This window comes from Streptomyces sp. SID12501, assembly GCF_010550245.1.
Lineage (GTDB): Bacteria > Actinomycetota > Actinomycetes > Streptomycetales > Streptomycetaceae > Streptomyces.
Window position 1 is genome coordinate 113,330 of record NZ_JAAGLU010000013.1, and the last position, 54,496, is coordinate 167,825.

Below are 54,496 nucleotides of genomic sequence, written 5' to 3' on the forward strand. Positions count from 1 at the left end.
GTGCCACGGGGCGTCCTGGTCCCTCTCTCGCACTGGCACCCGCTGGGGCGGAACGGCAGCGACCTGCAGGGACGAATGCGGCGGTTGCAGCACGGTCTACTCCTGACGACGGCTTCTTCGCGAGCTGGAGGTAGCCGTGGGGCCCACGTGGACCGGGGCGACGGATCCGGAACGTCCGGGGCATGCGATCGCAAGGCGCGCGCTTGCCGGGCGTACCGGGTTCCGCGTGAAGCCCACGGCACCCTCCAAGAGACGATGCAGCAAGCCCTACCCGCTGTGCGCGCGCCTATGCACTGAGTTCCCGACCGCTGAGGTTCCAGGGCATTGTCGAGGCGTCTTGACCTGACCGAATCGCCTCGGGTGCGACCGAATTCACAACCGTCAACGGTCCAGGTGTTTGCGCAAACTCCGGTCGACCTTGCGGGAGACGCGGTCGAGAATGTCCCCGATCACCTTGCCCCGCTTGGGTTTCGCCTCGACATTGCCGAGTATGGCCAGCCCGTCCACATAGACCACGGGTGCGTCGGGATCGCCCGAATCCAGTGTGCTCACCTCGAAGTTGCCGAGCACACCGCCGCCGGTGCCGCGCAACGAGACGTTCTCCGGGACGCGGATCTCGACGTTGCCGAAGACCGAGATCGCCTTGATCACGACCTGCTGGTACTCGAATATCGCCTCGCTGAGGTCGATCTCGACGCTGCCGAAGATCGCGTACGCGTGCATACGGCGTCCCGCGCGCCAGCGGCCCTTGCGGACGGCGGCGCTGAAGACCGCCACCACGTTGTCGTCGGGGTCGAGCGGGATCGCGCCCGGGGTGGGGCGGTTGGGCGCGGGCGCGTATCCCCACGCCGTGGCCCGGGGCGCGTGGGACTGGTGGCCGGCGGGCAGGTCCCGTACGAAGACCTCCAGTTCGCCGACCGTCTTGGCGCTCAGCACCCCCTCGACGCGCTCGGAGTGCTCGTCGGGCGTGAGGCGGCCCTCGGCCAGCGCCTCGCGCAGGAGGTCCGCGACGCGGTCGCGGTCGGCGTCCGAGGCGCGGAGGTCGGAGGCACGCGGTTCGGTCTGCTTCTGAAGGTCCACGGAAGCAGCGTACCCAAACGCGATAGATCGCGACTAGGGGTGTGGACGGACGGAACGGACAGTCTCGTTCGAGCCGCCCCCTTCTCAACTGAGTCTTACCTAACAAGCTTCTCCTCGGCGGCAGGTCATACGCTGGTGGGCGCCCGCCGATGAAGGCCGGGCCGCTGTCTTCGTCGAGTGAGGAATGGGCGAGATGCCTGAGTTCGCGTACACGGATCTGCTCCCCATGGGAGAGGACACCACCCCGTACCGGCTGGTGACCTCCGAGGGTGTCTCCACCTTCGAGGCCGACGGGCGGACGTTCCTCAAGGTCGACCCGGAGGCGCTGCGCAAGCTCGCCGCCGAGGCCATCCACGACATCCAGCACTATCTGCGGCCGGCCCACCTGGCGCAGCTGCGGCGGATCATCGACGATCCCGAGGCGTCGGGCAACGACAAGTTCGTGGCACTGGACCTGCTGAAGAACGCCAACATCGCGGCGGCGGGCGTGCTTCCCATGTGCCAGGACACCGGTACGGCGATCGTCATGGGCAAGCGCGGGCAGAACGTCCTCACGACGGGCGGCGACGAGGCGGCCCTGTCCCAGGGCATCTACGACGCCTATCTGAACCTGAACCTGCGCTACTCGCAGATGGCTCCCCTCACCATGTGGGAGGAGAAGAACACCGGCTCCAACCTGCCGGCCCAGATCGAGCTGTACGCCACCGACGGCGGCGCCTACAAGTTCCTGTTCATGGCCAAGGGCGGCGGCTCGGCCAACAAGTCGTTCCTCTACCAGGAGACGAAGGCCGTCCTGAACGAGGCCTCCATGATGAAGTTCCTGGAGGAGAAGATCCGTTCGCTGGGTACGGCCGCCTGCCCGCCGTACCACCTGGCGATCGTGGTCGGCGGCACGAGCGCCGAGTACGCGCTCAAGACCGCCAAGTACGCCTCCGCGCACTACCTCGACGAGATCCCGGCCGAGGGGTCGCCGCTCGGGCACGGCTTCCGGGACAAGGAGCTCGAGGAGAAGGTCTTCGAGCTGACGCAGAGGATCGGGATCGGGGCGCAGTTCGGCGGCAAGTACTTCTGCCACGACGTGCGCGTGGTGCGGCTGCCGAGGCATGGCGCCTCCCTCCCCGTCGCCATCGCTGTGTCCTGCTCCGCCGACCGGCAGGCCGTCGCGAAGATCACGGCCGAGGGTGTCTTCCTGGAGCAGCTGGAGACCGACCCGGCGCGGTTCCTGCCGGAGACGACGGATGAGCATCTGGATGAGGCGTCGGACGTGGTCCGGATCGATCTCAACCAGCCGATGGACGACATTCTCACCGAGCTGACCAAGTACCCGGTGAAGACGCGGCTGTCGCTGTCCGGGCCGCTGGTCGTGGCGCGTGACATCGCGCACGCCAAGATCAAGGAGCGGCTGGACGCGGGTGAGGAGATGCCGCAGTACCTGAAGGACCACCCGGTGTACTACGCCGGGCCGGCGAAGACGCCAGCGGGGTACGCGTCGGGGTCGTTCGGGCCGACCACCGCAGGGCGCATGGACTCCTACGTCGAGCAGTTCCAGGCGGCGGGTGGGTCCAAGGTGATGCTCGCCAAGGGCAACCGCAGCAAGCAGGTCACCGACGCGTGCGACGCCCACGGCGGCTTCTACCTGGGCTCGATCGGCGGCCCGGCGGCCCGGCTCGCCCAGGACTGCATCAAGAAGGTCGAGGTCGTCGAGTACGAGGAGCTCGGCATGGAGGCTGTCTGGAAGATCGAGGTCGAGGACTTCCCGGCGTTCGTCGTCGTCGACGACAAGGGCAATGACTTCTTCCAGGTCCCCGCCCCGCAGCCGACGTTCACGTCGATTCCGGTGCGGGGGCCGGGTCTGGTGTGATCCTGTGACGGGCGCCCGCCCCTGATTGACGCAGGGGCGGGCGTCGTATCAGCTCAGGACCTGGTCAGCCGGCGCAGACGGTGAAACTGACCGTGTCGCCGTTGTGGACGATCGCCGGGGCGTGCGGGGAGACGCCGAGCACCGAGTTCGGCTTGCAGCCCTTCACTGCCTTCTTCGTGACGGTGCCGAGCTTCGTCTGCGTCTTCTCGACGTAGTTCTTGGCCCCGTCCAGGCTCCAGCCGGCGAAGTCGATCGGGATGGTCGGGTTCTCGCCGTACAGCATGGTGGTGGCGTCGCTCTTGTCGGCCGTGCTCGTCGCCGGGGTCGAGCTGCTGCTGCCGGCGACCGAGGTGGCCAGGGCCGTCCCCCCGCCGACCGCGATGAGGGCGGCGGCGACGGCGGCGATGCCGGCGGTCCGGCGGCGACGGGTGCGGCGCTCGATCCGGGGCGCGTCGAAGTCGGGCGCCTCGGCGGAGTTCGCGTACTGGTTCATGGCGTTCATCAGTTCCTCTTCGAAGAGTGTGCGGCCGGAAGGCCGTGCGTCGCCGTACGAGGTCATCGGATTCCTTCCGTGTGCCTTTGTGGCGAAAGGGCGGAGGGGGTGGGGATCTGGCCTCTGAGCTTCTCGATCCCTCGGGCGAGCTGGGAGCGCACCGTACTGGGCGATATCTCCAGGTCGGCCGCGATCTCGGTGTCGGAGAGGTCATGGAAGTACCGCAGCACCACGACCGTGCGCATCCGCATGGGCAGTTGCTGCAGAGCACGCACCAACTGGTCCCGGCTGTCCACCTGTCCGAACTCGTCCCCCGGGGCGGCGCGGTCGCCGCTTTCCGGGTCGGAGGTCGTGACCAGGCGGCGGAACCTCCGCCAGCGGTCATTGGCCAGGTTCACCATGATCCGCCGTACGTAGGCGTCCGGAGCGTCCTTCGCGGCGATGACGCGCCACTTGCGGCAGGCCCGCTCCAGGGTCTCCTGGACCAGGTCCTCCGCCGCCTCACGGTTGCCCGTGAGGACGAGGGCGCCGCGGAACAGCGCCGTCGATCTCGCGGCCACGAAAGCCTGAAAGTCCGTCTCCACACGCTCCTCCCTTCCTGTCACCCGTCCTCGACGTGGATACCGCCTCGTCTGCTGCACCGCCGTTCCGTGACCTGGGTCACAGACGTCGGGGCCGTACGGTGGCCGCCGAACGGCCGCGTCGCGGAACATCCCGGCCGTCCCGTTCGCTGTACAGGGCATGAGTGACTACCGCATCGAGCACGACTCCATGGGCGAAGTACGCGTCCCCGCCGAAGCGAAGTGGCGGGCCCAGACCCAGCGCGCGGTGGAGAACTTCCCCATCTCCGGACAACACCTTGAACGCGCGCACATCGAGGCCCTCGCCCGGATCAAGGGCGCCGCCGCCAGGGTGAACGCCGAGTTGGGGGTCCTCGACAAGGAGATCGCCGAGGCCATCCAGGAGGCGGCCGCCGAGGTCGCCGAGGGGCGGTGGGACGAACAGTTCCCGGTCGACGTGTTCCAGACCGGCTCAGGCACCTCGTCCAACATGAACACCAACGAGGTGCTCGCCACCCTCGCCACCGAGCGGCTCGGCCGGGATGTGCATCCCAACGACCACGTCAACGCCTCGCAGTCGTCCAACGACGTGTTCCCCTCCTCCATCCACATCGCCGCCACCGCAGCCGTCACCCGCGATCTGATCCCCGCCCTCGATCACCTCGCCGACGCGCTCACCCGCAAGTCCGAGGAGTTCGCCGACGTCGTGAAGTCGGGGCGTACGCATCTCATGGACGCCACGCCCGTGACGCTCGGGCAGGAGTTCGGTGGGTACGCCGCCCAGGTGCGGTACGGCGTGGAGCGGCTGCGGGCCTCGCTGCCCCGGCTCGCCGAGCTGCCCCTCGGTGGTACCGCCGTCGGGACCGGGATCAACACGCCTCCCGGGTTCTCCGCCGCAGTGATCGAGGAGGTCGCCCGGACCACCGGGCTACCCCTCACCGAGGCCCGCGATCATTTCGAGGCGCAGGGCGCGCGGGACGGGATCGTCGAGACCAGTGGGCAGCTGCGCACCATTGCCGTGGGGCTGACGAAGATCTCCAACGATCTGCGGTGGATGGCCTCCGGGCCACGGACCGGGCTCGCCGAGATCAGCCTGCCCGATCTTCAGCCGGGGTCGTCCATCATGCCCGGCAAGGTCAATCCCGTGATTCCCGAGGCCGTACTGATGGTCGCCGCGCAGGTCATCGGCAATGACGTCACCGTCACCACCGCCGGTGCCGCCGGGAACTTCGAGCTCAATGTCATGCTCCCTGTCATTGCCAAGAATGTTCTCGAGTCCGTGCGGCTGCTCGCCAACGTCTCGCGGCTGCTTGCCGATCGGACCGTCGACGGGATCGTCGCCCATCGGGAGCGGGCCCGTGAGTACGCCGAGTCCTCACCCTCCGTGGTCACGCCGCTCAACAAGTACATCGGGTACGAGGAAGCGGCCAAGGTGGCCAAGAAGGCACTCGCAGAGCAGAAGACGATTCGCCAAGTAGTCCTGGAATCGGGGTATGTGGAGCGCGGTGATCTCACCGTCGAGCAGCTGGACACGGCGCTTGATGTCCTGCGGATGACGCGCCCGTAACGTCATCCGGCCACTGGCGAGAACCGTGACGCGCACCGCAGCGTCGTATGCCCGGGGCACCTAATATCTCTCCATGACAGACGACGGAGCGGTGAGACGAGTGGAAACGGGCGGATCGGCGGCGTACTGGTCCGCCGGGAGTCAGATCCTTTGGCGGTACCGCGAGAACTCCGGCGAGCGCTTCCACATCGTGCGTCCCGTCACCGTCGTACGGGACGATCCCGAGGTGCTCGCCGTATGGATGGCCCCGGGTACCGAGTGTGTCAAGCCCGTGCTCGCCGACGGTACGCCCGTGCATGTGGAGCCGCTGGAGTCGCGGTACACCAAGCCGCGGACCGTGCAGCGCGACCGCTGGTTCGGCACCGGGGTGCTGAAGCTGGCGCGGCCCGCCGAGCCCTGGTCGGTGTGGCTTTTCTGGGAACCGGGCTGGCAGTTCAAGAACTGGTACGTGAACCTGGAGGAACCGCTTGCCCGTTGGGCCGGCGGGGTCGACTCCGAGGACCATTTTCTCGACATCACCGTGAATCCCGACCGGACTTGGGAATGGCGCGACGAGGACGAGTTCGCGCAGGCCCAGCAGGCCGGGCTGATGGACGCCCAACTGGCCGCGCGGGTAAGGGAAGCGGGGCGTTCGGCGGTGGACGTCATCCATGACTGGGGGGCGCCGTTCGCGGATGGCTGGCAGCACTGGCGCCCGGATCCGTCATGGGCTGTACCGTCACTGCCGGAGGACTGGGACCGTACGCCCGCGCACATGTCGTCATGAGACCCTTGATGCGCCCCCGGTACACAACCGTAGGATCGTCCTCCGCAAGGGCGCACAACCGTAACTGCCGGAAAGTGCGCCGGGCCTGACCATACGTCACCGAGGGGCGGCAGGACGTGAGCGAGGGGTACGAGGGCAGCACCGGTCCAGGCCGACCAGGGCACGCCGGTGCACCAGGAACAACCTCTGACCACGCCGGTTTTCCGTTCCTGGGGCATGTATTCCGGGTATCGGGAAGTCGGCGGGACCAACTGCGTGAACAGCGCGCAGCCCCGGACGGATGGATTCGACACGCGTGACGGAGCAACCCACCTCGCACGAGCGCAGTCGGCCGGGCACCGGCCGGCCGGACATCCCCGCGGACACCCGCGGGGCGCTTCTGCGTTCCCCGGAGGCGGCGGCTCAGCCTCTGCCGAAGCAGACGACAGGGACGGCAGGGGCCGCCGGTGGACTGGAGGCCGCCCCCGGCTCCGTGACAGGCTCCGAGAGCCCCGAGACCGTCGGTGGCGCCGGTAGAGCCGCGCACGACGCGGGAACAGCGGGAACAGAGGCGGGAACAGGCGCGATGGCATCCAGCTCGGGTACTGGTACCGGTACGTCCGGCTCCACCGGCCCCAACTCCGCCGGTCCCCCCGCCACCCCCGGGGCCGAGCACTCGCAGCCCGACCATCCGTCATCGACCGAGCCCGACGCACACCGCCCGCGTCCGGCGCCGGACAGCATCCCGGTCCAGCCGGGCGCCGAGACGGCCCGCCCGGGCACGGAGAACCACACGACGGAGCACCACGCGAGCGGGAACGGTCCCGCGGACGGCGACAGCGCCGACCCGGCCACGAGCGTCCTCGCGGGCAAGGAGCGGCGTTCCGGCCAGGGCAACCCCGCCGGCACTCCGCTGCCGATGCGGCGCGACGGCGACCGGCTGCGGTTCGTCGGCGCCGCCACCCGGCGTATCGCGCGGGGCATCGACCTCGACGAGATCGTGATGGGGCTGTGCCGGGCCACCGTGCCGACGTTCTCCGACACGATCCTCGTCTATCTGCGCGACCCGCTGCCGGTCGGCGACGAGCGGCCCACCGGCCCGCTGGTGCTGCGGTTGCGCCGCAGCGACCGGCTGCCGCAGGACCGGGACACCGAGAACAGCTTCCTGGCCACCTCCGCCGTCCCCCAGCCGCCGCCGTCCGAGCTGTCCCCGGTCAGCGCCGAACTGTGCGAGGTGCGTCCCGGCGGCGCGCTCGCCGAGGTGCTGCGCGGCGTCCGGCCCGTCTTCGCGGACGCGCCCGCCGCCCGCGCGGCCCTGCCCGAGCTGCTCGGTGAGGGCTGCGAACTGGACGTACCGGACGGACAGCGCGCGATCCTCGCCCCGCTGCGCGGCCGACGGCGGGTCATCGGGGCCGCGCTGTTCCTGCGCCGCCCGGAGCGGATCCCGTTCGAGACGGACGATCTGCTGGTCGCCGCCCAGCTCGCCACCCACAGCGCCCTCGGCATCGACAAGGCGGTGCTGTACGGCCGCGAGGCCTACATCGCCGACGAGCTGCAGCGCACGATGCTGCCGGAGACCCTGCCGCGGCCTACGGGTGTGCGGCTGGCGTCCCGGTACCTGCCCGCCGCCGAGACCGCCCGCGTCGGCGGTGACTGGTACGACGCCATCCCGCTGCCCGGCAGCCGGGTCGCGCTCGTCGTCGGCGACGTCATGGGGCACTCCATGACCAGCGCGGCCATCATGGGCCAGCTCCGGACGACCGCGCAGACCCTCGCCGGGCTCGACCTGCCCCCGCAGGAGGTCCTGCACCACCTCGACGAACAGGCCCAGCGGCTCGGCACGGACCGCATGGCGACCTGCCTCTACGCGGTGTACGACCCGGTATCGCACCGGATCACCATCGCCAACGCCGGCCACCCGCCGCCCGTCCTGCTGCACCTGGGCGGCCGGGCCGAGGTGCTGAAGGTGCCGTCCGGCGCGCCCATCGGCGTCGGCGGTGTCGACTTCGAGGCCGTGGAGCTGGACGCGCCCGCCGGCGCCACCCTCTTCCTCTACACGGACGGGCTCGTCGAGTCCCGGCTGCGGGACGTCTGGACCGGCATAGAGCAGTTGCGCGAGAAGCTCGCCGCGACCGCCCAGCTGACCGGACCCGACCATCCGCCGCCCCTCGAAGCCCTGTGCGACGAGGTCCTCGACATGCTCGGCCCGGGCGACCGGGACGACGACATCGCACTCCTCGCCGCCCGCTTCGACGGCATCGCGCCGAGCGACGTCGCGTACTGGTACCTGGACCCGGAGGACGCGGCGCCCGGCCGGGCCCGTCGGCTCGCCCGGCGCGCGCTGTCCCGGTGGGGTCTGGAGGACCTGACGGACTCGGTGGAGCTGCTGGTCAGCGAGGTCGTGACGAACGCGGTGCGCTACGCGACCAAGCCGATCACCCTCCGGCTGCTGCGGACCGACGTACTGCGCTGCGAGGTCGGCGACGACGTGCCGCAGCTGCCGCGGCTGCGGCAGGCGCGGGCCACGGACGAGGGCGGCCGGGGACTGTATCTCGTCAACCGGCTGGCCCGGCGCTGGGGTGCGACCCGGCTGAGCACGGGGAAGGTGGTCTGGTTCGAGCTGAACCGGACGTGAGGATCGGTCGCGCGTACGTACGACCTGTACGAGAGAGGGCTCCCGGTGATCACCGGGAGCCCTCTCTCGTGCGTACTGTCTGCCCGCCCGTCCGCTACTGCTCGTCGTCCGGGTCCGTCGGCTCCAGGGTGATGCCCCCCGCTCCGCCCGTGGGGGTCACCGCCGGGCTCGACGGGGTCGCAGACGGCGTCACAGAGGGCGTCACCGACGGGGTCACGGACGGCGTCACGGACGGCGTCACAGAGGGCGTCACCGACGGGGTCACGGACGGGGTCGCGGACGGCTTCACAGAGGGCGTCACCGAGGGCGTCACGGACGGGGTCACGGACGGCTTCACGCCCGCGCCCAGTGTGGTGTCCAGGTCGAACTTGGTCACCTTGCCCATCGTGCCGAAGGTGTACGTCGCCCAGATCTTCGCCGGGTAGCCACCGCCGTTGATCCGGCCGCCGCCCGCCTGGATGAGCCCCGTGGCGCCCGTCAACGAGACCTGCTTGTTGGCCTTCGTGTCCTCGCCGAACAAGCCGACCGAGGTGACCAGACCGGGCGTGTAGCCCGTGAACCAGGCCGACTTGTTCTCGTCGGACGTACCCGTCTTGCCGGCCACCTGCTGGCCCTTGCGGTTCTTCGCCTGGGCCACCGAGACCTTGGCCGTACCGTCGTCGACCACGCCCGTCAGCACCGAGGTGACAGCGTCGGCGGCCTCGGGGGTGATGATCTGCTCGCCGATCGGGGAGTCGAACTTGACCGTACGGTCCTTGTGTTCGGCCGACTTGATGACGGCCGGGGTGACCTTGCGGCCGTGGTTGTCGAGGGTGGCGTAGACGGCGGCCATCTCCAGCGGGCTCGCGCCCATCGTGCCGAGGGTCTGCGCGGGCACCGCCTGCAACCCCTCGGTGTCCAGGCCGAGTTCGTCCGCGACCTTCATGACCTCGGACATCCCGACGTCGACGCCCATCTGCGCGAACACCGAGTTGATCGACTTGTTCATCGCGGTCTGGACGGTGACGTCACCGTAGTCCGAGTCGTCCTCGTTCGGCGGGCCGAAGCCGACCTTCCTGTCGCCGTCCACGACCTGCCGGCCGCTCGTGCCGTCGTAGATCGTGTCCGGGGTGATCAGGTCGCCGTCCTGCGTACGCGCCTTCTCCTCCATGGCCGCCGCGAGGATGATCGGCTTGAAGGTGGACGCGGGCTGGTAGTCGCGCCGGGTCGCGTTGCTGATGAAGTGCTTGAAGTAGTCGATGCCGCCGTACAGCGCGAGCACCCGCCCGGTCTTCGGGTCGACGGACGCGGCCCCGGCCTGGACGTTGCCGTCGACCTTGCGCTTCTTCGCGTCGAGCTTGCTGGTGAGCTGGCCCTTGACGGCCGCCTCCAGCGCGGTCTGCTTCTTCCGGTCGATGTTGAGCGTGATCGTCCAACCGCCCGCGTTGACCAGCGCCCTGGCGTCGTCGGTGTCGTTGGCCGTTCCCTGCGCGACAAGTTGCCTGGCCAGTTCGTCCTTGGCGGCCTCGACGAGGTAGCCCGTCTGGCCCTCCAGACCCGGGGCGCCCTTCGGGTCCTTCGGCACCGGGAACTTCATGGCGTCGCGCTCGGTCTTGTCGAGCCAGCCCTCCCCGACCATGTTGTCGAGTACGTAGTTCCAGCGGGCGGTGACCAGCTTCTTGCCGGTGGCGGAGGCGACGGCCCAGTCGTACTGGCTCGGCGCCTGGAGCAGTGCGGCGAGGTACGCGCCCTGCTCGACGGTGAGCTTCTTGGCGTCGACGCGGTAGTAGGCCTGGGCGGCGGCCTGGATGCCGTAGGAGTCGCGGCCGTAGTAGTTGGTGTTGATGTAGCCGGCAAGGATGTAGTCCTTGGACCTCTGTTGGTCCACCTTCAGCGAGATGACCAGTTCCTTCAGCTTGCGTGTGATGGTCTGGTCCTGCTCCAGGTAGTAGTTCTTGACGTACTGCTGGGTGATCGTCGAACCACCCTGCTTGCCTTTGCCGGACAGCGTGTTGATCAGACCGCGGGTGGTGCCCTTGAGGTCGACGCCGGAGTCCTTGTAGAAGGACTTGTTCTCGGCGGCGACGAAGGTCAGCTGGACCTTCTTGGGTACCTCGGACAGGTCCACGATCTCGCGGTTGACCGTGCCGGTGCGAGCGAGGGCGGTGCCGTCGCTGTACTTGAAGACGTTGCTCTGCAGCTTCGCGGCGTCGTTGCCCGCGGCGGGCACGTCGATCGTCAGGTACAGCACCATGAAGGCGCCCATGCCGAGCAGCAGGAAGCCGAAGAACGCGCCGAGGACCTTCTTCCAGGTGAAGAGCCGGCGGAGAAAACTCTTACCGTCCTTACCATCCTTGCCGCCCTTGCTGTTCTTGGCGCTCTTGCCGCGCGCAGCCGCCCTGCTCGCCGCCCTGCCCCCGGTCACCGGCTCGGTCACCGGCTCGGTCGCGGTCGCGAGCCCGCCCTCGGTACCGGTCTCCGCTCCGGTCCCGGTCTCGGTCGACGCATCCCCGGAGGAGCGCTTCGGCGCCGCGCGGCGGCCACCGCGATGCTGCCGCGCTCGTCTCTCGTCCGCTCGTCCCATGGGTTACTTCGCTCCGCTTCCTACTTCGCACAGGTTCATGGCACAGGTCAGCTCAGAAAACTAACACCGGCGCATAAGACGACGAGCTTTCGATCCCCCTTTTTCCGGACGTGACAATCAGCACCTGCCCCACTGGAACCGACTACTGGGGGCTGCGGAAGGTTGCCGTGCACGCTAAAGTGATATCACTTAGCTAGAACGATGCTAGGTTCTGGCCGCGACGGCCAGGACAGCTCCGACAGCTATGACAACCATGAAACGGGGGCTCCACCCATGACCACAGACGGCTCCACTCCGACCACCGATCCCGATGTCGATCTGCCCGACATGCCCGACCCGCAGGTCCGGGAGTTCACGGCCCACAGCATCGGGGGCGGACTCGCACTCCTCCTCGGGCTGACCGGACTCCTGGTCGCCGTCGTCCTGTTCGCGGCCGGTTCGGTGAACCCGGGCTTCGCCGTGGGGGGTGCCGTCGTTCTCGTCGCCGCCCTCATCTCGCTGCGCGGGCTCAACACCGTGGCGCCCGGCGAGGCCCGGGTGGTCCAGCTCTTCGGGCGGTACCGGGGGACGATCCGGCAGGACGGGCTGCGCTGGGTGAACCCGTTCACCTCGCGCACGAAGATCTCGACCCGGGTCCGTAACCACGAAACGGCCGTCCTCAAGGTCAACGACGCCTACGGCAACCCGATCGAGCTCGCCTCGGTCGTGGTCTGGAAGGTCAAGGACACCGCGCAGGCGTCGTTCGAGGTGGACAACTACATCGAGTTCGTCGCCACCCAGACCGAGGCGGCCGTCCGGCACATCGCCATCGAGTACCCGTACGACGCCCACGAGGAGGACGGGCTCTCGCTGCGCGGCAACGCCGAGGAGATCACCGAGAAGCTGGCCGTCGAGCTGCACGCGCGCGTGGCGGCGGCCGGCGTGCACATCATCGAGTCCCGCTTCACCCACCTCGCGTACGCTCCCGAGATCGCCTCGGCGATGCTTCAGCGGCAGCAGGCGGGGGCGGTCGTCGCGGCGCGGCGGCTGATCGTCGACGGCGCGGTGGGGATGGTCGAGGCCGCACTGGCCCGGATCGCCGAGCAGGACATCGTGGAGCTGGACTCCGAACGGAAGGCGGCGATGGTGTCGAACCTGCTGGTGGTGCTGTGCGGCGACCGTGCGGTGCAGCCGGTCATGAACACGGGGTCCCTGTACCAGTGAGCGATCCCTCCGGGGGTTCGGCCGCCGAGAACCCCGAACGCCCCGCGCGTCGGCCGCAGCAGCAACGCAAGCAGGTGCTGCTGCGGCTGGACCCCGCCGTGCACGACGCGCTGGCCCGGTGGGCCGGGGACGAGCTGCGCTCGGCCAACGCGCAGATCGAGTTCGTGCTGCGGCGGGCGCTGGCGGAGGCCGGTCGGCTGCCTGGAGAGACGGGACCCATCCCGCGCCGTGGGCGGCCACCCGGGGGCTCCGCCCCCAGACCCCCGTCGGCCTGAAGGGCCTCGTCCTCAAACTCCCCCAGAGGGGGGACCCCCGGACGGGCTGGATATGCCCGTCCGGCGTCGCGAGGGTGACCCGACGCCGGGGGCCCGTCCCGCGAAGGCCCCCGGTGACAGAACCGTGACAATCGGCTCCCACCTGCGCACTCGCGTGCCCGGCCGCCCCTCCCCATGATCTATACACGGCACGTATACACACCACGTATACCCCGTGCGTATAGTCCTCCCCATGTCCATCGGTCACACCCTTCTGGGACTCCTGGAGTCCGGCCCCCGACACGGTTACGACCTGAAGCGGGCCTTCGACGAGAAGTTCGGTCAGGATCGCCCGCTGCACTACGGGCAGGTCTACGCGACGATGTCCCGGCTGCTGAAGCACGGGCTCGTCGAGGTCGACGGGGTCGAGTCCGGCGACGGGCCCGAGCGCAAGCGGTACGCGATCACCGACGCCGGGATCACCGACGTGGAGCAGTGGCTCGCGACGCCCGAGAAACCCGAGCCGTATCTGCAGTCGACCCTCTACACCAAGGTCGTCCTCGCGCTGCTCACGCACCGGAACGCCGCTGACATCCTCGACACCCAGCGCGCCGAGCACCTGCGGATGATGCGCATCCTCACCGACCGCAAGCGCCGGGGCGACCTCGCCGACCAGCTCGTCTGCGACCACGCCCTGTTCCACCTCGAAGCCGATCTGCGCTGGCTGGAACTGACCGCCGCGCGCCTCGACAAACTCGCTCTGGCGGTGACGTCCCGATGACCTCTCCGAAGACCGCTCCTCCCGGTTCCCTGCTCGTCGCGAGCGAGCTGCGCAAGGCCTACGGCCCGACCAACGCGCTCGACGGCGCCGAGTTCTCGATCCACCCCGGCGAGGTCGTCGCCGTGATGGGCCCGTCCGGGTCCGGCAAGTCGACCCTGCTGCACTGTCTCGCCGGGATCGTGCCGCCCGACTCGGGGTCCATCACGTACAACGGGCGCGAGATGGCCGGCATGAGCGACGGGCAGCGGAGTCAGCTGCGGCGCACCGAGTTCGGGTTCGTGTTCCAGTTCGGGCAACTCGTGCCGGAGCTCACCTGCGTCGAGAACGTCGCGCTCCCGCTGCGCCTGAACGGGACCTCCCGCAAGGAGGCCGAGCGGACCGCGCTGTCCTGGATGGAGCGGCTGGAGGTCGACGACCTCAAGGGCAAGCGGCCCGGCGAGGTGTCCGGTGGGCAGGGTCAACGGGTGGCTGTCGCAAGGGCGTTGGTCACCAGCCCGCGGGTGCTGTTCGCCGACGAGCCCACCGGCGCCCTCGACTCGCTCAACGGCGAGCGCGTGATGGAGCTGCTCACCGAGGCGGCCAGGTCGACCAACGCCGCCGTCGTGCTCGTCACGCACGAGGCACGCGTGGCCGCCTACTCGGACCGCGAGATCGTCGTACGGGACGGGAAGTCGCGGGACATGGAGCGCGTCGTATGAGCGCTCGATGGGGGCACCTCCCGCGCGAGCGAAGCCGAGCGTGGGGGAGGACGAGGGACCTGGGCATGGGGGTCCGGTTCGCCTTCACGGGCGGGCGCGAGGGCTGGGGGCGGGTCCTACTGACGGCCGTCGGGGTCGGGCTCGGGGTGGCACTGCTGCTGCTGACGACCGCCATCCCGAGCGCCCTGTCGGCCCGGGGTGAACGCGGGAGCGCCCGGACGAACATCATGTACGTCGACAAGCAGATGCCGAAGGCCGACAACACGCTGATCGTCGCGAGCGTCGACACAACCTTCCGCACGGACGACATACACGGGCGGGAGCTGGAACCCGAGGGGGTACGAGCGCCCCTGCCGCCGGGGATCGACGGTTTTCCCTCGGTCGGGGAGATGTACGTCTCGCCCGCTCTCGAACGGCTGCTGAAGTCCGGCGAGGGCAAGGTGCTGCGGGAGCGGCTGTCGGACCGGATCGTCGGCACCATCGGCGACACCGGGCTCCTCGGCCCGGCCGAACTCTCCTTCTACCGGGGTGGCGAGGGCCTCGAAGAGCACTTCGATGTCGGTGTGGTGACGCGGATCAACCGGTTCGGGGAGCTGCATCCGTCGTCCGAGGGGATGGACCCCATCCTGATCCTGCTCACCCTCGTCGTCTTCGTGGTGCTGCTGATGCCGGTCGGCGTCTTCATCGCCACGGCCGTACGGTTCGGCGGTGAGCGGCGCGACCGGCGGCTGGCCGCGCTGCGGCTGGTGGGCGCCGACGGCGGGATGACCCGGCGGATCGCCGCGGGCGAAGCGTTCGCGGGTGCCACGATCGGGCTCGTCTTCGGCAGCGTCTTCTTCCTGATCGGCCGTCAGGCCGCGGGCTACATCGCCGTCCTCGACATGAGCGTGTTCCCCAGTGACCTGAATCCGGCGCCCGCGCTGGCCGTCCTGGTCGCGGTCGCCGTGCCGTTGGCCGCCGTGCTGGTCACCCTGTTCGCGCTGCGCGGTGTGGTGATCGAGCCGCTCGGCGTGGTGCGTACGGCCCGGCCTCCGCGCCGTCGGCTGTGGTGGCGGCTGCTGCTGCCGCTGGGCGGGGTCGCGGCGCTCTCCCCCATGATCGGGCAGGGCGACAGCGCCGGGCAGTTCAACGACGTCCTTGTCATCATCGGTGTCTCGTTGCTGCTCATCGGGGTCACCGCGCTCCTGCCCTGGGTTGTCGAGGCAGTGGTCGCCCGGCTCGGCTCCGGCGGGCTCTCCTGGCAACTGGCCGTCCGGCGGCTCCAGTTGAGCAGCGGTTCGGCGGCCCGCATGGTGAACGGCATCGCGGTGGCGGTGGCAGGTGCGATCGCGCTGCAGATATTCTTCGCCGGGGTCTCCGGCGCCTACACGACCGCGTCGGACCAGCACCTCGACCGGGCCCAGATGGAGTTCAGCGTTCCCGACAACGTCTCGCCGGCCTCGGCGGCCCAGGAACTCACCGGCGCCAAGGGCGTACGGAAGATCACCATGATCTCCTTCGCCTCGCTCGGCGAGAAGGCCAAGTCCTCGGAAAGCTACGTCGAGGTGACCATCGGCGACTGCGCGACACTGCGTGAGGTGGGCCATCTGCCCTCGTGCCACGACGGCGACGTCTTCACCGTGCGGGGCGCCGAGTACGACACGGAGACGCCCCGACTGGTCAAGCCGGGCCGGGAGTTGTGGATCAGCCCGACCGCCACCCGGACGACGAAGCCGTCGGTCGCCTGGACGGTACCGGCAGGCCTCAAGCAGGCCGGCGTGCGCGAGGACCCGTCCGGGGCCAAGCGCGGCGGCATCCTGGCCACTCCGGGCGCCATTCCCGAGGAGACCGTCGCGGAGGCCGCCGGACAGATCTTCATCGGCCTCGACCCCGAGGTGGCGGACGCCCCCGACCGGGTCCGCAACGCGGCGGCGCGGATCGACCCCCTCACGGAGCCCTACACCTGGACGTCGAGCAACCGCACCAAGCAGTTCAACTCGATCCGCACCGGACTGTTCGTCGGCGCCACCTGTGTCCTGCTGCTGATCGGGGTGAGCCTGCTGGTCTCCCAGCTGGAGCAGCTGCGCGAGCGGCGGAAGCTGCTGTCGTCCCTGGTCGCCTTCGGCACCCGGCGGCGCACGCTGAGCCTGTCGGTGCTGTGGCAGACGGCGATCCCGATCGGACTGGGGCTCGTGCTGTCGTCGGTGGTGGGACTGACCCTGGGCGTCGTCCTGCTGAAGATGACGAGCAGGTCGATCGGCATCGACTGGGCCGCCGTACTGACGATGACCGGCATCGGCGCGGGCGTGTCGCTGCTGGTGACGGTGCTGAGTCTGCCGCCGCTGCTGCGGCTGATGCGGCCGGAGGGCCTGCGCACGGAGTAGAACCTCCCGCGCACACCCACCGCCCGCCCACCGCACGGGCCCACGGGCCCACGGGCCCCTCCCCCGGACCTCGGTCTCCTGGGGAGGGGCTCGTCCGCGTTCCGATCGGCGGCTGGTCAGCTGGTCAGCTGGTCAGAGGCTGTACTCCTTGACCACCCGCCGTACCTGGGCGAAGAGCATTCCGACGTTGACGGCCTTGCGGCAGACGACCACGGCGACGACGTCCTGCTGCTCGTTCAGCCGCACGAACAGGTGAGTGAGGTTCTCGCTGTTGACGAGGATCTCCTGGAAGAAGTGCTGGTCGCTGGGAGTGCCCCGCCGTTCCTTGAACACGTCCTCGATCATCACGACCGTACGGCCCTGGAACAGGTCGAGGGTCGCGCCCGCCAGCAGGTCGAGGACCTCCGGCGGATGGTTGTCGATCGTCTCGTACGAGAGCAGCATCCCGGTGGACATGTCGACCACCCCCGACGCGACACACTCGGGGGCATCGGTACGGAGTGCCTTGACCAGGCTCATGACCTGGTCGGAGAAGCCTGTGGTCATGCGTTTCGTCCCCATCCTTTCCTTCACGCTCCTTCGGTCGCCACGACGGGGTCCGCCGCGGTGAGGATCGAGCCGATACGGCGCAGCGCCGGCTGGGTCGCGCGGTGCAGCTGGTCCAGGTCGACACCCTCGTCGCCGAGTACGACCATCAGCGCGGTGTCCCCGACCGCGTAGAACGCGGCACAGCCCTGGCTGCCGTAGGTGACCGTCCGGCGCAGGGTGCCCCGTCCGGTCGCCTGGGCGGCCCGGCGGGCGAGGCCGAGTCCCGCGGCGGCGATGGCGGCGAGGCCCTCGGGGTCGATCGACGCGGCGGTGTCCGCCGCTATGAGCAGTCCGTCGGTCGCGGCTATCGCCGTGTCGGTGATTCCGTCCACCTTTTCGCGCAGGTCGCGCATTTCCATGGCCAGCGCTTTGTGGTCCATGTATTCAACTCCCCTATGGGCTTCTAGGAATTTCCATGAGTTCCGTTCCGCATGCGGAAGAACCCTTTCCAGCTCGACCCGCGCTTTTCCGGGGCGAGAGATTCGGTGATGCCACTGGCGCCGGGATCGCGGCGGGGCAGGATGGGAGCGGGAGCGCGCGGCAGCGCGTCGGAGGCGAGGACGGCTGCCAGCGCGGCGACAACCGCGGGGTCGACGTACGGGGGCGGCGGAGGTGGCGGTGGCGCGGGCGGCGCCGGTGGCCTGCGCTGCCGCAGGCCCTCCTCCGGCAGCCGTACGACCGGGAGCGGCGCGGCCCCCGCGTCGCACTCCAGGAGCCCGGCACCGAGCATCCGCGCCAGCTCGACCGTCACCGTGTACACCCCCCGGCCGGTCCGGAACGCGAGGTCACGGGCGGTCCGGCGACCGTCGGCCTGGGCCAGCAACTCCTGCTGTACGGGGGTGAGTTGCCCCTCGCTCACGGCGACCGGCACCGAACTCGGGCTCGGGCGCTCACGGTTCGGGCGTACCGGGTGGGGCAGGGCGGCGAGGGCGGCCAGTTTGCGGTTGGCGTCCTGGAGGAGGCGGATCGGCCCCTCGCCCACCGGAACGGGGGCGAGCGGCTCGGCCCCGGGGTCGCGCTCGCAGGTGTCCACCCGGCCGGCGACGACCGCGAAGACGGCGTCCCGTAACGCCATCATGCAGACGACCCGCAGCTGGGCGGCGCCCGCGTACCCGTGCCTGATCAGTTCCGCGCCCGGCCAGCGCGCTCCCCCGGCCTCGCGCACCAGCTCGGCCCAGTCCTCACCGCTGATCCGGCGGGAGCGCAGAAGCAGGGCCTCCGGGCCCGGGGCGCCCGGGCTCTCGACGCCGACGACGAGTCCGCGCCGGAGATGGAAGGTCCCGCCGGGACTGCCGGTTGCGCGCAGCGCCCCGGTGAACTCCTCGCGCCCGCATTCGGCCAGGGCGTTCAGCAGCAGGTCGTAGCCGATCCGGCCAAGGGAATCCGGAGATGCGTGTGCGGATACGGAATCGCGGATGACCGACATCACTCCCCTTGGCCTTGCTCATCGGCATTTCGCACATACGCCTGACGCGTAGCACTGAGGGGGTATGTGTATCAGTCCGGGCGCATATTCAGACCGGGGTCTTGTTACCTGACGGAAGTTGAAATCTCTCGCCGTTCAACGGTCTTTGTTCGACGCTCATTTGATCGAACTGTCACCTGTTTCAGTCATCTGTTCAGTCGCCCCACACCCGTACCGGCAACGGCCTCAGCGCCTCCCGCAGGGCCGCCGCCAGTTCCTCGTACTCCACGCCCCGCACGGCGCCCGCGCGCATCGCGAGGCCGATCCGGCGGGTCGGGGCCGGGGCGGCGAAGCGGCCGGTGCTGAGCTGGTCGCTGCGGCCCGTCTCGACCTTGACGGCGGTGTGCGGCAGCAGCGTCACACCGAGGCCGCCGGCCACGAGCTGGACGAGGGTGGACAGACCGGCGGCCGTGGTGGAGGCGGGGGCGTCCGCACGCCCGGCCTCCCGGCAGATGTCGAGCGCCTGGTCGCGCAGACAGTGCCCTTCGTCCAGGAGGAGCAGGTCGAGTTCGCGCAGCGCCTCGCGCGGGATGTCCGTATGCCCGCCGAGGGGATGACCGAGGGGCGTGACGAGCACGAAGTCCTCGTCGAATAGGGGGAGTTCGAGGATGCCGGGCAGCCCGGTCGGGACGGCGATCAGAAGCAGGTCGAGGCGGCCGGTGGTGAGTCCGTCGAGGAGTCCGGCGGTCTGCTCCTCGTGGACCTGGAGGTCGAGGTCCGGGTAGCGGTCGTGGACGAGGCGCAGGACGGTGGGCAGGAGGTAGGGCGCGACGGTCGGGATCACCCCGAGCCGCAGGGCCCCGGTGAAGGGCGCGCGCACGGCCTCGGCCTCCTCCATCAGCGCGGCGACCGACTCCAGCACGGCCCGGGCCCGTACGGCGAGCCGCTCACCGGCGGGCGACAGCAGCACCTTGCGGGTGGTGCGCTCCACCAGGGTGACACCGAGTGCCTCCTCCAGCGCGGAGACGGCACCCGAGAGCGCGGGCTGGCTCATGCCGATCGCGGCGGCCGCGTCCCGGAAGTGCAGATGCTCGGCGACGGCGACGAAGGCACGCAGCTGCGCGAGACTGGGCCGGCGGCGCCCGTCGGTGTTCCTGGCGGCGGCCATGCCCACACCCGTTCCCTTTGACTGACAGGTTCCACTGACAGGTTCCGTCGAGAGCTTTCACTGATAGCTTTCACTGATCAACACAACCGAGTGTAGCGATTCCTCTGATCAATGGTGGTGAGTGGGTATGGGCCTCGCGGAACTGAAGTCCGCCCTGCCGGACTTCGCGGCGGACCTGCGCCTCAACCTGGAGTCGGTCGTCGACCGCTCCGGGCTCACCGGGCAGCAGCTGTGGGGCACCGTGCTGGTGTGCGCGATCGCCTCCCGCTCGCCGCGTGTGCTGCGCGAGCTGGGTCCGGAAGCCAGGACGCGTCTGACGCCCGAGGCGTACAGGGCCGCCCGGTCGACCGCCGCCGTGATGGCGATGAACAACGTCTTCCACCACACCCGCCATCTGCTCTCCGACCCGGAGTACGGGCGGCTGCGCCCCGGTCTGCGGGCGAACGCGCTCCGTGACCCGGGCGTCGAGCGGACCGACGTCGAGCTGTGGTCGGTGGCGGTGTCGGCGATCAACGGCTGCGGCGCCTGTCTGGACGCGCACGAGCGGGTGCTGCGAAGTGCCGGCGCCGGCAGGGAGACGGTGCAGGAGGCGTTCAGGATCGCGGCGGTCGTCCAGGCCGTCGGCACGACACTGGACGCGGAGGCGATCCTCGCCGAGTAGGCGATCACGGGCGGGGCGGCGCGGAACGGGTGACTGGACGCGGCAGGCGGTACGTCCGACAATGGGCGCACCCTCACTCCGTTCGTCGCCGCCTTCGTCGTACCGGCCGCGAGGACTGCCTTTCTCCGACTGAGGGAGCCACCCGCAATGACCGTCGCCCTGGCGCTGATGGCCGCCGTCGCCCTGACCGCCGCCGCTGTCCTGCCACGTGTGCTGACCCGGGCCGGCTGGCCCGACCGGGAACCCGTGCTCGGGCTGTGGGTGTGGCAGTGCCTGGTCGCCACCGTGCTGGTGTGCTGCCTCGCCGCGCTGCTGCTGGGCACGACGGCCGCGTTCGGGACCGTCCGGGCCCACGCCTTCGCCCCGGCACCGCCCTCGGTCACCGCCGCCTACGAGCTGGGGCGGACGCCCGTCTGGCTCACCGTACTGACGCTGCTGCTGGCCTGCGGGGCGGCCTGGACGGTCGCCATGCTCGCCCGGGAACTCGCCGAGGCACGCAGGCGGCGTCGGCTGCGGCGCGTACACCTGCGGGAGCGCGCGCCGGACCTGCCCGCCGGTTTCCCGGCCGCCAAGGGGCCGCTGCTGGTCCTGGAGGACGAGTATCCCGACGCCTGGCTGCTGTCCGGCCCGACGCCCCAACTCGTCGTCACCACGGGCGCGTTGCGCCGGCTGTCCGACCACGAGCTGGACGCCGTACTCGCCCATGAACTCGGTCATGCCCGCGCCCGCCACGACTGGCTGCTGCATCTCTCGCAGGCGCTGGCCACCGGCTTCCCGCGCGTACCGGTCTTCGCGCACTTCCGGGACCAGACGCACCGCCTGGTCGAACTGGCCGCCGACGACACCGCGTCCCGGCGCTGCGGCCACCGCACCACCGCGCTCGCCCTGATCGAACTCAACCGGCACCGGGGCGTGTTGTCCTGCGCCTGCACCCGCGGGCAGCTGGGCGACCGGGTCGAGCGTCTCCTCGCGCCCCCGCCGCGCCTGGACGCCCCCTACCGCGCGGCGACGACGCTCGCGGCGGCGTTGGCGCCGCTGATCCCGCTGCTGATCGCCATGGGCCCGGCCCTGAAGGTGCTCAGCTGACCGATCGGCCCACCGACCGACCGCCTACTGAGCCGGGCCGGACGGCGGAGAGCCCTGTTCGGGCCGTGGAGCCTCGTCGGGCGGCTGGGTCCGGGCTTGCTGCTCGGTCTGCTGTTGCGCCTTCGTCAGGGCGATGTCCACCGCCGTGGCTCCGTGTGGCCGCGGTGAGTGGCGCAGCACGTCCGTCGCGTTGTTGTACGCCTGGGAGTACACGCGCAGATAGCCGACGACCGTGTTCGTCACCGCGACCAGCGGTACGGCGACCACCGCGCCGCCGATCCCCGCCACCATGCCGCCCGCCGCCACGGACAGCACCACCGCCAGCGGGTGGACCCGGACCGCACGGCCCAGGATGAACGGCTGCAGGACGTGACCCTCGATCTGCTGCACGGCCAGCACCACCGCGATCACCAGCACCGCCGTGAAGACGCCCTGGGTCACCAGCGCCACCACCACCGCCAGGGCGCCCGAGGCGACGGCGCCGACGAGCGGGATGAAGGAGAACAGGAAGATGAACACGGCCAGCGGGACGGCCATCGGCACGTCAAGGAAGTAGATGCCGATACCGATGAAGATGGCGTCGATCAGAGCCACTATCACCGTGCCCCGCACATACGCCGTCAGCGTGCGCCACGCTCGCGGGCCCGCGCCGGCGACACCGGGCCGGGCCGCCGCCGGGACCAGCTTCAGCGTCCACTCCCAGATGCGCTTGCCGTCGTAGAGGAGGAAGAGAGTCGAGAAGGCGGCCAGCAGTATGCCGGTCAGCGCCTCGACGATGACCGTGACGCCCTCCAGGCCCATCGACGTGATCGAGTCCGTGTTGGCGCCGACCGCCTCGCGCAGGTTCTCGGCGATCTTGTTGATCTGCTTGTCGGTGACGTGGAAGGGGCTCTTGAGCAGCCAGTTGCGCAGCTCGTCGATGCCGTCCTGGACCTGGTCGGCGAGGTTGTCGATGTTCTCCATGACCTGCCAGGTCACGAACCAGCCCATCAGTCCCATCACGACGAACCCGAGGATCGCGGTGAGCGCGGTCGCGGGGCCGCGCGGCATGCCCCACCGGGTGAGGCGGGCGACCGTGGGCTGGAGCAGTGCGGTGATGAGCAGCGCCACCACGAAGGCGAAGACCACGAGTTGCACCGCGCTGATGACCCGCATCAGCACCCAGAGGGTGCCCGCGAGCACCAGCAGCCGCCAGCCCGCCTCGGCAGCGACCCGTACGCCCCACGGGACGACGTGGGCGGGTTCGGGCCGGACGGCGAGCACGCCAGGACCCGTAGGGGTGGTGGTGGTAGCCGCGCGGGGAGGCTGTTCCTCCGCTTCGAACCCGTGCCGGTGCTCGGGCGGTGAGGTGTCCGGCGGTGACGGAGTGCCGTACGACGGGTCCCCGTCGTCCGCGTGCTCCTTCTCCACCTCGGCCCGGCGTGCGTCCAGCCGCTCACCCATCTCGGTGAGCCGGACACCGACCCGGCCGAGCCACTGCGGCACTCTCGACATGATCCGCCCTCGTCCCCCGTATCTCCCTCTGCCCATCCCTCTCCCCAAAGCCTCCGGAGCCTCGGGAGCAGCGGTCCAACATCCGACCGTACATGGCCGAAGCCCCTCACCGAAGGACGGTGAGGGGCTCGGAAAGGTTGAGACGACTGAGACTCAGTACCAGTTGTTGGCCTGCCAGAAGTTCCACGCGCCGCACGGGCTGCCGTAGCGGCCGTCCATGTAGCTCAGGCCCCACTTGATCTGGGTGGCCGGGTTCGTCGCCCAGTCGGCACCCGCCGAGGACATCTTGGAACCCGGAAGCGCCTGCACGAGACCGAACGCGTCGGAACTGGGGTTGTCCGCCTGGTAGTTCCAGCTGGACTCGTGGTCCACGATGTTGCTGAAGCACTGGAACTGGTCGGCCGGGACGATCTGGCGCGCCATGTCCTGGACTTCGGAGACGGAGTACGAGGCCTGCACCGGGAAGCTGGACGCGTCACGCGTCGCGGAGCGGCTGGCCGCCTCTTCCGCTTCCTTGCGCGCCTTCGCATCGGCCTCGGCCTTCTCGGCGGCCTTCTGCTTGGTCACCGCGTCCTTGGCAGCCTGCTTGCGGGCAGACTCCTCGGCGTCCTTCTTGGCGGTGGCGTCTGCGGCGATGGCCTGGAAGTCGGCCTGCTGCGTCAGGGAGGCGGTCTGCACCTCTGCCTGAGAACCCACGGGAATGTCCGTGAGCAGCGTGGTGTCGGCTACCAAGGCCTCGGCGTCGTTGGGGGTCCCGGTGCTGCCCGAGGCCACACCTGTAACTGCGCCGACAGCGGTGACCGCGGTGGCCGAGGCCACTGCGAGTCCCCGGACCGAAATCCGGCTCACACGGTTTCCTTCCAGCATCGCCCGCTTCGGTGACCCTGGCGGACGCAATCTTGCCCCCAAGACACTGGTCTCCCAACTGCGCGGTCACGGGAGACACGGGCCCGATGGGCAACTCCTTTAAGGGGAGCGCCGCGTGGTGCGCGGGCGGCATACGACGACGGTATGGAGTTGAAGGTGGTGCTTCGGTGCTGCCGTACTACTGGCGGTACAGATGTGTCGTATGCGGGGCCTGACAGGAGTGAGACTCTGCCGCACCCGGACGTCGGGTGGCAATTCTGAGTTGCGTGTGAAAGCTCACACCTCGTTTGCCCCAGGTGATTTGAGGAAAGCCGCAGACGCGGAAGCGCCGCCCGGCTAGGCTCTTCGCCTTTGCCGGACGGCGCCCTTTCTGTGAACTCCACGGCAACCGGGCACAATTGCCCAATTGCCTGATGGGGTCCCTATCCTCCCAACAGGGTCAGATGTGCCCGTCCTCCAGCATTTCGGTCACCAGGGCCGCGATCTGGGACCGCTCGGACCTGTTGAGGGTGACGTGCGCGAAGAGCGGGTGCCCCTTCAGCTTCTCGACGACGGCTACGACACCGTCGTAGCGGCCGACCCGTAGATTGTCCCGTTGCGCCACGTCATGGGTGAGAATCACCCGGGAGTTGGAGCCGATTCGGGACAGCACGGTGAGCAGGACGTTCCGCTCCAGTGACTGCGCCTCGTCCACGATCACGAACGCGTCGTGGAGCGACCGGCCGCGGATGTGGGTGAGGGGCAGCACTTCGAGCATGCCGCGCGCGGTGATCTCCTCGATGACCTCGCGGCTGGTGACCGCGGACAGCGTGTCGAAGACCGCCTGGGCCCAGGGGCCCATCTTCTCGGACTCGGAGCCGGGCAGATAGCCGAGCTCCTGCCCGCCCACCGCGTACAGCGGCCGGAAGACCATCACCTTCTGGTGCTGCCGCCGCTCCAGCACGGCCTCCAGGCCGGCGCACAGCGCGAGCGCCGACTTGCCGGTACCGGCCCGGCCGCCCATCGACACGATCCCGATGTCCGGATCGAGAAGGATGTCGAGCGCGATCCGCTGCTCGGCGCTCCTCCCCTTGATACCGAACACCTCGCGATCCCCGCGTACGAGACGGACGTTGCCCTCGGCCGTGACGCGCCCCAGGGCCTTGCCACGCTCCGACTGGATCGTCAGACCGGTGTGCACCGGCAGTTCGGCCGCCTCGGGGACGAAGACGTGTCCCTCCTCGAAGAGAAGGTCCACCTGTTCGCCCGCCAGGGTCAGTTCGGACATTCCGGTCCAGCCGGAGGAGCCCGTGATGGCCAGCTCCGCGCGGTACTCCTCGGCGAGGAGCCCGACGGACGAGGCCTTGATCCTGAGCGGCAGGTCCTTCGACACGACCGTGACGTCGTACCCCTCGGCCTGCAGGTTGCGGGCGACCGCGAGGATGCGGGAGTCGTTGTCCCCCAGGCGATAGCCGCTTGGCAGCACGCTGGGGTCCGAGTGGTTGAGCTCGACACGGAGAGTCCCACCCAGCTCCCCGATCGGAATCGGGGCGTCGAGTCGGCCGAACCGGACCCGGAACTCGTCCAGCATGCGCAGGGCCTGCCGGGCGAAGTAGCCGAGTTCGGGATGGTGCCGTTTGGCCTCCAACTCCGTGACCACGACGATCGGCAGCACGACTTCGTGCTCCTCGAAGCGGTTCAGGGCGCCTGGGTCGGCCAGCAGGACGCTGGTGTCGATGACATAGGTGCGCCGGTCTGGCATACGGCGCTTTGTGCTGGTCACCACGGAAGGACGTACCCCCTCGGATGAGGTCGGGGAGCGACGAAGGAGATCTGGACCGGTCGACGGCCCCAATGCGCGGGCCGAGAACCGGCCCTCCGCCTGTTCGCCCGTGCTGTGACCACACGGTCGGGCTGGTGCAAAGGGCCTCCCGGGCGGACGGCCCCGTGCCGTCTGCTGAGATACGACACCCGTGGTTCGGGCGTCGACCTGCTTGGCTTATGCCCTCGAACATGCGCGGCCATGCCACACCGCATGGCGGCGCGCTGGTGAACTCCTTGTTACTTCTGTCCCAGAGGGGGTGATTCTCACGCCGGGGGCCACTCGGGGGCGGCCCGGCCGGGGCCCGGATCGGGCCGGGTTCAGCCGCCGAAACGCCGGTGGCGGGCCGCGTAGTCGCGCATGGCGCGCAGGAAGTCGACCTTGCGGAAGGCCGGCCAGAAGACCTCGCAGAAGTAGTACTCCGAGTGGGCCGTCTGCCAGAGCATGAACCCGGACAGCCGCTGCTCGCCGCTGGTGCGGATGACGAGGTCGGGGTCGGGCTGGTCGCTGGTGTAGAGGTGCTTGCCGATCAGGTCGATGTCGACGTTCTCGGCGAGTTCCTCCAGCGAGGTGCCCTTGTCGTGGGCGTCGAGCATCATCGAGCGCACGGCGTCGGCGATCTCCTGCCGGCCGCCGTAGCCGATGGCGACGTTGACCAGTATTCCGCCCGCCACGTGCGCGGTGGCTTCCTCGGCCTCCTTGAGCTGGGTCTGCAGCTGCCCGGGGAGCAGATCGAGGTTGCCGACGTGGTGGACACGCCAGCGGCCGTCGGCGGCGAGGGAGGTGACGACGTTCTCGATGATCTCGAGGAGCGGCGCGAGTTCCTCCGGCGGACGGTTGACGTTGTCCGTGGAGAGCAGCCAGAGGGTGACGACCTCGACATCGGTCTCGGAGCACCAGCCGAGGAACTCCTCGATCTTGTCCGCGCCGGCCCGGTGCCCCTGGGCGGTGGTGGAGCCCGCCGCCTTCGCCCAGCGCCGGTTGCCGTCCACGATGACGCCGATGTGCTTGGGCACCTGGTCGTGGTCGAGGTGGCCCTCCACCCTGCGTGTGTAGACCCTGACCAGCAGTCGGCGCAGGTTGTCGCGCAGGTTCACGTGTTTGTCAGCCCCTCCGTACGGATCGGACAGGCGCGGCCGGACGCAGTCCCTGGCGCGATCCCTGCCCGTGTGGTGGTCCTCGGGGGTGGCGATCCCCGGAGGGGAAGCGTACCGCTGTGGGAAGGGGGTCCTTGCGCCCGGGGGAACCGGGGCCGTGCGCCCGGGAGGGATATGGGTGGGCAAAGGGGACCCTGCCTCCCGAGACGAAGGAGGAGCGGAGTCACGGAGTCACGGAGCAGCGCGAGGGAAGGGGCGGAGAGAAGAGGCTCAGGGGAAGGGCGCGGGAGAGCGGCGGTATCCGGCTGCTCCGGCCGGATACAAAAAACGGGCCGGTCCGTGGGGGGGGATACGGACCGGCCCGAGGGGGGGGCTTCCACCATAACCCTTCGTGAGTGATGCTGCGTACATCGGCACGGAATAACTACTCTCCGAAGTCGCCCGACAACGCGCGGATGGCCTCGGAGACCCTTTTCCAAGGTCGGATCATGGCCGGAAAACAGCGGATTCCCAGGAAATATCGCGGCATCCGGAGAGATCCAGAGGGACTTGGCGGGTTTCACCCCCCTGCCGAACACCCCCCGAACAGCCCCCGACCACCCCAGGACCATTCGGGTATCGGTCAACCCTGGGGGAGGCTCCGGGCCCGGAGCCTCCCCCAGGGTTGACCCGGTCGCGAACGCCCGCTTGACGCCCTCGCTAACTTCACAGCCATGGCCACGTTCACCACCACTCAGACACCGGAGCCGATTCCGCTGGAGCTCGCGGAGTCGGGACGAGCACGGCGACGCGGGCTGCTGGGCCGGACCGGAATCGAGGGCGCGCTGCTCCTGACGCCCGCGAGTTCGGTTCACACGTTCGGGATGCGGTTCGCGATCGACGTCGCCTATCTCGACGGAAAGGCACGGGTCCGAGCGGTAAGGACCATGCGTCCAGGCCGAGTTGGGCTTCCCCGCCCCTGGGTGCGGTCGGTCCTGGAGGCGGAGGCCGGGGCACTGGAGGGGTGGGGCGTACGCCGGGGTGTACGACTCACGATCCGGGCCGACGGGGCGGCGTTGGAGGACCGCTGAGCAGGCGCGGAGCGACCTCGCGCGAGCGCCGGACAGGGAGGCAGGGCACCGCGCAGGCCCCTCCTCCGCGCGGTGCCGTCCGCGCGACTTTGCTCACGCGAATTACCTTTGCCCAAACCTACGCGACGCCGAGCCGCGCTTGCGAGCAACTGCGATAACGATGCGGAAACCTCGTGAAACCTTTTCGGGCATATGCGCACATGTCTCACAGGTGGCGAGTGTGGCCACATCCCTTGCGCCGAGATCTCGCCAATATTCGGACGGGCGTGAGCGATATCCGGAAGTTTGCAGCTGGTAAGTCATGAGATATCACGTTTCACCCGACTTTCTCGACGGCGTGACGATCGACTCCGCCGAGCGGGAAAGGCCGGCCGGATCAGTTGCATCAGCCTGATCAGCCGGACGGCTTGCGGGCCTCGAAGAGATGGCGGCTGCTGTGTGCCACGAACGGACCCTCGGCCTCGATCCTGTCGTGCAGGGACCGGAGTAGGGGGCGGTAGGCGTCGACAGTGAACCCGGGCACCATCCAGATCACCTTGCGCAGGAAGTGCACGACGGCCGCGATGTCGTAGAACTCCATCCGCAGCCGCTCGGCGCGCAGTTCGACGATCTCCAGCCCGGCGGCTTCCGCGCCGACCCGCTCACGGTCGGGGTGGCGGGCGCTGCGCCGCTCGTCCGGCTGCGGTCCGAGGAAGTGCTCGACGATCTCGTACGCACTGGCGGGCCCGACGTGCTGAGCCAAGTACGTACCCCCTGGCCGCAGGACACGGGCGATCTCGGTCCAGTGCGGGGAGACGGGGTGCCGGCTGACGACCAGGTCGAAGGCCTCGGCGGCGAAGGGAAGTGGCGCGTCGTCCGGCACGGCGACGACCGCCGCGCCGCGCGGGTGGAGCAGGGCGGTGGCCTTGGCGACGTTCGGCGGCCAGCCCTCGGTGGCGACGGTGAGCGGGGGCAGCTTCGGGGCGGTGTTGAGTACCTCGCCGCCTCCGGTGTGCACATCGAGAGCGGCGGACACAGAGGCCAGCCGCTCCCCCATGGCCCGGGCGTATCCCCAGGAGGGCCGCGCCTCGGTGGCCCGGCCGTCGAACCAGGAGAAGTCCCATCCGTCGGTGGGGACGGCGGCACCTTCGGCGAGGAGTTGTTCAAAGGTGAGGGTGGGGGTGTGTACGGGGATGCGTACGGGAGTGGTGGGCTCGGGCGCGGACATGTGGGCGATGTTCGCAAGGAGTTGTCAGTGGCCGCTGATAATTTCCGCCGCACGACGGAAGCAGAACGGAAGAAGAGGTGGTCGGGGACATGCTGTACGCCGATGACGAGACGACGACGCTGCGCGCGAAGCTCGACCAGGAGCGGGACGCGGTGCTGTGGAAGCTGGCGGGCCTGAGCGAGGAGCAGGTCCGTAGGCCGATGACACCGTCGGGGACGAGTCTGCTGGGGCTGGTTAAACATCTGGCGTCGGTCGAGTACGGCTGGCTCGTGGAGACGTTCGGCCGAGAGGTGGAGCCGCTCTGGTTCGACCCGTACACCGAAGAGGACATGATCGCGGGCCCGGACGAGACCACAGCACAGATCACCGACTTCTACGCCCGCGCCCGCGCCGCCGCCGACCGCGTACTGACGGAACTCCCCCTGGACACCCTGGGCAGACCGAGCTGGTGGGACGTCGAGTGCTCGCTGCGCTGGGTCCTGGTCCGCATGACGGCGGAGACGGCACGGCACGCAGGGCACATGGACATCGTGCGGGAGCTGATCGACGGGGCGACGGGAGAGTACGAACCGTCGTAGCTCAGGGCCTGACTGCCTGGTGTGACCTCACGACCTCACGACCTCTCGACGTCGAGGACGAGCATGATGTGCTCGTTTTCGCCGTGACGGACCGTGCCGGTGCGACGGAAGCCGTGCCGTTCGAGGAGGCGGACGGAGCCGGTGTTCCCGGCGAAGGGATCGGCGTGGAGGGGCCGGTTGGTCTCGCGCAGCAGGAACTGCCCGAGGGCGACGCTCCCGATCCCTCTCCCCCAGTACGGCCGCCCGAGCCAGTACCCGATGAAGCGACGGCCACGTCCGCCGACGCCCTGTTGGTCCTGTTGGTCCTCCCACCAGGCGACGATGCTGCCGGCGGGCTCGGTGTCCACGGTGACCGTCTGCGCGAACACGGTGCTGTCGCCGAGGATCCTCGACTTCCAGTGCGCCATGAAGGCGTCCCGCGGCCGGGGCGTGAACCGCGACCGCCGGACGGCTTCGGGATCGTTCTCGTACGCGAGCAGAAACTCCAGGTCGGCTTCCACGACGTCGCGGAGCCGCACGTCGTTGCCGGATCCGCCGTCGGTCGGGTCGCCGGTCACGTTGTCGGTGCCGTTGTCGGTCATGGTGGGGAGTCTGGCAGGAGGCACTGACATCGAGGGGAGAGGCTAGCCGGGCCAGGGGAACCGGGGTCGGTCAGGGGACGAGCGGCCGAACGTCCTCCGCGACGAACCGTACGAAGCCCTCGGGGTCGGGCTCGTCCCCGGTCGGCTGAAGGACGACGGTGTCGGCACCGGCCTCGACGAGCCGTCCCACGGCGTGGGCAACGGCACCGGCGTCCCCGGCGACGCCGAGATCGGGGACGGATGCCACTCCTTCGGCGGCCAGTTCGGCGCGGAGCCGGTCGTCGGCGTCGGCCCCGGTGGCGGCGAGAAGATAGACGACGACCCGGTGGATGTGCCCCGCCGCGTCCGTCCGGCCTGCGGCCACTCGCCCCTCCTCGATCAGTTGCCGTGCCCGACGCACCCCGTCGGGCGCGATACCGCCATGGAGAACGGTCCCGTCGGCGACCTCACCGGCCAACCGCAGCGAACGGGGCCCGGTGGCCCCGGCGAGAAGCGGCTGCCCTGGCTCGGGCGGCCAGTCGAGGCCGACGTCGTCCAGCTTCACGTACCGCCCGTCGACGGTGACCCGTTCGCCGTCGAGCAGTGCGCGCAACGCGAGCAGCTGCTCCCGCAGCAGGGTGAGCGGCGACTCGACCCGCGCCCCGACCTGCCCCATCCAGTCCTGCACACCGTGCCCGAGGCCGAAAAGGGCCCGCCCGGGGAAGAGACGGTGCAGGGTCGCGGCCTCCATGGCGGTGAGGGCGACGTTCCGGAGGGGTACGGGGAGCAGGCCGACGCCGACTCGGACGCGCTCGGTCCAGGCGAGGGCAGCCGCGGCGGCGGAGATCCCCCCTTCACGGAAACAGTCCTCCCAGAGCCACAGTTCCTCGAGCCCGGTGCCGTCGGCGAGTTGGGCGAGGGCGCGCAGTCGCTCGGGCGGGAGTTGGGGGCGGAAGACGACGCCGAGGGTGGTCATGGGGCATTCCTATCGAGCGTGGCTGCGCGGTACAACGCCATTACTGGTGCCGGCCGTCGCTCACTGGCCGTCGCTCACTGGCGGTCGCTGCCGACCCGCTCGTACCGCAGGAGTACGACGCCGTTGCCGAAGGTGCGTGATTCGGCGAGCCGGAGCCGGGTGAGGTGATCGGCCTCGATGAAGAGCGGCCTGCCGCGTCCGATCAGCACTGGATGGACGCACAGATGAAACTCGTCGATGAGGTCGTGCCGCATGAACTCGGCGGCGAGTTCGGCACCGCCGACCCCGAGATCCCCGCCGGGCTGCTCCTTGAGCGCCCGAATGTCCTCCGGGACGACCTCCCGCACGATGGTCGTGTTCCAGTCGGCGTGCTCCAAGGTCCGGGAGAAAACGTACTTCGGAATGTCCCGCCAGATACCGGCGAACTCGACCATGACTTCCGTGAGTTCGGGGCCAGGATCGGTGTCGGCGGTGGGCCAGAAGTCGGCCATGAGCTGATGGGTCACGCGCCCGGAGAGAAGGCCGCCCATGCTCTTGACCCGCTCATTGAAGTAACGGTGAAGCTCGTCGTCGACCAAGCTCCAGTCGATCTCGCGGTTGGGTCCCTCGAAGTATCCGTCGAGGGAGATGGACATCATCAACACGATTTTCCGCACGGCACACACACCTCACCGACTACTGGGCGGCAACTGGGGCTCACGGTACTGACCGAGCCCCGCCCAAGGCGCTGTTGCCACGCGCGCTTTCACGTTGTTAGCGTCGCGGGGCCCGCAAGATCAACTCTCGTACCCTCACGGATCGATGGAGATGAGACAGATGGGATCAAACGAACGCCGCCCATGGGAAGCCGACTTCGGCGCCGGTTTCAGCCGCAGGCTGGGCCAGTCACCGCAGGAGTTGGGGCTGACGAGTGCGACAGAGAGCTGCCCGGACATATGGGAACTCGAAAACGGTGACTTCGCGTTCATAGGCCGAGAGGCGACGGACTCGTACGCCGACCGTCTCCCTGCCGGGGTGTCGGTGGCACACGACGAACGCGTGGTGATCGTTCCCCGCAAGACCCTGCTGTCGGCGAAGAGGGACATCCCGGATGCCTGACACTCCGCTCCCGTCGATCTCCCGCCTGGCGGAACTCCGCGCTTCGGGAACGCCGCTGTCCCGCACGGACTATCTGATCAACTTCAGGGAGGAGTACCCGCGCTGCACCCAGGTCGACAAGCTGGAAGTGCGGCAGACGTTCCGCGAGCCGGGATACGCCCCGTGGGAGGCGGCCCAGGCCGGCGACTGGGCCAAGGCATCGCATCTCGCCGAGGCCGAACGCCCCGCGCTGGCACGCCAGTACGAGGAGGCGACCGCCCGCGGCTGCCGACTCCGCCGCGTACGACTGGTCGAACTCCCGCCGTCCGACTACGTGCTGTGGGAGATGAGTATCCTGCGCCTGCGGGCGGAACTGGGCGAGGAGATCGGCGTCATCACATCAGCTGGTATTACCGCCGATGACCGGCCCGGCTCCGACCGCCGGTCCAGCCTGCAACACCCCCCCCCCAGCGAATATGCCGGAACTGGTCGTCCTCGGGACAACCGCTCTGTACGAGCTGCGGTACACGCTCGAAGGTGACCTCGACGGCGCGGTACGTCACACCGATCCAGAGCTGATCGAGAGCTGCCGCCAGGAAATCGGGCAGCTCCTCGCCGAGAGCGAGGAGCTGCTCACCTTCCACAATCGGGTGACCGCCCCTCTGTTGACCGCTCGCGCGGACCGAAGGCCGGCCGATGAGCGATGAAACTCCGCGGGGCGTACAGCGCCGACGCCGTATCCGGTGGTCGTCCCCCACAGTACGAATCTCGCTCACCGTCCTCGCCCTCATCTCCGCCACGGCTCTCGTCCTCCTCTCCCCCCTCGCCCTGCGAGCCTTCGGCCCGGGCGACCCCCGCTCCGACCGCGACTGGCAGCGCGTCAGCAACATCGCTCAGGCGTACGGCGCCGCGTCCGCACTGATCGCGGGGCTCGCGCTCGCGGGTGTCGGGGCGTCCCTCTTCCTCCAGGCCAAGGAGAGCAAGGCCAACCGCGAGCAGGGGGTACGAACCGCACACACCGAACTCATACGCATGGCGATGACGGACCCTGACCTGATGGCCTGCTGGGGCCGCCTCGACGGCGACGCGTCCGTGACAGCCCGACGCCAACACCTCTACCTGAACCTGGTGTTGTCCCACTGGGAGATGATGTTCGAGCTGGGCACCCTGCCCGAGGAACACCTGCGCCAGGGCGCCGACAGCGTCTTCGGCACGGAACCGGGGCGAGCGTTCTGGGCGGCGAGCGGGGAAGCTCGACGGCTTGCTTCGGGGAGCCGCCGGGGGCGGCGGTTTCATGGGGTGGTGCAGGAGCGGTATGCGGCGGCGGTTGGGGTACGGCGCGGGGGGTGAGCCGAGTGGGCCTCTCACTCACCCGCGATGGCCTGCACCAGAGGCCTGGGCGTCACTTCATCGGTCTGCTTCCGAAGGCTCAGCGGCAAGCGGACCCGGAGCAGGCCGACGCCGTGGACGGTCATTGATCGCTGCCGGTGCCTCGCGGACACTCATACGCAGCCTGCGGGATGCACCCCCGGAGGCAGGGCAGCCGCTCCTCGTGGGCATGAGCAACCCGGCATCCTGAGTTCTACGCCTTCTACGCTCCGACCAACGGAGATTCGAAGCTCGTGAGTTCCGCGATCTGCCGCAGGATTTCGCGGTACTGATCGCGTCTCGCCATCGCCGTCGTGCTCAGCATCAGGATTGCCATGCGTTTGCAGTCCGGGTGCGGGAGATAGGCGTAGATCTGGAGCATTGGGGTCGAGGGGAGGCCGGATTCGGGAGTCGGTGTGCGCAGCGTCTCGCCCATCGACGCCGGACCACTGGGCAGGTCCAAGTACTCAATGTTGGAGTGCTGGTCCGCTGTGGCCACTGCCCGTGCCGCACTCACCGCCCGTGGGGACCAAGCGATGTCTCGCCAGGAAATCGTAAAGAGGGAATGCAGGGTTTCGCCATTGTTTCCCGCCGTGTCGTCACGGTGGACGCCCAGGGCGCAGTGGACTGTACCCACCTCCCGCAGGGCACGCAGGAGCTGCTGCCCCGATGCCAATTGGGCGATGAACTGCTGCCGGGTGACGCCGTCAGGAATGGCCTCGACCAACGGCGCCAGCGCCTGCTGGAGCCGGTCGGCCTCGACAGAGGCGGGTGCGGCAAGAAGAATGTCAATCGGCAGTTCGGTGAAGCCTCCCGGGACGGCGAACCAGATGCCTGCGCTGGGATCACTTGCCGAATCATCAACGATGACGCGATATGTCATTTCCATAAGCCTTTCAAAGGCTTCGTCGGTGTCGGTGATTCAGGTTCGGACAGGAACAATCCCGGCCCGGCGACCGCGTTCGACGTCCTCGGCAGTAGCTCCCCACTCGGCGACGGTAAGACGCCCGCCGTCCGACCCCGTCTGCTGATGAAGGAAGCGGAAGCGGCGCGGCGTCGACCCGTCAGACGTAGGCGCGGCGAGCACCCCGATGAAACGGGGGTCCCCGGCAAGCCATACGGCGCCGATCTGGGCCTTGAGTTCAGGTGTCGCACGAGGTGCCATACGTCGGCTCCACCAGCCGACACCCCAGTGCCGGGCGAACACCATGGGCAATCCCTCCTCCGGCCGGGCCGGGTTCGGGAACTCGAACCAGCCGAACTGTTTGCCGACGACATCGGTCCGGTTGGCGAGGCCGTGTGGGGGCTGATGGGACAGCTGCCATGGATACACGCGCAAGACTCGCCTCATCCGGAAGACGGCGGCAATGATGAAGAGCTGGAGGAAGGCTCGGTAGAAGCTGTACACGATGAATGGCGCGACGACGACCGCATATCCAGGTCCCAGGAAGACAGACAAGACAGCCAGCAGAGCGAACCACGACGCGATCCAGGCAACGAGAGCGACCACATTCATCGCCAGTTGCTTTGCCCAGGCGCGCCGGGTCGGCGAGTAATCCCAGGCGACAGGGGGTTCTGTGGGGTTCATGTAAGTTCTCTCTTACCTTTCGGTTCAGAACGCGTACCGCGCGAGGTCGATCAGCGCGCCGCCGTCCAGGACGCTCCGCACACCGTCAATTCCTGTGCTGCCGTCCCCGACCACGTCGTTGTCCAGTTCATCCACCGCACTGGACACCAGGCCAATGCCAGCAGTCCCGACACCGACCGAAGCCGAGGTGATCTCGACGATCTCGCCGACCCTTGCCGAGTCACGTGCCCCACGCACCACGAGGTTCAGAGCGGGATTCCCGAGGCCCGAGATCGCCTTCGCCTGACTCATCGTTTCACTCCCGAACGCGGTCAGGGCCCTCCCTAGAGTGACCGTCTCCTCGCCGGCTCGCAGGGCGTTCACCGCTCCGCGGGCACCCATCCCCACAGCTCCCACACCTGGAATCATCCCCAAGACGTCGCCGCCAAGACTGACGACGTTGCCCCAGAAGTCGGAGTCGAACTCCCCCTTGGTGAAGCCGTCTTTGAGGGAGGCGAGCACATCGGAGTCGGCCAGCCGCATGGTGAGCGCAGTCGCGCTCAACGCGGCTGCCGCGAGCAGCAGGACGGCTGCGGCCACGCCACCCGTAGCCACGAACAGAGCGATCAGGCCGATGACGCCCGCAGTGAAGCTCAGGATGTCAGGCAGGTTCTCGGCGAACCACTCGCCGAAGTCCTCAAGCCACCCTGGTTCGTGCGGCGCCAGCTTCTTCGTCGCGTCGCGGATCTTGCCGGCGTGGTACCGGGCCTTCTCCTCATGTTCCTCGGCCAGCGCCTTCGCTTTACCGATGACCTTGTCCAGCTCGGCCCGGGCTTCTTCCACCGCGGTGTTCGCACTGGTCAGGCTCTTCTTCGCCTCGTCGTGACGGCTGCCCTTGCCGTCGAGGTCGGGGTCGTCCTTCGCCTTGTCGGCGTGCCCCTTCGCCCTGTCTACGACGTCCTGCGCGTCCTTGGCGTCCTGCTCCAACTTCTTCGCCCGGCGCTGGAAATCGTCGAGTTCCCCCTCCCAGCTGTCGAGTTGCCGAGCGGCTTTGCGAATGGAGTGTGCGGCGTTCTTCAGGTTCAGCGGGAGGGGGCCGCCATCAAGCTGCTCGCGGAAGGCGACGGCAGCGTCGCCCTTCCAGTAGCTGCCGTCCATGAGCTTGGTGACAAGCCCATGCGTCTCTTCCAGGACCTTGGCGCAGTTGGCAAGCTTCTTGTAGAGGTCACGGACCGTGCCAGTGTCACCCGGAGTCGGATTGAATCCGAGATGTGGATAGTCAGGGTTCGGAATGGACGGGGAGGACTTGAGCCCCTGGGGCAAGTTCCCATTCCGAGCAGCTTCCGAGGTGGCATAGGGGGATGGCTCGATACCCGGTACTGCCGTCACTTTTTACCCCCCGACTTGCCACTCCTGGCTTCCTGCAAAGCCTTTTCCAATGCCGTGTCGACCTCTTCGTAGCTGTCCTTGCTCTGACCGATGATCTTGGCAAGGTCCTCGGTCTGCTTACCGATCTCCTCCGTTCCATACTTCCAGTCATCCTGGAAATCCTCGCATGCAGAGTCCAAATCATCCGTGCCGAGACCGGTGACAGTTACGTCACTCAGGGCCTTGTGTAGACCTTCCAACGAGTCGCTTGATTTCTTCAACAACTTCATGAAGTGCGCGAGTTCACCACCGTCGACCGCCAGTCGCTCCGCCATCCGTCCTGCACCTTTCCCAGTTCGCGCCCTTAGGCCCGCGATCACTCTCAGCGGTTGATGGCTTGGATTTCCTGAACGATGACGTCCTGGTCGTTACCGAAGGTTCCATCAGGGAGTCTTGTCGGGGTGGGGTTGCCCGTTCCCGTCCAGGTGATATCCCAAGTGACGGTTACCTGGAGCTTGAACGCGCCGTCGCCGGAGGAGCGGAGGTACTTGACACCGCAGGGCGGGGTGCGGCCGGCTTTGCCCGTGACGTACGGCTCGCCGATCGAGCCGTCGTTGCCGAACGTGCAGTCGCCAGTAGCTGGGTAGGTCTCGGCGTCGGCCGTACCCGGCTCAAGCTTGAGGGAGACGGGCTTCGCCGTGGTGGTGGCCTGGATGTTCAGTGCGCCCACGTTGAGCGCGGCGGTCACTGAGACTTCCTTGAACATCGACTTGTCCAGCCAAGCCCAGGTAGGGAGGTTGACCTTGGTCGTATCAGCAGGGGCCAGGGTTACGTTGGTGGTCGGCAACTGGATCCGGTTGTATGCGAGTTCAGCGAGGACCTGAGGGGTCACCGCATTCTCGACGGGCGGAGTGTCGCCGTTCTCGGCCCAGAAGGGCGGCTGATCGCAACGCTGGGCCTCAGGCTCCATCCAACGGTCCTGATCGCGGACGGCGACCCACCAACTACCTTTGTCCTTCTGGTCAAGGTTGTAGTTCTTGTACTTTCCGTCTTTGTAATCGTTCCGGAACTGCCCGACGGATGCCTTGGCGTAATTGGCTTGGCCGGGCGTGTTCATCGTCGTGTTGTACTCGTCCTCGACCTGCTTCGAAAACTCCTCAGCGGAGCGCGGCTCGTACCAGCAAGCCGGCGGGGTCCAGTTACCCACCGCCGCGAGCGCACCGGACGATCCGCTGTTCCCCTTGGCGGAACCGCTGAAGGTGATCCGGGATGCGAGCGTGTAGCCCTTGCTCGAACCCTCCTGTTTCACGCTGGCCCCTTCATTGCCGCTACCGAGGTCCACGTCGGCGTAGGCGGTAGAGGAGAACAACACACAGGCGGCCACAACACCCGCCAGGACAAGCCGCGTGCGACTGGTCGTTACGGCGTGCATGTGCTGTTCGCCCTCTCGGAGTTGAGCACAGCGGTCTGCCATACACCCTTGTCGCTCTTCTCCAGGCGGGTGGAGTAGAGGAGGTACGACTTGTCAGTGACCGAGGTCTTCGCTGCCTCGCCGGTCGCCTTGTCCTTGACGAATGCCTTGCCCTCGAACGAGCAGTAGGTGAGGGTGGCCTTGCCCTCCGCATAGACGTCAACGCTTGGCTTGAAGAAGCGAGTCTCACCCGTCATGGATTTCTTGGCATCCACGAACTCCTTGACCCACTGGGAGGCTCCTACCAGGGCGGCACCCTTGTAGTAGTAGGCCAGCACCGGTTCGTCAGCATTGCCCTGTGTGATGGCGTAGGCCAGCGCATCAATGCGTCGCGAAGCGTCCGCAAGCACGGCGTCCTTGGCGGCGTCGCCGGTTTCCCAGCCCTCGAAAACATCGGTGACATCGCTGGGCAACGTGACCTTCGGGCGCTGCACTGAACCGGTCGGCGACGGCGACGCCGAAGCCTCGCTCCCGGTGTCCCCTGTGTCGGCTCCAGCGATCTTGTCGTTGCCGGCGGAACTGTCATCGCTTCCGCATGCGGACAGCGACAGCACAGCAGCGGCAGTCAGCGCCATCGCTGCGAGCAGTGTGGGGCGGCGGTTCACAGTCGGCTCCCGGTGGGGCGAGGCTTCTCTTGAGTGAAACAACGCTATCCGTCGCCACGTGGTGACACCAGGTCGAAACCTGTCAACCACTGGGGCGTACGAGATCAAACCACCCAGATATGACGACACTTGCCCCATAACAGTTACATAACGCATCTGCCTGCTCGCCGCACGCTACGGCGAGCAGGCCGTTTCAATGCTGAATCGCAAAGGGCTACAGGGTGAACCCCAGAGCGACGGCGTGCCAGCTCCTCTGCGGTCAGCCGGGCGTGGGCTTACGCCGCGCGCTCGCCGAAAGCCACAGTGTTGCCACCGTCGGCCACTACGTGCAGATCCACTGTGACGTCCAGCGCGCCTGCCAGACGGACCAGAAGGTCAGCAGTGACTGGCAGCATGCCGCCGACCTCCAGAGCATCCACCGCGTCGGCCGTCATTCCGAGGCGCTCACCCAGCGCCGGCTGAGACAGGCCCAGGGATGTGCGCCGGTCGTACACCAGTTGTCCCAGGACAAGCGCCAACCGGATTTCCTCACGCTCGGCGACGACCTCCGGGGGCTCTGTATACCCCTCAACAACGCGCCGCTCCTGAGCCAGCCTCCAGCGGGTGTGATTCACCATTCCTCCCGGAAGTCGCGAGTGAACTCCTCGTGCGCGGGACCGTGTTCCGCCTCGCACAGTAGCTTTGCCTGCTTGGCACGCTTGACCTCCGCTTCCTCCCGCATCCTGGTCTTCCTGAAGACCGTGAGCAGGACGATGCGTCGGCCGGGTGCCAGCCAGTACGTCACCCGGACCGAGTTTCCGTCCAGGATGAAGCGCAACTCGCGCACACCCTCGCCCAGACTACGTGACTGCGGCTCACCGAGCGTGGTCGGCGATAACGCCAGCAGTTCCGCCTTCTCCTCAGCTTGCCGAAAATGACGGGGAGAGAGCGTCTCAAGCCAGACCCTGACTTCTGGTTCCAGTTCGATCGAAAAGAGTGCGGTCACACCCCGAACGTAGGCATCACATTGCGTCGGCATTGCCGCATCTCGCCCCGCTTCACCCATTCGTACACTCCCCTGACACGCCATACGCCCGCGCCCCCGACCTCGGCAACACCGCCCACAAGCGCGTACCGCCACCCGGTTCCCGGGCGGCGTCGAAGCCCCAGTCGCCCTGGCAGGCTCGGACGACGCAGGCCAGTACGCGCAGGGTCGCGCGGCGCCTGGCGTCGCAGGCCGCCGACAGGCGGGGGTGGCTGTGCCTGGGATGGGCGTCGTAGAGGATCACGCGCAGCGCTCCGTCGCGATAGCGGAGCGATACATAGATGTCGTCAGCGGTCGTGAAACGGCACGCGCAGGACGTCAGTTCGCTCACGACCTGAACCGCTGCGTCGGTCGCGTCGTGCAGACCGTGCATGTGCAGCACGGTGCGAGCAGCCGCCCTCGCGATCGCCGCACTCGTCGGCGCGGCGGCCAGGGTGAGGCTGTATGCGAGTTTCTCCGGCCCGGGTGGCGAGATGGGCAGGGGGTCAATGGACAGTGGGCAGGCGGTCGCGGGGGCAAGTGCGGTCATGACAACTCCATTGCGCGAGTGGCGCGTTCGAAGGCGATTCGACGCGCGTTCGGATGCGTACAGCCGGCGGCCTGTCTCCCTGACGCGGACCCACCCCTCCCAGGGAAGGAGATGCGGGCAGGCTCGCGCGATGCACTTCCGACAGTGCGGTAAGTAGCCGCTACGTCACCGAAGGTAGATCCTATGGAGTCACAGTGTCCACACATTCAGAGATAATTACCCCCTACCGAGTGGACCAGGAGAAGCTCGGTGGGCAGACTGTGAGCCATCCAGGGTCAGAAGGGATGGCATGTCGACCAGGACCACGCCTACAGAGCGGCAGAAACGGCTCGGCGCCGAGATGCGCAAAATGCGTCTCGCGGCCGGATGTACGACCGAGTACGCAGCAGGGCTGCTCGGAATCGACCGAACCAGGCTGTCCAACATGGAGTCCGGGATCCGGCCTTTCTCAGCCGACCGAGTCCGCACACTCGCCTGCAACTACGCCTGCACGGAGACCCGTTACATCGACGCGCTCTCAGCCATGGCCGACATGGTCGGCAGCAAGGAACGCGGATGGTGGGAAAAGCACCGAGGCAGCTTGCCTGCCGGTCTGCTGGACATCGCGGAGCTGGAGTGGTTCGCCACCCGTGTTCGTACCGTCCAGGTCATGCACGTACCTGGGCTACTCCAGACCGAGGAGTACGCCCGAGCAGTTTTCGCCGCGGTCCTACCTCCTCTGACCAGGCTGCAGATCGAGTTGCGCGTCGCCCACCGCATGGAGCGGCAACAGGTCTTCGAGCGTTCTGTGACCCTGCCGTATGTCGCTTACGTCCATGAAGCCGCTCTGCGTATGCCCTTCGGTGCCACTGGAGTAACCCGCGAGCAGCTGAAGCAGCTGTGCGCGCGGTCCGAGTGCAAGAACGTCGATGTACGAATCGTTCCGTTCGGCATTGGCGGATTCCCCGGAGCGGGACATGCCCTTTTGTACGCAGACGGGGTAACAGCTCAACTCGACACCGTGCAGCTCGACTCCGCACACGGGCCCGAATTCACCCACGCCGAAGCGCAGCTCAGCAAGTACCGTGTCCACCTCGACTGGATGGACGACGCGGCGCTGCCAGCGGTGGCCTCGCGTGACCTCATCCACCAAATTGCCCGCGAACTTTAGGGGAGAGATCGTGACCGGCATCCACTGGGAAGAGCCCTTCTGCGGGGAAGGCAACAACTGCTTCCGTCTCGGTACCGACGACGACGGCAACGCGTACATAGCTGTCGCCGGACAGGAAGAGCGCTATCTGACGGACAGCCGCGAAGCCCTCCTCGCGCTGGTCCGGGACATCAAGGCCGGAAAGGCTGACCACCTGGTATGACGTCTTGCGGCGATGACCCGATTCCGGCGCGCAGGGTGCGCGTGACCATGCCCAGTGGTCTCGTCTCCGCAGTCAAAGCCCGCGTCGGTCCGCGCGGCTTCGCGGCGTACGTTAACGCCGCCGTGGCTCGGCAGTTGCGATGTGATGCCCTGGAGGAGCTGCTTGAGGGTAAGGACACAGAGGTCGGCTCGACCTCCGCGAAGCCCCAGCCAGGCGTATGAGGATCTCTTCCGTGAGGTTGAGACGCAGATCCGGCCTCACTCCCCCTTCTGGAACGTCACCTCCACGCGCCGGTTTTTGCGCCGGCCCTGTTCCGAGCTGTTGTCGGCGATCGGGTAGTCCTCGCTGTAGCCGCGCACCTGGAAGGTGACGTCTGCGCCCAGGCCGGTGGCCAGTTCGTCGTGGACCATCTCCGCACGGTTCTTGGAGAGGGTCAGGCCGTGGGCGTACGAGCCGAGATTGTCGGTGAAGCCGAAGACCCTGACGTTCGTGGCCTTCTGGGCCTTGATCTCGTCTGCGATCGCCTGGATACGGGAGCGGGCCGCCGGGTTCAGCTTCGAGCTGTCCTTCGGGAACAGGACCTCCGCCTGGAGCGCGAACGTCACGGTCTCGTTCGTGTCCACTCGGCGTTCCTCGCCACCCATGTCTTCCACGACCGACTTGATGTCGAGGACCTTGGCCGCGGCGAGGGTTGCGCCGTCGGCCAGTTTCAGGCCGGGGCTGTTCGCATCCACTTCTGGAGGTGGGGAGGTCGTGACCGAGCCCGGGGGTGCGCTGGGATCGTCGTCGTCCGCAGCGGCGGGTGGACCCGCCAGGGAAAGGGTGGCGAGTACCACCAAGGCCGTGAGTACGGTCGAGGTGGAGCGGTTGGTGACGGCCATGGTCACTCGCCCTCGGAGATTTCGATCGATGCCGGGGGCATCGTGCCGACTTGGAAGTTCACCTGAGTGGAATCCTCCGGGGGAGCGGGGAACTGGGCGAACCAGTCGGCCGTCTGTCCTCCGTCCACGCCTCCGCCCTCGAACTTCGTGCACAGGCAGCGCCCATCGGTGTCCCGGAGAACGAGGTACTTCTTCTTGGCCTTGCTGTCGACCAGAGCCGCTCCGGCGAGGGAGGAGCCGTTCTTGCTCAACTCCCGTTCGTCACCACGCCAGTCCGCCGCAATCCAGAACTCGCCACCGCTGTTGGTGACCGTGCCGTTCACCGTCACGAAGCCACCCTGATCACGAACGGCAGAGGTGACGGTGAGTGTGATGTCGCCGTTCTTCACTTCCGCCAACGCGGGCTCGGCCGCCGGTGCCGGGGTCTTCGTCTCCTCGTCTCCCCCACCCTCGGTTTTGCTCGGTGCGGATGAAGAGGCGTCCTTGTCCGTCTTGCCGTCGTCTCCTCCCCCGCAGCCGGCCACCGTGATGAGCAACCCGGTCGCGATCGCCACCGCGGTCACTGCCCTACGGCTCTTCATGGTGTGCCGAAACTTCATCGGTACGACTTCCTCTCACTCGGCCAGATGCACAGAGAACAGCACGGACGCGTCGGGGAAGTCGTCCGGATCGAAATCTACGGGGTCGATGTTCACGATCTGGCCGTCGCAGTTCAACTCGATCGGCAGCGTGGGATCCGCGTCGGGGTCGAAGTCACAACGCGGCTGGATGACGGCTACGGCATGGGCCTTGGCGTGCATACCCTCCGTACCCGGAATGATCGAGGCGCCGACCGTATTGTTCGTCTCCACGGCGACCCGAAACCCGGGGTAGCCATTCCTGACCACAGGTTCGGCGTCGCCCTGGACAGTTGAGCCGTTCTCCGAGGCGAGCGTCTGTGCTGCCGCCGTTGCCCCGGCACCTGGTGGATCCTGGCCGTTCAGCCAATCGAGCCAGTCGTCGCCCTGTCCGATCGCGCCCGCCAGGGTTTCCACCAACTCGTCCCGGGCGTCCTGGGCCGCCGCCAACGCAGCAGCGTCCGCCGCGGACTGGGCTCCGTTGCGGACGGACGCTGCTTGGGCGAAGACGAAGAATGCGACGGCGGCGAAGAGCAGAATCCCCGTCAGCCAGATGTAGATCGGCAGGGTCTGCCCACGGTCACTCAGAAGTCGAGCGGTGATCAGCCGCCGATGACGTCGTTGACCGCGTCCCGAATCGCCCCCGAAATCATGCCGTCCAGTCCGAGACCGTCGATCAGCGTGAAGATCCCGGCAATGATGATCATCAGGCCCGCATACTCCACGAACCCGGCTCCCCTGTCCCGCTGCCTGCCCTGCATCCGAGAGACCACAGTCCACGTCCACCTGTTGAACCTGTCCACTGCGCCTGCCCTTCCGCCGAACGCCACTACCGACCCGGCCACCGTACGTGAGAGACCCTCTACTCCGCGTGGGCCCGTGGGCCCAACTTCCCCCCACAGCGCACCCCATCACTCCCATCCCTCCCGAGCCGTACCCAGCCAGCGGGCGATCGCTTCGCTCCGTGTCGTACTGTGCAGCTTTGCGAAGATGCGGTTGATGTGGTTCTTGACGGTCTTCTCACTGATGAAGCAGGTGGCGGCGATCTGTCGGTTGTTCACACCGGCCGCGATGAGATCCATGACCTCCACCTCCCTTGAACTCAGCCCGAAGTCCGGTTGGTCGCGGTCACGGGCGGCGAGTGTCGTCGCATGGCCGAGTCGACTCTTCGGAGTCTGCCGCAAGAGTGCCATAACTGGTTGCAGATGCGAAGAGTTTTCGTTCGGTTCGTAGGAAACACCGAGCGAATCCGCGACATCCGGAACACTCGGCGCAGAGGCATGCGGCGTCTTTGACGTCTGCGTCACACCCCGTACCCTCCGTGCCCCCCGTCCCACCGCCCGTACCGCCTGCGTCAACTCCTCCGTCGTGAAGCCTCCGTGGACCAGGTAGCCCGACGCGCCCCTGTGCAGCGCCTGCCTCACCACCTCCGGCTCGCTGCTGTACGTCAGCATCATCACCGGGGCCAGTAGCGCCAGTTGGGGGAGCGCCGTGAGGCCGTCCGTGCCGGGCATGCGTACGTCCAGCAGGACCACGTCAGGGTGCACTCGCTCCGCCGCCGATACCGCCTCGGTGCCGTTCGACGCCTCCGCGACCACCTCGATGTCCGGGTGGCCGCCCAGTAGCGCCGCCAGGCCCGCCCGCACTACCGGGTTGTCGTCCGCCACCAGCACCCTCAGCGGGTCCGGCCGCCGTTCACCTGTGGACATGGGATGCGGCCTCCTTCCGGGGACGGGAACGGGGCCGGGGTATGTGGTCGAGGCCGGGTGGCAGCATGTCCACGCGGATCTCCGTGCCGCCCTTCTCGCCTCGGCCCACGTGCATCACCGCCCCCAGCGATCTCGCCCGTTCCACCATGCCCAGCATGCCGAAGTGGCCTGATCTGGCTGTCTCTTCGATGTTCAGGGGGCCGGGGAGGCCCACCCCGTCGTCCCGGATACGGAGGGTCACGCACTCCCCCGATGCCGATGCGGTCGCCTCCAGCGTCACCCTCGTCGCGTTCGCGTGCCTGCGCGTGTTCTCCAGTGCCTCCGACACGATCGCCAGGAGGTGGTGTGCCGTCCTGTGCGGCACAACTGCGGCGGTCATCCCTGAGGGCGTCTCGGACGTCTCGGACGTCTCGGATGTCTCGGATGTCTCGGGCGTCTCCAGGCTCGTACGGATTCCTGTGCTCCGCTCGAACTCCGTCGCCCTCCGTGTCAGTTCCGCGATCAGGTCTACGTCCGGGGACGTCAGGTCCGTGTGGTGGCGCAGGTCTGTCAGGAGGTCGCGGGACTCTGCCGCCGCTCGGCGGGCCGCCGAGGCGACCAGGGTTGCCTGGCGCCGCACCACGTCCGGGTCCGCGTCATCCGCCGAGGTCGCAGCCAGCGCCTCCGCCGCCAGAGCCAGTCCGTGCAGGGTCTTCGTGACCGAGTCGTGCATCTCCCGTGCCAGGCGCGCCCGTTCCGACTCCACCGCCTCGGCCACCGCCAGCCGGGAGTTCGCCTCCGCCAGTGCCTCGCTCGCCGTACCGAAGCGGAACATCAGGTTACGCAACGTGACGCCGATAATGCCGGCGCCGACGCAGAAGCCCGCTATGAGGAGGGTGCTGGTGCCTGTTCCAGGGCGGTGTTCCCAGGCCCGGTAGACCGTGAGGAGTACCACCAGTTGGAAGCCCGTGAAGACGCCCGAGCCGCGCCAGCCGTACAGGAGGCCGGCGAGGAGCGGGGTGCACACCGTGGCATAGGCGAGGGGGGAGGCGGGGGACGCGGTGAGGAGGAGTATCGCCGCAAACGTCAGGTCCGCTGCCATGAGGGTGGGGTGGGCCAGGAGGCGGGGAGCCAGGCGGTCCCAGTCGCGGTACATGGCGTACGAGGCGGTGATGCCCAGGACCGCCGCCGCCAGGACCGTGTAACGCGGGGGCCCTTCGGCGGTGTTGGTCATCGCGAAGGGGGTGCCGAGGGCCAGCATCGTCATGCGTACCGCGAACGCCTGGCGGCACAGGGCCTGTAGGGCGTTCAGCTGGAGGCGGATGGTCGCGGGGGCCGGGGCGTCGTCGGCCAGGTAGCCGGCGGTCGGGTTGTAGCCCCGGCCCCGGCCCCGGGCCCGAATCCGGGCCCTGCCCTGTCGTCCCTCGGTTCGCCCTGCCTTTGTGGCTTTGGCTTTCATCGGCCGCACCGCCCTCAACGTCCCAGAATCGAGCCGAAGTTCGTACCCGAGCCGAGGAACATGCCCGTCGCGATGAGGATCATCGTTGCCGGGAGCATGAACACCAGGGTTACGAGGGTTGCCTTGGGGATCGTCTTCGCGGCGCGGCGGCGGGATTCCTGGGCGTCGGTGCGTCGCATGTCCGCGGCGATCTGGATCAGGGTCTCGGCGATCGGGGAGCCGAGTTCCTCGCCCTGCTGGAGCGCCGAGACGAACTGGGCCACCTGCTCGCTGGAGTTGCGCTTGCGGAGCTGGTCGAAGGCCTGGCGGCGGCTGACGCCCATGTCCATCTGGCGGAGTGTGATGCGGAGTTCGTCCGCCCAGGGGCCCTCGTACTTCTCCGCGACCCGGTCCAGTGCCTGGCGGAAGCCGAGGCCCGCCGAGACCACGACCGCGAGCACGTCCAGGAAGTCGGGGAGTGTGCGGTCGATGACGTCCTTGCGTTCACGTACCGCCTGCCAGATCGCCGCGTCCGCCGCCGTCACTCCGAAGGCGAACGTGATGACCGCGAGGACCAGTTGGCCGTTGCTGAGGAAGATCAGGCCGAGGAGGATGCCGAAGGTGAGGTAGACCGCCAGGCGGGCCGCGTAGCGGGTGATGGTCAGGCCGCCGGGGTTGCCCGCCATGTCGATGCGCAGGCGTTTCGCGTCGACCCGGCGGGGGCCCATCAGGCGGAGGACGAGGGGCGCGAAGCGCATGCCCATGCGGTCCACCGCCGAGTCGGCCTTCGAGACCCGGGTGCCGCCCACCTCCAGGGCGAGGAGCAGGTCGGAGGGGAGTTTGGCGTCGGCCCGGATCATGCGGATGCCCAGCAGGGCGCCCGCGACGGCGATCGCCATCACCAAGGCCAGTAGCAGCGGCAGCATCCGATCACTCACTCCCCTCAGACTTCGATCTTGCCCAGGCGGCGGATGACGAAGAAACCGACCGTGTACAGGCCCAGGGAGAGGAGGATCAGGCCCTGGCCGAGGCCGGAGCCGGTCACCTTCTCCAGCGCGCCCTCGTTCGAGGAGTTGATGAGGAGGAGGGAGCCGAGGCCCAGGCAAGGGACCGTGAAGGCCGTCGCGTTGACCTCCGACAGCATCGTGCGGACCTCTCGGCGCGTCTCCTTGCGGTCCTCCAGGGTCTGGGTGAGGTTGCGCAGTGAGCTGACCACCGAGCCGCCCGCCTTGTTGGCAAGCACCAATGTCGTTACGAGTACGACCAGTTCGCGGGAGGGGAGGCGTTCCGCCAGCTCCCCGAGCGCGTCGTCGACCGTCCGGCCCATGGTCAACTGGTCGGCGACCCGGGCCAGTTCCTCGCCCGCCGGGGCCTCCAGTTCTTCCGCCGCCATCGCCAGTGACGTACGCAGGGCGAGGCCGGCCGCCGTGGCGTTGGCGAGCAGGCGGGCCACGTCCGGGAGTTGGTTGATGAACGCCTCGATACGTTTCTGGCGCTGCCAGTTGAGGAAGATCGCCGCGCCCCAGACAGTCACCAGCGCGGCGATCGGGCCGAAGAACGGCGCCAGTACGGCGGCTGCCAGCAGCCACAGCGCGACACCCAATGCGGCGACGTACGTGAAGAACTCGCCCGCTGTCAGGTCCAGTCCGGTCGCCGAGAGGCGGAGGTGGATCGTGCGGCCGAGGCGGGTGCGGCGCAGCCTGCGGTCGACGGACGCGAACCGGCGTACGCGGCCTGTCGCCGTGTGCAGCGCGCCGCCGCCGGAGAGGCGGTCTTCGAGTGCCTGGCGCTGGGCGCGGCCGGCGGCGTATGTGTGCACGCCCGCGACGGCGAGTGTGCCGCACAGCATGGTGGCGCCCAACGCCAGCGGGACCGAGTTGTTCATGGCTGCTCGCCCCGCACAGTCGTCCTCGTAGTTGTACGCGTACAACTACGCGTAGTGGTCCGCGTGTTCGTCCGAGTCGTCATCCGATCGCCTGCCTTGTGTCCAGTACGTCGAGCACCTCGGCCACGCCGAACGCCGGGGGCAGCGATTCGTTCGCCAGGTACAGCTTCTCGGCGACCGGGCGGGGCACCGGGAGGTGTTCGAAGTAGCCCTGGGCGACCCGGTCGGGGCCGGTCGGGCGGGTGACGTAACGGGAGACGGTCACGATGCGGAACTGTTCGCGGCCGTGGGAGACCAGCAGGGCGATCTCGGCGATCCGGCGGGATCCGTCGACGTGGCGGGCGAGTTGGACGACCACGTCGACCGCCGAGTTGATCTGGTCCTTCAACGCCTCGAAGGGGATCATGACTTCGGACATCGAGCCCAGGGTCTGCAGGCGCATCAGCGCGTCCTCGGCCGAGTTGGCGTGGACGGTGGCCAGGGAACCGTCGTGGCCCGTGGACATCGCCTGGAGCATGTCGAGGGTCTCACCGCCTCGGACCTCACCGACGATGATGCGGTCGGGGCGCATGCGCAGGGAGTTGCGGACCAGGTCGCGGATGGTGATCTGCCCCTTGCCCTCCACGTTCGGCGGGCGGGATTCGAGGCGGATCACGTGCTCCTGCTGGAGCTGGAGTTCGGCCGAGTCCTCGATGGTGATGATGCGCTCGTGGGAGGGGACCAGGCCGGAGAGCGCGTTGAGGAGCGTCGTCTTGCCGGTGCCCGTGCCGCCGCTGACGATGACGTTGAAGCGGGCCCGGACGAACGCGGCGAGGAGCATCAGCATCTGCTCGTCCAGCGAGCCGAGGCCGATCAACTCCGGCAGTGTGTAAGCGCGGGGGAAGCGGCGGATCGTGAGCGTCGGGCCGGTGAGGGAGAGCGGCGGGATGATGACGTTGACGCGTTCGCCGGTGGGCAGGCGGGCGTCGACCATCGGATTCGACTCGTCCACCCGCCTGTTGACCGTGGAGACGATCCGCTCGATGGTCTGCATCAGCTGCTCGCTCGACGCGAAGCGCATGGGGAGCTGTTCGACGCGGCCCGCTCGTTCCACGAAGATCGAGTCGGGGCCGTTGACCATGATCTCGGTGATCGACGCGTCGGCGAGGAGCGGTTCGAGGACGCCCAGGCCGAGGGCTTCGTCGACCACCCGCCGGATGAGCTGGGAGCGTTCGGCGGAGGAGAGGACCGGGCCCTCGCGGCTGATGATGTGGCCGAGGACGCGTTCCAGCCGGACGCGGCGTTCCTCCGCCGCGAGGCTGGACATCTCCGCGAGGTCGATCTCTTCGAGGAGCTTGGCACGGTAGACGGCGACGAGGTGGCCGTCCTCGCGCGCGGTTCCACTGCCGTTGTCGTCGGCGGAGGCCATGCGGGAGCGCAGGCTCATGGTCTCTGTCTCAACTCCTCTCCGTTGATGGCCGGTTCACGGTCAGTTGTCTTCGTCGTTGGGCATGGTGGCGGAGCGTTGTACGTCCCACTCGTCGAAGATCGGGATGATCGCGGGGACATGGACGGTCACGGTGGCTGTGGTCGTGTCGCCCGCGCCCAGTGGCGCGTCCACGTCCGGATCGAGCCAGTCGCTGACGGAGGCGGTGCCCGCCGCCACCCCGTCGCCGTCGAGGGAGGCCGCCCGGGCCGCCGCGCGGGCGCCCGTACCGGCCTGGTTGATGCCGTAGCCGATCAGGCCGAGCTGGATGCAGGCCAGGCCGATGATGATGAGGATCGGGAGGAACCCGGTGAACTCCAGGATGGAGGAACCCCGGTCCCGGCCCCTCTCCCTCTCATCCCGGACCCGGTTCGCAAGACGGCCCCGAAGGCTCCTCGTCCTCATCCGTCCTCGTCCCCTTCCAGCGCCGCCCCCGCCTCGCCGGTCACCGTCCAGTTGACGTCGAAGCCAGGGAAGAACAGCGGTACTTGGGCGCGGACGGTGGCCTTCATGACCTCGCCGTCGGGACCGCAGCTGATGGCGGCACCGTTCCAGGCGCCGGGGAGGTGCTCGCCGCCCGCGCTCTCGCAGGCTCCCGCGTAGCCGCCGGGGTCGAGGGCGTACGCCGCGGTGGCCGCGCGAGCCGCCTCGTCCGCCGCGTTGCCGACCAACGAGTACGTGTAGCCGTACAGCACGCACTGCCACAGGATGCTCATCACGACGAGCAACAGCGGGAACATGCCCGCGAATTCGAGGGTCACGGCCCCTCGGTCGCCGCGTTCTCCTCGCCGGCGCAGGGCCGTCGCGCCCCGGTCTGCCGACGATGACGACTTACGTCGCTTGCCGCCGCCCCCTTCCTGGACGACGACCAGCCCCAACTCCCCGGCCAGCGACCAGAGTGCCTGCTTGACCGTCGACCGGGCGTCCAGGTCCTGGAGCCGTCCGGCGTCCACAACGCCCTGAAGTTCCTTGAACGCGGCGGGAATCGTCGCGCGGGCGACCTTGGTGCCGGTGACCTTCTCCACGAGGGAGGGCTGGATCTCCGTACCCTTGGACTGCCGGTTGACGACCGTCAGGGTCTCCTCGGCCTTGCGGATCTGGAGACGGTCCCAGAGGCGGACCATGCGTTTGGCGGCGCGTACGGCGATGACGTCCGGGGTGACGAGGAGCAGGGCGTGGTCGGCCATCTCGACGGCGGCTGCCGTGGCCGAGTCCATCCGGGCGCCGCAGTCGACGATCACGACGTCGTGGCGGGAGCGCAGGGCGGCGACGACCTGGCGGGTCACCCTGTCGGTGACCTCCTCGCCGCGTTCGCCCTCGGCGGGGGCGAGGAGCAGGCCGATACCGCTGTCGTGGATGAAGACGGCGTCCTGGAGGACGCGCGGGTTGATGTCCGTGATGGCGGCCAGGTCGGCGATCGACCTGCGGAACTGGACGTCCAGGTAGGAGGCCACGTCCCCCGACTGGAGGTCCAGGTCGAGGAGGGCGACGGTGTGGCCCGACGCCCTTGCGGCGAGGGCGAGTTGGACGGCCGTGACGGTGGCGCCGACGCCGCCCTTGGCGCCGGTCACGGTGACGACCGTACCGCCCGGTCCGGCGTACAACTCCGGTGCCGTGCTGCCGAGATGGCGCCGCATACCCGACGACCAGGCCGCCGCTGCCATTACGCGTTCCGCCAAGGCCTCGTAGCCGAGGGGCAGTTGGACGATGCCTCGGGCGCCCGAGTCCATCGCGGCGGTGAGGACACCGGTGCTGGGGTCGGCGGTGATGAGAACGACGCCGACGGCCGGGAACCGCATCACGAGGTCGCGTACGAGGTCGAGGGCCGGGACGGGCCCTATCCGCTCGTGCACGAGGACGACTTCCGGCAGCTCGTCGAGGGATTCGGCGGCCATCCGGGCCAGGGTGTCGAGCAGCGCGGTCGAGTCGGCGACGGGCGGGGCGGGTTCGGCCTCGGGGAGCCTGCTGAGGAGGGTGCTCAGGGCGCGGGCGGACTCGATGTCGGCGGTGGCGGCGAGGACGCGGATGGTCATCGGCGCGCCCTCGGAAGGCGCGGCTGCGGCTTCGGCTGCGACCGTCGCCGGGGCTGCGGCTTCGTACGTACGGACCTCATGCCCGCCTCCTACTTGTCCTTGTTGAGGGTGTACGTACGGTCGGCGGCATCGGGGACGGCCGTCAGTTCGCCGCCCGCGACCAGGGACAGGCGGACGTGTTCGGCGAACGACTCGGCGTATGCGACGCGTTGGGCCTCCGGCGTCTTGAGCGCGAAGGTGATCGGGACGGCCTCCCTCGCCGTACGCTGGCGTTCGTTGGCCGACTGCCCCGGTTCGAGGGCGGTGAGCTTGCCGACGTCGATGACGCGCGCGTTCGTCACGAGCAGCTTGACCTCGTCGACACCCTTCTCGCTGTCCTTGGACTCGAAGGTGGCGTAGATGTTGACGAGCGACCCCGGGTTGATCTTTCCGGCCACACCGGTCGACGCGTCGATCAGGATCGCGATCTCCTGCTCACCGGCGGCCAGTTCGGGCCGGTCGACGATCATGTCGGTCTGCAGCAGGGACCCCTTCTCCAGCCGGGTCACCGCGACCTTGCCGCGGATCTGGGAGACGCGCGTGACGGCGGTCTCCGACAACCACCGCTTCGGCATGGAGATCTTCTCGAACTGGTCGGCCGTGAGCTCCTTGTAGGGTGCGACGTCGCTCTTGAGGCGATACGCCGTCACCTCCGGGCCGACCTTGGAGTTCACGTCGCGGATCACCGAGAGCACTCCGACGAAGGCGCCGATGGCGCACAGGATCGAGAGGACCAGCAGGATGACGCCGCGGCGCTGGCGTGAGTTCATGACGCGGACAACCTCGATCGGGGAATGGGGACGGACACGTCTGCTACGTCTCTTACGTCGTACCTCGGGGCAGTTCTCGTACTGGTGTTCCTGATGCTCCTGCCGGGGTTCCTGCCCGCCCGAGGGCCACGGGAAGCTCCGAAGGCGACACGAGTGGGGCGGCGCAGAATCCGCAGCGGTCGCCGATGAGTTCGAGGCCGCACCAATGACACTCCTCGCGGCGTACGGAGGAGACCAGTTGGTAGAGCACGGAGACCTCGTGCAGCCCGGCCGCGAACTCGACGATCTTCCCCGTCCCCCACCAGCGCGCCGACTCCGCGGGCAGCGGAACCGGGGCGACTCCCTGCACTCGCCAGGCGGGTGCGAGGGTCGAGGTGACCCAGTCGGAGGGCGGCTGCCCCTGCGCGACGAGCAGCCGCGTCCCGAACTCGGGGCCGGTCAGCTCTTCCTGTCCGACCCGCACGAGCTGGGCTCGCGGATTGGCCAGTACGGCGAACTGCGCGCCCGGCACCCAGGACTTGGCGTGCGACTTGAGGGAGACGGGCACCCGGTCGAGCTTGGTGACGGAGCCGAGGTGGGCGCCGGCGTAGATGTAGTGGGCGAGCAGCCGGGCGGAGGAGGCGAGCACCCCCGGGCTGAAGTCGCACATGGAGAGCTGCCTCAACTGCTGGGCGAGGAGAGCGACTCCGAGGGGCGGCAGATCGACGGCGAGCAGCGCGATACGGTCGCTCTCCAGGACGGAACGCACGGTGTGCAGCCGCCGGGTGACGGCCGGGTCCGTGGACGCCGGGTAGAGGGCGATGACGTAACCGTGCTGCTCGATGAGCGTGTGCATCCCCATGAGGGCGCCGTCGAGGGTGTCGAGAGACGGGACGGCGGCGGGCGGGGTCTGCCGGTCATGCGGTGGGAGCACCAGGTCGGAACTGGTGACGGCTATCGCGGTCGGCACGCTGCACACCACCCCGTTCACTGCGGCGGGGTGGTCGGCCACCGCCTCAGATCGCCCCTGTGACGTCCTCTTGCATCAGCACCTTATCCACGGCATGGCCCGCTCAACAGCGAATCTTCTAGATCAACTAACGGAAGGTGGAGCTTGATCGACGGAGAGTGAGGCGAATATGCCACAAGTCGGGTGCCGTGGAGGCCAGTTGACGGGCCACACCCGTCGGAGCCGATGCACCTTTCGAAGCCGGATCTGCCAAGATTCTTCACACATTCGACAACTTCGACAACTTCGCGCGTAAACCTCATCTCCGGAATTGTGGCCTCCATCACAGCGTGAGGGGTTCGCACCTGATCCACTGCGCGGATGCTGATCAGCCTGATACTCCGCGTCCTGCCCTTCTACATCCGCGAACCCCTGGCCATCTCCATCTGCCTCTTCTTCAGCGGCGCCTGCTTCTACTGGACCATCCAGGCCGGAGGGTGGGCCAGATTCGGCTTCGGCGTCGTGTTTCTCGGCATCGCTGTCCTCCGGGGGTTCATCCTCAGAGGGGAGCTGAGATCTCGGCAGGCAACCAAGAGAGCCGCCCAGGCTGCTGCGGCTCCGTCTGCTTCTTCGGTTTCTTCGACTTCTCCGGCTTCACCTGCTTCGCCTGTGGCCGACGGGGGCTGACATCCAGCCTTCGGGCTAGCCAAACGGCGACAGCGGGCCTGCGCGGCCCGTTGCCGCCACCATGGGTGCTTTCCCTCGATTTCAGGGGTTGCCCGTAGCGAGATAGGCGCGCGTTCCGGCAAGACGGACCGATGCAGCACGGAACGCGAGACCGGAAGCCTCGGAGCCGAGGGCCACATCGAGGTGTCCTCGATCGCGGACGGTCAGATCGATCACCTTGGCTTCAGAAGCCCCCCAGCCCGTGACCCGTACACCGGTCACCCCAGTGAAGAACAGGTGGAACTCGAAGGCATTGAAGTTCTTTCCCCTCCACTCCGGGAGCAGATTCACCGGGAAGACCCTG

General features: G+C 68.3%; 60 protein-coding genes (2 of these 60 cut by a window edge). 20 read left to right on the top strand and 40 right to left on the bottom strand.

Annotated elements, in window-relative coordinates; all coding sequences use genetic code 11:
• Positions 1–93: the 5' end (the start) of a WhiB family transcriptional regulator gene (locus G3I71_RS17480; protein ID WP_164315708.1), read on the bottom strand. Its footprint begins 279 nt before the window's first position; only the first 93 of its 372 coding nucleotides appear in the window; the start codon lies at positions 91–93; its stop codon lies off the left edge, out of view.
• Positions 94–381: 288 nt separating this feature from the next.
• Positions 382–1,080: a DUF1707 and DUF2154 domain-containing protein gene (locus G3I71_RS17485; RefSeq protein ID WP_164315709.1), complete on the bottom strand. Its 699-nt coding sequence runs from the start codon at positions 1,078–1,080 to the stop codon at positions 382–384.
• A gap of 193 nt (positions 1,081–1,273) precedes the next feature.
• Between G3I71_RS17485 and G3I71_RS17490 the strand changes: the two genes are divergently transcribed.
• Positions 1,274–2,941 (top strand): fumarate hydratase, encoded by a 1,668-nt coding sequence (locus G3I71_RS17490; RefSeq protein ID WP_164315710.1) that lies wholly within the window; start codon positions 1,274–1,276, stop codon positions 2,939–2,941.
• Positions 2,942–3,005: 64 nt separating this feature from the next.
• Here the strand turns inward: G3I71_RS17490 and G3I71_RS17495 are convergent, their stop codons facing one another.
• On the bottom strand, positions 3,006–3,500 hold the full coding sequence (locus tag G3I71_RS17495) for a hypothetical protein (RefSeq protein WP_203730599.1): 495 nt from the start codon (positions 3,498–3,500) through the stop codon (positions 3,006–3,008).
• Complete coding sequence (locus G3I71_RS17500; RefSeq protein ID WP_343242988.1) at positions 3,497–4,018, bottom strand: SigE family RNA polymerase sigma factor; 522 nt, start codon at positions 4,016–4,018, stop codon at positions 3,497–3,499. Before G3I71_RS17500 ends, G3I71_RS17495 begins: the two co-directional genes overlap by 4 nt.
• A gap of 157 nt (positions 4,019–4,175) precedes the next feature.
• Between G3I71_RS17500 and G3I71_RS17505 the strand changes: the two genes are divergently transcribed.
• The 3 genes from G3I71_RS17505 to G3I71_RS17515 all read left to right on the top strand — a co-directional run bounded on the left by G3I71_RS17505 (position 4,176) and on the right by G3I71_RS17515 (position 8,941).
• On the top strand, positions 4,176–5,561 hold the full coding sequence (locus G3I71_RS17505; protein WP_164315711.1) for an aspartate ammonia-lyase: 1,386 nt from the start codon (positions 4,176–4,178) through the stop codon (positions 5,559–5,561).
• 73 nt (positions 5,562–5,634) lie between these two features.
• The gene (locus G3I71_RS17510; RefSeq protein WP_203730601.1) at positions 5,635–6,327 is read left to right on the top strand and encodes a DUF402 domain-containing protein; all 693 of its coding nucleotides are present in this window, start codon (positions 5,635–5,637) and stop codon (positions 6,325–6,327) included.
• 280 nt (positions 6,328–6,607) lie between these two features.
• Positions 6,608–8,941: an ATP-binding SpoIIE family protein phosphatase gene (locus G3I71_RS17515; RefSeq protein WP_164315712.1), complete on the top strand. Its 2,334-nt coding sequence runs from the start codon at positions 6,608–6,610 to the stop codon at positions 8,939–8,941.
• A gap of 94 nt (positions 8,942–9,035) precedes the next feature.
• Here the strand turns inward: G3I71_RS17515 and G3I71_RS17520 are convergent, their stop codons facing one another.
• Positions 9,036–11,504, bottom strand: a complete 2,469-nt coding sequence (locus G3I71_RS17520) for a transglycosylase domain-containing protein (RefSeq protein WP_164315713.1) — start codon at positions 11,502–11,504, stop codon at positions 9,036–9,038.
• 273 nt (positions 11,505–11,777) lie between these two features.
• Between G3I71_RS17520 and G3I71_RS17525 the strand changes: the two genes are divergently transcribed.
• From G3I71_RS17525 to G3I71_RS17545, 5 genes are all read left to right on the top strand, one after another.
• Positions 11,778–12,707, top strand: a complete 930-nt coding sequence (locus G3I71_RS17525; protein WP_164315714.1) for an SPFH domain-containing protein — start codon at positions 11,778–11,780, stop codon at positions 12,705–12,707.
• Complete coding sequence (locus G3I71_RS17530) at positions 12,704–12,982, top strand: hypothetical protein (protein ID WP_164315715.1); 279 nt, start codon at positions 12,704–12,706, stop codon at positions 12,980–12,982. Before G3I71_RS17525 ends, G3I71_RS17530 begins: the two co-directional genes overlap by 4 nt.
• A 232-nt stretch (positions 12,983–13,214) precedes the next feature.
• Positions 13,215–13,742: a PadR family transcriptional regulator gene (locus G3I71_RS17535; RefSeq protein ID WP_164315716.1), complete on the top strand. Its 528-nt coding sequence runs from the start codon at positions 13,215–13,217 to the stop codon at positions 13,740–13,742.
• A complete protein-coding gene (locus G3I71_RS17540; RefSeq protein WP_164315717.1) occupies positions 13,739–14,440 on the top strand; it encodes an ABC transporter ATP-binding protein in 702 nt (233 codons plus the stop codon). The genes G3I71_RS17535 and G3I71_RS17540 overlap by 4 nt, the downstream gene beginning before the upstream one ends.
• 65 nt (positions 14,441–14,505) lie before the next feature.
• Entirely contained in the window at positions 14,506–16,803 is a 2,298-nt protein-coding gene (locus G3I71_RS17545) for an FtsX-like permease family protein (protein ID WP_203730603.1), read from the top strand.
• A 132-nt stretch (positions 16,804–16,935) separates the two neighbouring features.
• Here G3I71_RS17545 and G3I71_RS17550 read toward each other — a convergent pair whose 3' ends face one another.
• The 4 genes from G3I71_RS17550 to G3I71_RS17565 form a co-directional block, all read right to left on the bottom strand.
• Entirely contained in the window at positions 16,936–17,349 is a 414-nt protein-coding gene (locus G3I71_RS17550) for a hypothetical protein (protein ID WP_343239898.1), read from the bottom strand.
• Positions 17,350–17,372: 23 nt separating this feature from the next.
• On the bottom strand, positions 17,373–17,771 hold the full coding sequence (locus G3I71_RS17555) for a roadblock/LC7 domain-containing protein (protein ID WP_203730605.1): 399 nt from the start codon (positions 17,769–17,771) through the stop codon (positions 17,373–17,375).
• A 23-nt stretch (positions 17,772–17,794) separates the two neighbouring features.
• Entirely contained in the window at positions 17,795–18,817 is a 1,023-nt protein-coding gene (locus G3I71_RS17560) for a MarR family transcriptional regulator (RefSeq protein WP_164315720.1), read from the bottom strand.
• A 193-nt stretch (positions 18,818–19,010) separates the two neighbouring features.
• Entirely contained in the window at positions 19,011–19,964 is a 954-nt protein-coding gene (locus tag G3I71_RS17565; protein ID WP_164315721.1) for a hydrogen peroxide-inducible genes activator, read from the bottom strand.
• A gap of 127 nt (positions 19,965–20,091) precedes the next feature.
• On the opposite strand from G3I71_RS17565, the gene G3I71_RS17570 reads away from it, so the two are divergent.
• Together G3I71_RS17570 and G3I71_RS17575 are read left to right on the top strand one after the other, a co-directional pair.
• Entirely contained in the window at positions 20,092–20,625 is a 534-nt protein-coding gene (locus tag G3I71_RS17570) for a carboxymuconolactone decarboxylase family protein (RefSeq protein ID WP_164315722.1), read from the top strand.
• A 147-nt stretch (positions 20,626–20,772) separates the two neighbouring features.
• Positions 20,773–21,711 (top strand): M56 family metallopeptidase, encoded by a 939-nt coding sequence (locus G3I71_RS17575; RefSeq protein WP_164315723.1) that lies wholly within the window; start codon positions 20,773–20,775, stop codon positions 21,709–21,711.
• Between the two features lie 24 nt (positions 21,712–21,735).
• Here the strand turns inward: G3I71_RS17575 and G3I71_RS17580 are convergent, their stop codons facing one another.
• The 4 genes from G3I71_RS17580 to G3I71_RS17595 all read right to left on the bottom strand — a co-directional run bounded on the left by G3I71_RS17580 (position 21,736) and on the right by G3I71_RS17595 (position 26,970).
• Positions 21,736–23,205, bottom strand: a complete 1,470-nt coding sequence (locus G3I71_RS17580) for an AI-2E family transporter (protein WP_164315724.1) — start codon at positions 23,203–23,205, stop codon at positions 21,736–21,738.
• Positions 23,206–23,358: 153 nt separating this feature from the next.
• Positions 23,359–24,072 (bottom strand): transglycosylase SLT domain-containing protein, encoded by a 714-nt coding sequence (locus G3I71_RS17585; protein WP_164315725.1) that lies wholly within the window; start codon positions 24,070–24,072, stop codon positions 23,359–23,361.
• Positions 24,073–24,511: 439 nt separating this feature from the next.
• Complete coding sequence (locus tag G3I71_RS17590; RefSeq protein ID WP_164315726.1) at positions 24,512–25,837, bottom strand: PhoH family protein; 1,326 nt, start codon at positions 25,835–25,837, stop codon at positions 24,512–24,514.
• Positions 25,838–26,193: 356 nt separating this feature from the next.
• Positions 26,194–26,970, bottom strand: a complete 777-nt coding sequence (locus G3I71_RS17595) for an isoprenyl transferase (protein WP_164315727.1) — start codon at positions 26,968–26,970, stop codon at positions 26,194–26,196.
• Positions 26,971–27,683: 713 nt separating this feature from the next.
• On the opposite strand from G3I71_RS17595, the gene G3I71_RS17600 reads away from it, so the two are divergent.
• The gene (locus G3I71_RS17600; protein ID WP_164315728.1) at positions 27,684–28,040 is read left to right on the top strand and encodes a DUF192 domain-containing protein; all 357 of its coding nucleotides are present in this window, start codon (positions 27,684–27,686) and stop codon (positions 28,038–28,040) included.
• Positions 28,041–28,434: 394 nt separating this feature from the next.
• Here the strand turns inward: G3I71_RS17600 and G3I71_RS17605 are convergent, their stop codons facing one another.
• Positions 28,435–29,247, bottom strand: coding sequence for a methyltransferase domain-containing protein (locus tag G3I71_RS17605; RefSeq protein ID WP_164315729.1), 813 nt, complete (start codon positions 29,245–29,247; stop codon positions 28,435–28,437).
• A gap of 89 nt (positions 29,248–29,336) precedes the next feature.
• Here G3I71_RS17605 and G3I71_RS17610 point away from each other — a divergent pair, with 89 nt between their 5' ends.
• Complete coding sequence (locus G3I71_RS17610; RefSeq protein WP_164315730.1) at positions 29,337–29,825, top strand: DinB family protein; 489 nt, start codon at positions 29,337–29,339, stop codon at positions 29,823–29,825.
• Positions 29,826–29,860: 35 nt separating this feature from the next.
• On the opposite strand, the gene G3I71_RS17615 is transcribed toward G3I71_RS17610, so the two are convergent.
• From G3I71_RS17615 to G3I71_RS17625, 3 genes are all read right to left on the bottom strand, one after another.
• Complete coding sequence (locus G3I71_RS17615) at positions 29,861–30,406, bottom strand: GNAT family N-acetyltransferase (RefSeq protein ID WP_203730609.1); 546 nt, start codon at positions 30,404–30,406, stop codon at positions 29,861–29,863.
• Positions 30,407–30,476: 70 nt separating this feature from the next.
• Positions 30,477–31,361, bottom strand: coding sequence for an LLM class flavin-dependent oxidoreductase (locus tag G3I71_RS17620; RefSeq protein WP_164315732.1), 885 nt, complete (start codon positions 31,359–31,361; stop codon positions 30,477–30,479).
• Between the two features lie 74 nt (positions 31,362–31,435).
• A complete protein-coding gene (locus G3I71_RS17625) occupies positions 31,436–32,017 on the bottom strand; it encodes a dihydrofolate reductase family protein (RefSeq protein WP_164315733.1) in 582 nt (193 codons plus the stop codon).
• A 160-nt stretch (positions 32,018–32,177) separates the two neighbouring features.
• On the opposite strand from G3I71_RS17625, the gene G3I71_RS17630 reads away from it, so the two are divergent.
• Genes G3I71_RS17630 through G3I71_RS17640 form a run of 4 tightly spaced genes read left to right on the top strand, consistent with a single transcriptional unit; the run spans position 32,178 to position 33,788 of the window.
• Positions 32,178–32,459 (top strand): hypothetical protein, encoded by a 282-nt coding sequence (locus G3I71_RS17630; RefSeq protein ID WP_164315734.1) that lies wholly within the window; start codon positions 32,178–32,180, stop codon positions 32,457–32,459.
• Positions 32,452–32,979: a DUF6879 family protein gene (locus tag G3I71_RS17635; protein ID WP_164315735.1), complete on the top strand. Its 528-nt coding sequence runs from the start codon at positions 32,452–32,454 to the stop codon at positions 32,977–32,979. The genes G3I71_RS17630 and G3I71_RS17635 overlap by 8 nt, the downstream gene beginning before the upstream one ends.
• Entirely contained in the window at positions 32,915–33,145 is a 231-nt protein-coding gene (locus G3I71_RS52925) for a DUF6879 family protein (RefSeq protein ID WP_369335570.1), read from the top strand. Before G3I71_RS17635 ends, G3I71_RS52925 begins: the two co-directional genes overlap by 65 nt.
• Positions 33,135–33,788, top strand: a complete 654-nt coding sequence (locus G3I71_RS17640; protein ID WP_164315736.1) for a DUF6082 family protein — start codon at positions 33,135–33,137, stop codon at positions 33,786–33,788. The genes G3I71_RS52925 and G3I71_RS17640 overlap by 11 nt, the downstream gene beginning before the upstream one ends.
• 241 nt (positions 33,789–34,029) lie before the next feature.
• Here G3I71_RS17640 and G3I71_RS17645 read toward each other — a convergent pair whose 3' ends face one another.
• The 9 genes from G3I71_RS17645 to G3I71_RS17685 all read right to left on the bottom strand — a co-directional run bounded on the left by G3I71_RS17645 (position 34,030) and on the right by G3I71_RS17685 (position 40,370).
• On the bottom strand, positions 34,030–34,689 hold the full coding sequence (locus G3I71_RS17645; protein WP_164315737.1) for a hypothetical protein: 660 nt from the start codon (positions 34,687–34,689) through the stop codon (positions 34,030–34,032).
• A 39-nt stretch (positions 34,690–34,728) separates the two neighbouring features.
• Entirely contained in the window at positions 34,729–35,394 is a 666-nt protein-coding gene (locus G3I71_RS17650; protein ID WP_164315738.1) for a DUF1129 domain-containing protein, read from the bottom strand.
• A gap of 24 nt (positions 35,395–35,418) precedes the next feature.
• Positions 35,419–36,762, bottom strand: a complete 1,344-nt coding sequence (locus G3I71_RS17655) for a putative T7SS-secreted protein (RefSeq protein WP_164315739.1) — start codon at positions 36,760–36,762, stop codon at positions 35,419–35,421.
• On the bottom strand, positions 36,759–37,076 hold the full coding sequence (locus tag G3I71_RS17660; protein WP_164315740.1) for a hypothetical protein: 318 nt from the start codon (positions 37,074–37,076) through the stop codon (positions 36,759–36,761). The genes G3I71_RS17655 and G3I71_RS17660 overlap by 4 nt, the downstream gene beginning before the upstream one ends.
• 47 nt (positions 37,077–37,123) lie before the next feature.
• Complete coding sequence (locus tag G3I71_RS17665; protein ID WP_203730611.1) at positions 37,124–38,173, bottom strand: hypothetical protein; 1,050 nt, start codon at positions 38,171–38,173, stop codon at positions 37,124–37,126.
• Positions 38,161–38,817: a hypothetical protein gene (locus G3I71_RS17670; protein ID WP_343242989.1), complete on the bottom strand. Its 657-nt coding sequence runs from the start codon at positions 38,815–38,817 to the stop codon at positions 38,161–38,163. Before G3I71_RS17670 ends, G3I71_RS17665 begins: the two co-directional genes overlap by 13 nt.
• A 275-nt stretch (positions 38,818–39,092) precedes the next feature.
• The gene (locus tag G3I71_RS17675; RefSeq protein WP_203730613.1) at positions 39,093–39,434 is read right to left on the bottom strand and encodes a helix-turn-helix domain-containing protein; all 342 of its coding nucleotides are present in this window, start codon (positions 39,432–39,434) and stop codon (positions 39,093–39,095) included.
• Positions 39,428–39,802, bottom strand: a complete 375-nt coding sequence (locus tag G3I71_RS17680; RefSeq protein WP_164315741.1) for a type II toxin-antitoxin system RelE/ParE family toxin — start codon at positions 39,800–39,802, stop codon at positions 39,428–39,430. Before G3I71_RS17680 ends, G3I71_RS17675 begins: the two co-directional genes overlap by 7 nt.
• Positions 39,803–39,854: 52 nt before the next feature.
• The gene (locus tag G3I71_RS17685) at positions 39,855–40,370 is read right to left on the bottom strand and encodes an ATP-binding protein (protein WP_164315742.1); all 516 of its coding nucleotides are present in this window, start codon (positions 40,368–40,370) and stop codon (positions 39,855–39,857) included.
• Between the two features lie 289 nt (positions 40,371–40,659).
• On the opposite strand from G3I71_RS17685, the gene G3I71_RS17690 reads away from it, so the two are divergent.
• Both G3I71_RS17690 and G3I71_RS17695 read left to right on the top strand, forming a co-directional pair.
• A complete protein-coding gene (locus G3I71_RS17690) occupies positions 40,660–41,520 on the top strand; it encodes a helix-turn-helix transcriptional regulator (RefSeq protein ID WP_164315743.1) in 861 nt (286 codons plus the stop codon).
• A 10-nt stretch (positions 41,521–41,530) separates the two neighbouring features.
• Positions 41,531–41,722, top strand: a complete 192-nt coding sequence (locus tag G3I71_RS17695) for a hypothetical protein (RefSeq protein WP_164315744.1) — start codon at positions 41,531–41,533, stop codon at positions 41,720–41,722.
• A 257-nt stretch (positions 41,723–41,979) separates the two neighbouring features.
• Here G3I71_RS17695 and G3I71_RS17700 read toward each other — a convergent pair whose 3' ends face one another.
• The 13 genes from G3I71_RS17700 to G3I71_RS17755 form a co-directional block, all read right to left on the bottom strand.
• Entirely contained in the window at positions 41,980–42,603 is a 624-nt protein-coding gene (locus G3I71_RS17700) for an OmpA family protein (protein ID WP_164315745.1), read from the bottom strand.
• A 2-nt stretch (positions 42,604–42,605) separates the two neighbouring features.
• Positions 42,606–43,202 carry a hypothetical protein gene (locus G3I71_RS17705; RefSeq protein ID WP_164315746.1) on the bottom strand — a complete coding sequence of 199 codons (597 nt, stop codon included), beginning with the start codon at positions 43,200–43,202 and terminating at the stop codon, positions 42,606–42,608.
• Between the two features lie 15 nt (positions 43,203–43,217).
• Positions 43,218–43,826: a pilus assembly protein TadG-related protein gene (locus tag G3I71_RS17710; RefSeq protein ID WP_275409222.1), complete on the bottom strand. Its 609-nt coding sequence runs from the start codon at positions 43,824–43,826 to the stop codon at positions 43,218–43,220.
• Positions 43,823–43,945: a hypothetical protein gene (locus G3I71_RS52280; RefSeq protein WP_275409224.1), complete on the bottom strand. Its 123-nt coding sequence runs from the start codon at positions 43,943–43,945 to the stop codon at positions 43,823–43,825. The genes G3I71_RS17710 and G3I71_RS52280 overlap by 4 nt, the downstream gene beginning before the upstream one ends.
• A 186-nt stretch (positions 43,946–44,131) precedes the next feature.
• Positions 44,132–44,929, bottom strand: a complete 798-nt coding sequence (locus G3I71_RS17715; RefSeq protein WP_164315747.1) for a response regulator transcription factor — start codon at positions 44,927–44,929, stop codon at positions 44,132–44,134.
• Positions 44,916–46,367 carry a sensor histidine kinase gene (locus tag G3I71_RS17720; RefSeq protein WP_164315748.1) on the bottom strand — a complete coding sequence of 484 codons (1,452 nt, stop codon included), beginning with the start codon at positions 46,365–46,367 and terminating at the stop codon, positions 44,916–44,918. Before G3I71_RS17720 ends, G3I71_RS17715 begins: the two co-directional genes overlap by 14 nt.
• Before the next feature lie 14 nt (positions 46,368–46,381).
• The gene (locus G3I71_RS17725; protein WP_164315749.1) at positions 46,382–47,272 is read right to left on the bottom strand and encodes a DUF5936 domain-containing protein; all 891 of its coding nucleotides are present in this window, start codon (positions 47,270–47,272) and stop codon (positions 46,382–46,384) included.
• A gap of 17 nt (positions 47,273–47,289) precedes the next feature.
• Positions 47,290–48,231, bottom strand: a complete 942-nt coding sequence (locus G3I71_RS17730) for a type II secretion system F family protein (protein ID WP_164315750.1) — start codon at positions 48,229–48,231, stop codon at positions 47,290–47,292.
• 79 nt (positions 48,232–48,310) lie between these two features.
• Positions 48,311–49,657 carry a CpaF family protein gene (locus G3I71_RS17735; RefSeq protein WP_164315751.1) on the bottom strand — a complete coding sequence of 449 codons (1,347 nt, stop codon included), beginning with the start codon at positions 49,655–49,657 and terminating at the stop codon, positions 48,311–48,313.
• A gap of 42 nt (positions 49,658–49,699) precedes the next feature.
• Positions 49,700–50,101: a TadE/TadG family type IV pilus assembly protein gene (locus tag G3I71_RS17740; protein WP_164315752.1), complete on the bottom strand. Its 402-nt coding sequence runs from the start codon at positions 50,099–50,101 to the stop codon at positions 49,700–49,702.
• Positions 50,098–51,729, bottom strand: coding sequence for an AAA family ATPase (locus G3I71_RS17745; protein WP_164315753.1), 1,632 nt, complete (start codon positions 51,727–51,729; stop codon positions 50,098–50,100). Before G3I71_RS17745 ends, G3I71_RS17740 begins: the two co-directional genes overlap by 4 nt.
• A gap of 89 nt (positions 51,730–51,818) precedes the next feature.
• A complete protein-coding gene (gene cpaB / locus G3I71_RS17750; RefSeq protein ID WP_164315754.1) occupies positions 51,819–52,538 on the bottom strand; it encodes a Flp pilus assembly protein CpaB in 720 nt (239 codons plus the stop codon).
• Positions 52,539–52,590: 52 nt separating this feature from the next.
• Positions 52,591–53,487, bottom strand: a complete 897-nt coding sequence (locus tag G3I71_RS17755) for a hypothetical protein (protein WP_343242990.1) — start codon at positions 53,485–53,487, stop codon at positions 52,591–52,593.
• A 360-nt stretch (positions 53,488–53,847) separates the two neighbouring features.
• Between G3I71_RS17755 and G3I71_RS17760 the strand changes: the two genes are divergently transcribed.
• Positions 53,848–54,153, top strand: coding sequence for a hypothetical protein (locus G3I71_RS17760; RefSeq protein WP_164315756.1), 306 nt, complete (start codon positions 53,848–53,850; stop codon positions 54,151–54,153).
• Positions 54,154–54,234: 81 nt separating this feature from the next.
• On the opposite strand, the gene G3I71_RS17765 is transcribed toward G3I71_RS17760, so the two are convergent.
• Positions 54,235–54,496: the 3' portion of an Imm50 family immunity protein gene (locus G3I71_RS17765; protein WP_164315757.1), read on the bottom strand. It continues 146 nt past the right edge of the window; 262 of the gene's 408 nt are visible here — the last part of the coding sequence; the start codon falls outside the window, past its right edge — the gene reads right to left on this strand; it ends in the stop codon at positions 54,235–54,237.

What these genes read in the sequence shown, in the direction of transcription:
- G3I71_RS17510 (WP_203730601.1), top strand. Translation starts at nt 5,635, where the DNA reads ATGACAGACGACGGAGCGGTGAGACGAGTGGAAACGGGCGGATCGGCG.
- G3I71_RS17760 (WP_164315756.1), top strand. Translation starts at nt 53,848, where the DNA reads ATGCTGATCAGCCTGATACTCCGCGTCCTGCCCTTCTACATCCGCGAA.
- G3I71_RS17580 (WP_164315724.1), bottom strand. Translation starts at nt 23,205, where the DNA reads ATGTCGAGAGTGCCGCAGTGGCTCGGCCGGGTCGGTGTCCGGCTCACC.
- G3I71_RS17575 (WP_164315723.1), top strand. Translation starts at nt 20,773, where the DNA reads ATGACCGTCGCCCTGGCGCTGATGGCCGCCGTCGCCCTGACCGCCGCC.
- G3I71_RS17620 (WP_164315732.1), bottom strand. Translation starts at nt 31,361, where the DNA reads ATGACCACCCTCGGCGTCGTCTTCCGCCCCCAACTCCCGCCCGAGCGA.
- G3I71_RS17570 (WP_164315722.1), top strand. Translation starts at nt 20,092, where the DNA reads ATGGGCCTCGCGGAACTGAAGTCCGCCCTGCCGGACTTCGCGGCGGAC.
- G3I71_RS17705 (WP_164315746.1), bottom strand. Translation starts at nt 43,202, where the DNA reads ATGAAGTTTCGGCACACCATGAAGAGCCGTAGGGCAGTGACCGCGGTG.
- G3I71_RS17650 (WP_164315738.1), bottom strand. Translation starts at nt 35,394, where the DNA reads ATGAACCCCACAGAACCCCCTGTCGCCTGGGATTACTCGCCGACCCGG.
- G3I71_RS17700 (WP_164315745.1), bottom strand. Translation starts at nt 42,603, where the DNA reads ATGGCCGTCACCAACCGCTCCACCTCGACCGTACTCACGGCCTTGGTG.
- cpaB (WP_164315754.1), bottom strand. Translation starts at nt 52,538, where the DNA reads ATGAACTCACGCCAGCGCCGCGGCGTCATCCTGCTGGTCCTCTCGATC.
- G3I71_RS17555 (WP_203730605.1), bottom strand. Translation starts at nt 17,771, where the DNA reads ATGGACCACAAAGCGCTGGCCATGGAAATGCGCGACCTGCGCGAAAAG.
- G3I71_RS17610 (WP_164315730.1), top strand. Translation starts at nt 29,337, where the DNA reads ATGCTGTACGCCGATGACGAGACGACGACGCTGCGCGCGAAGCTCGAC.
- G3I71_RS17635 (WP_164315735.1), top strand. Translation starts at nt 32,452, where the DNA reads ATGCCTGACACTCCGCTCCCGTCGATCTCCCGCCTGGCGGAACTCCGC.
- G3I71_RS17735 (WP_164315751.1), bottom strand. Translation starts at nt 49,657, where the DNA reads ATGAGCCTGCGCTCCCGCATGGCCTCCGCCGACGACAACGGCAGTGGA.
- G3I71_RS17605 (WP_164315729.1), bottom strand. Translation starts at nt 29,247, where the DNA reads ATGTCCGCGCCCGAGCCCACCACTCCCGTACGCATCCCCGTACACACC.
- G3I71_RS17730 (WP_164315750.1), bottom strand. Translation starts at nt 48,231, where the DNA reads ATGAACAACTCGGTCCCGCTGGCGTTGGGCGCCACCATGCTGTGCGGC.
- G3I71_RS17585 (WP_164315725.1), bottom strand. Translation starts at nt 24,072, where the DNA reads ATGCTGGAAGGAAACCGTGTGAGCCGGATTTCGGTCCGGGGACTCGCA.
- G3I71_RS17685 (WP_164315742.1), bottom strand. Translation starts at nt 40,370, where the DNA reads ATGACCGCACTTGCCCCCGCGACCGCCTGCCCACTGTCCATTGACCCC.
- G3I71_RS17490 (WP_164315710.1), top strand. Translation starts at nt 1,274, where the DNA reads ATGCCTGAGTTCGCGTACACGGATCTGCTCCCCATGGGAGAGGACACC.
- G3I71_RS17540 (WP_164315717.1), top strand. Translation starts at nt 13,739, where the DNA reads ATGACCTCTCCGAAGACCGCTCCTCCCGGTTCCCTGCTCGTCGCGAGC.
- G3I71_RS17745 (WP_164315753.1), bottom strand. Translation starts at nt 51,729, where the DNA reads ATGACCATCCGCGTCCTCGCCGCCACCGCCGACATCGAGTCCGCCCGC.
- G3I71_RS17505 (WP_164315711.1), top strand. Translation starts at nt 4,176, where the DNA reads ATGAGTGACTACCGCATCGAGCACGACTCCATGGGCGAAGTACGCGTC.
- G3I71_RS17535 (WP_164315716.1), top strand. Translation starts at nt 13,215, where the DNA reads ATGTCCATCGGTCACACCCTTCTGGGACTCCTGGAGTCCGGCCCCCGA.
- G3I71_RS17565 (WP_164315721.1), bottom strand. Translation starts at nt 19,964, where the DNA reads ATGGCCGCCGCCAGGAACACCGACGGGCGCCGCCGGCCCAGTCTCGCG.
- G3I71_RS52925 (WP_369335570.1), top strand. Translation starts at nt 32,915, where the DNA reads ATGCCGGAACTGGTCGTCCTCGGGACAACCGCTCTGTACGAGCTGCGG.
- G3I71_RS17495 (WP_203730599.1), bottom strand. Translation starts at nt 3,500, where the DNA reads ATGACCTCGTACGGCGACGCACGGCCTTCCGGCCGCACACTCTTCGAA.
- G3I71_RS17690 (WP_164315743.1), top strand. Translation starts at nt 40,660, where the DNA reads ATGTCGACCAGGACCACGCCTACAGAGCGGCAGAAACGGCTCGGCGCC.
- G3I71_RS17525 (WP_164315714.1), top strand. Translation starts at nt 11,778, where the DNA reads ATGACCACAGACGGCTCCACTCCGACCACCGATCCCGATGTCGATCTG.
- G3I71_RS17740 (WP_164315752.1), bottom strand. Translation starts at nt 50,101, where the DNA reads ATGAGGACGAGGAGCCTTCGGGGCCGTCTTGCGAACCGGGTCCGGGAT.
- G3I71_RS17665 (WP_203730611.1), bottom strand. Translation starts at nt 38,173, where the DNA reads ATGCACGCCGTAACGACCAGTCGCACGCGGCTTGTCCTGGCGGGTGTT.
- G3I71_RS17715 (WP_164315747.1), bottom strand. Translation starts at nt 44,929, where the DNA reads ATGTCCACAGGTGAACGGCGGCCGGACCCGCTGAGGGTGCTGGTGGCG.
- G3I71_RS17675 (WP_203730613.1), bottom strand. Translation starts at nt 39,434, where the DNA reads ATGGTGAATCACACCCGCTGGAGGCTGGCTCAGGAGCGGCGCGTTGTT.
- G3I71_RS17515 (WP_164315712.1), top strand. Translation starts at nt 6,608, where the DNA reads ATGGATTCGACACGCGTGACGGAGCAACCCACCTCGCACGAGCGCAGT.
- G3I71_RS17520 (WP_164315713.1), bottom strand. Translation starts at nt 11,504, where the DNA reads ATGGGACGAGCGGACGAGAGACGAGCGCGGCAGCATCGCGGTGGCCGC.
- G3I71_RS17600 (WP_164315728.1), top strand. Translation starts at nt 27,684, where the DNA reads ATGGCCACGTTCACCACCACTCAGACACCGGAGCCGATTCCGCTGGAG.
- G3I71_RS17630 (WP_164315734.1), top strand. Translation starts at nt 32,178, where the DNA reads ATGGGATCAAACGAACGCCGCCCATGGGAAGCCGACTTCGGCGCCGGT.
- G3I71_RS17640 (WP_164315736.1), top strand. Translation starts at nt 33,135, where the DNA reads ATGAGCGATGAAACTCCGCGGGGCGTACAGCGCCGACGCCGTATCCGG.
- G3I71_RS17660 (WP_164315740.1), bottom strand. Translation starts at nt 37,076, where the DNA reads ATGGCGGAGCGACTGGCGGTCGACGGTGGTGAACTCGCGCACTTCATG.
- G3I71_RS17550 (WP_343239898.1), bottom strand. Translation starts at nt 17,349, where the DNA reads ATGACCACAGGCTTCTCCGACCAGGTCATGAGCCTGGTCAAGGCACTC.
- G3I71_RS17615 (WP_203730609.1), bottom strand. Translation starts at nt 30,406, where the DNA reads ATGACCGACAACGGCACCGACAACGTGACCGGCGACCCGACCGACGGC.
- G3I71_RS17645 (WP_164315737.1), bottom strand. Translation starts at nt 34,689, where the DNA reads ATGACATATCGCGTCATCGTTGATGATTCGGCAAGTGATCCCAGCGCA.
- G3I71_RS17720 (WP_164315748.1), bottom strand. Translation starts at nt 46,367, where the DNA reads ATGAAAGCCAAAGCCACAAAGGCAGGGCGAACCGAGGGACGACAGGGC.
- G3I71_RS17560 (WP_164315720.1), bottom strand. Translation starts at nt 18,817, where the DNA reads ATGTCGGTCATCCGCGATTCCGTATCCGCACACGCATCTCCGGATTCC.
- G3I71_RS17725 (WP_164315749.1), bottom strand. Translation starts at nt 47,272, where the DNA reads ATGCTGCCGCTGCTACTGGCCTTGGTGATGGCGATCGCCGTCGCGGGC.
- G3I71_RS17545 (WP_203730603.1), top strand. Translation starts at nt 14,506, where the DNA reads ATGGGGGTCCGGTTCGCCTTCACGGGCGGGCGCGAGGGCTGGGGGCGG.